Here is a 57,671-nt window from a genome sequence, read left to right as displayed (position 1 = left end):
GGTGCCGGTGGCCGGGCCTTCCAGTGTGGGCCGCCTCGCTCCTGCCATCGCGGCCCACTGAGAGGACCGGCAGCCGCACCCGGGAAATCCCGACCTGTCGCGCGAACCGCGCAGGGCCTCAGGCCGGAAATCCGAACCTGTCGCGCGTCCCGCGCCGCGCCGCAGGGCCGGAATCTGTACCTGACCCGGAATTCCCGGTATGGCGCGAGGTGGAGGATCCTGGACCATGGCCGACGAGACAGACAAGCCTTCGGGAATCAAGAGGCGCCAGTTCCTGATCGGCGCGACCTCGGGAGCGGTCGTTACCGCGCTCGGCGCGAGCGGTCTTTCGGCACTTCGCGAGAAGCAGCGCAAGCTGGTGACGCCGAAGGAAGTCGAGGGCGGCGCGCCGGCGCAGGTCTCCGAATCGTTCGCGGACTCGCGCCCTTCGTATACGGGCGAAGTCGCTGCTCCCGCCGGTGCACCGAACGTCCTCGTGATCGTGCTCGACGACGTCGGCTATTCCGATCTCGGTGTCTACGGGAGCGAGATCCGCACGCCGCGCCTCGATGCAATTGCCGCGGCCGGGTTGCAGTACACGAACTTCCGCACCTGCGCGATGTGCTCGCCGACCCGCGCGTCCCTGCAGACCGGCCTCAACCATCATTCGGCCGGCATGGGATGGCTCGCCGATCTCGATGCAGGATACCCCGGCTACCGCGGCGACATGACACTGGAAGCGGCGACTCTGGCCGAAGTGCTGCGCGACGCCGGATGGGCGACGATGCACGTCGGCAAGTGGCACGTGAATGCCGCGCACAGCAACGGCGCCAACGGCCCCTACCACAACTGGCCGACCAGCCGCGGTTTCGAGCGCGCGTACTGGTTCCAGGGACATTCGACCGACTACTTCCACCCGGCCGAGCTGATCGACGGGGTTACGCCCGTGGAAGCGCCGGTTCGCGACGACTACTACGCAACCGACGACCTGACCGACCGCGCGATCACGTACATTCGCACCGAGAAAGCTCTCGATCCCGGGAAGCCGTTCTATTTGCAGATCTGCTATCCGACCGCGCATTCGCCGCTGCAGGTGCGCGGCCGCGATCGCGATGCATACAAGGGACGCTACGATGCCGGCTGGGACGCCGTGCGCGCCGAGAGGCTCGAGCGCCAGCACAAGCTCGGCATCGTGCCGGAGACGACGCGCCTTCCTCCGCTGTCACCGGGCGCCGACCCGTGGAGCGGCCTGGACGCGACGAGCAGGCACATTTATGCGCGATACATGGAGTGCTACGCCGGCGCGATCTCGACCGTCGACGGCTGCATCGGGCGGCTGCTCGACTCCCTCGACGAGATCGGCGAGCGCGACAACACGATGGTGATCGTGCTGTCCGACAACGGAGGCTCGGCCGAAGGCACGCCGACCGGCACGCCCAACGTCTTCGCGCCCGCGCTCGGCAGCCCCGTGCCGGTGGAGCAGGCCGACAAGCTCTACGATCACATGGGCGAAGATCCGTCGTTCCCGCATTATCCGATCGGATGGACGTGCTGCTCGAACACGCCGTTCCGCATGTACAAGCAGTACGCGCACCTCGGGGGAATCGCCGACCCGCTGCTCGTCTCGTGGCCGAAGAAGCTCACGGCGCGCGGCGAGAAGCGCGACAACTTCGTGCACGTGATCGACCTCTATCCGACGATTCTCGAGGCTACCGGCGTCAAGCGGCCCGACTCGTATCGCGGCATCAAGCTGAAGGCCATCGAGGGCGCGAGCGTCCTTTCGACGTTCGCCAACCCCAAGGCTGCGACCCGGACGGAGCAGTACTACGAGCTGGGCGGCCAGCGATCCTACACCGACGGCAACTGGCGCCTGGCCACGCGTCACGAGCGCGGCAGCTCCTTCGACGACGACAACTGGGAGCTGTACGACACGTCGAAAGACCCGAACGAGCTCGACAACCTGGCCCAGTCCAACCCGGACAAGGTGAAAGAGCTGGTCGGCAAGTGGAACGCGGCCGCACAGAAGTACGGCGTCTTCCCGCTCGACGACCGGAACCTCATCATCAAGCTCAGCCAGGACCGGCTGCGCCACGGCACTCGCCGGAATTGGGTGCTCTACCCGCCGATCGAGAGGATTTCGGCGCACGTCGCACCGAACGTAGGCGGGCTGAACCACGAGATCATCGCGGAGATCGAGAGACCGCCCGGACATGGCGACGGCGTGATCCTCGCGTGCGGATCCCAGCCGGCCGGCTACGTGCTGCACATTACCGGCGGCAAGCTCGTCTACGAGCAGAGCCTGTATCCGTGGAACGAGAGGATCGTCGCGTCGGATCCGCTTCCCGACGGAAAGCTCACGGTGCGCTACGTGCAGACGATGACGGCGCGGCCTTTCGACGGCGGCGGCGCGCTCTACGTCAACGACCGCAAGGTCGCCGAGATGACGTACAGGCGAGTCGTGCTGGTCACGAGCTACGACGGTTTCTCGCTCGGCGCCGATCTCGGCAACCGCGTCTCGACGATGTACGAAGCACCCCACGCGTTCCAGGGGAAGATCGCCAAGGTCATGATCAACATCGATACGACGCCGTTTACGACGATCGAGCAGATGCGCTTCGTCAACTCGCTCGGAATCAAGGTTTGACCTCGGCGCCCGACGGCATGGTTGCGATTGCGGCCGGCCGCTACCGGGCCGGCTCCAACGCGCACTATCCGGAGGAGAGGCCGGAGCGGGACGTCGAGGTCGCGCGCTTCGCGATCGACCGCACGCCGGTCACCAATGCGCAGTTCGCCGAGTTCGTCGCGGCGACCGGCTACGTCACGGTCGCAGAACGCGCGAGCCCGGCGGGCTCGGCAGTGTTCCGCATGACCGAGGGCCCGGTCGACCTTCACGATCCTTCGTCGTGGTGGCGCTTCTGCGACCGCGCGTGCTGGAAGCATCCCGAGGGAGAGGGGTCGCGCATCGAAGGCCGCGAAGGCCATCCCGTCGTGCACGTCGCCTTTGCCGACGCGGCCGCGTACGCCGGGTGGAAAGGCCGCCGCCTGCCCGATGAGCACGAATGGGAGGCGGCTGCCCGCGCAGCCGCGACGACGACGTACGCGTGGGGAGAGGAATTCGCACCGGGCGGCGCGCTGATGGCGAACGTCTGGACCGGCGCGTTCCCGTGGTATTTCTCGCGCGGCGAAAAGCCCGGCACGAGCGCCGTCGCGTCGTATCCGCCGAATGCGTTCGGGCTACACGACATGATCGGGAACGTCTGGGAATGGACGCGCACGCCGATGCATGCGCCCAAGCCTTGCGGCTGCCTCCCGCCTGCCGTCGATGCGGCAGCGGCCTCTTCGGGCGCAGCGCTGGTACTCAAGGGCGGCTCCTGGCTTTGCGCCGGCGAGTACTGCGCGCGTTACCGGCCGGCGGCGCGCATCGCGTTGACGGCGGAGTCGACGACGGGGCACGTTGGTTTCCGCTGCGCCGCGGATCTTTGAAACGGCTGCTGCGTAAAGCGTGCTCGACAGGTCGGCGGCGTCGGCGCCCGGGCCGCCGCAGCTTTTAGCGCATTGCAAGTAACCCGATTCTCAAGTCTGCGAAGTGGCTTTCATCGTTGAGGTTTTGCGTGCTGCCGGGTCTTGCCGGCCCTTCACACGCCTGTCATGGTCGTTCGGGCACAATCGCGGCTCGCGCGGCGGCAGGCCTGCGCCACGAAAAGACAGAAGAGAAGAGCAAGAGGAGAAAGGTCATGGAAAGGAAGGAAGCGAAAGCAGGAGTTGCCAGTGTTCGTGCGCTCGGGTTCGCGTTCGCGATCATGCTCGCGTCGCTCTGCGCCCCTGCCATTGCCAGCGCCGATCACGGGAGCTGCGGTCAGCCGCAATCGTTCGGAAAGCATCCGTCGAGCAGCGATGCGCTCGTCGTCCTCAGGGATGCCGTCGGCAGTGGCACCTGCGGGGACGAACAGGGCGACTGTGAATGCGACGTCGACGATTCGGGCAAGGTCACGCCGTCCGACTCGCTGACCGTGCTGCGCACGGCGGTCGGGTTTCCGGCCACGCTCCACTGCGGAGACCAGTGCTCCGGCACGACGACGACAGGACCCGGCGAGACCACCACGACGCTGCAGGGCGGCGCGACCACGACAACCGAAGGCGACCAGGGCGACGACGGTCAAGGAGACGACAACGGCGGAGACCAGGGGGGCGACCAGCAGGGCAACGACTGAGCCCGAAACTCGAATGGATATCCCGTCGAAGGCCCGGGCCTCTCGCGCTGATGCGCCCGAGGCCGGGGCCTTCGCGCATTGGAGCCGGCGGGGCGCGGACAGACGGCCGTCTCCGCGCACGCCCGGCCTTTTGCAGGCCGCGACGAGCGTCGATAAACAGGTCCCTTGGCCCTTTGCCGGGCCGCCCTATGGCCATCGCATCGATCAAGGGCTTCCGCGACGTCCTGCCCGCGGAAGCGGAGCGGCGCCGTGCGACCGTGAGCGCTGCCGGTCGCGTGCTGAACTCCTATGGTTACGGGGAGGTAGAGCTTCCTCTTCTCGAGAAAGTTGAGCTTTTCAAACGGTCCGTCGGCGATACGACCGACATCGTCGAGAAGGAGATGTATGCCTTCGAGGACCGCGACGGGTCGGTGATCGCGCTCAGGCCGGAGGGCACCGCATCGCTGGTGCGCGCCTACCTCGAAGCCGGGCTGGCGCGGGCCCAGCCGGTGGCCCGGCTCTGGTACCAGGGCCCGATGTTCCGCCGCGAAAGGCCGCAGAAAGGCCGCTACCGGCAGTTCTCGCAGATCGGCGCCGAGTTTCTCGGCCGCGAAGATCCGTCCGCCGATGCCGAGACCCTCTGCCTCGTAGCCGACATCTGTGTGGCCGTCGGCGTGCGCGGCATGCGCATCCAGATCAACTCCCTCGGCGATGCGACGTGCCGGCCCGCGTACCGCGATAAGCTCACGGCCTACGGCCGCTCGGTGGTCTCCCGCCTGTGCGACGACTGCCGCGCAAGGCTGGAGCGCAATCCGCTTCGCCTTCTCGACTGCAAGAACGAAGGCTGCCGCGCAGCGATGGCGCAGGCGCCGCTGATGATCGAAAACCTCTGCGACGGTTGCCGCACCCACCATGACCAGGTGCTCGCTTTGCTGGACGCCGCCGGAGTTCGTGTCGAGGCGAATCCGAGGATGGTGCGCGGGCTCGACTACTATTGTCGCACTGCCTTCGAGATCAGCGCTGAGGGGCAGGGTGCCCAGGACGCGATCGGCGGCGGAGGCCGCTACGACGGGCTGGTGGCGGCTCTCGGAGGCCCCGACATGCCCGGCGTCGGGTTCGCGTTCGGCATCGAGCGCCTGCAGCTCGCCAGCGCCGACAGCGAGGTCGCCGAGGCGTCTGCGCTGGCCCTCATTGCACCCATTGGCGAAGCCTGCGCCGCGACGGCACTCGCTCTGGCGCGCCGGCTGAGGCAAACAGGCTGTCGCATCGAGCTGGAATCCCCGCTGCGGCGACTCAAGGCCCAGATCACGCAGGCCGACAAGGCAGGGGCCCGCTTCGTCATCATCATCGGCGACGCGGAGCTCGCTGCCGGGCGGGCGGCGGTGCGAGACCTGAAGGGGCGCCGCGACCTCCCGTCCCTGTTCGCGCTGGGCGACGACGCCTCGGCGATCATTGCGGCGCTGGAGCGTGCTGCGCAGACGGTCTGAAGCGACGAAGACGACGACCCGGGATCGGACTGGATCGGCCCGGATCGGAAGCGAAGAAAGGAAAAAGCCGGTGGAGCGGACCTGTTACTGCGGATTGCCCAGGAAGAACGATGCCGGGCGCGAGCTCGTGCTGACGGGCTGGGTGGATTCGCGCCGCGACCACGGCGGCATCATCTTCGTCGATCTGCGCGACCACACCGGGATCGTCCAGCTCGTGTTCGACCCGGAAACGAGCGCCGATGCGCATCGCAACGCAGGTGAGCTGCGCAGCGAGTTCGTCATCGGCGTGCGCGGCACCCTGCGCGCACGCAGCACGGAGACCGTCAACCCGAGGATGGCCACCGGCGAAGTCGAGCTCGTCGTCGAACAGCTCGAGATCCTCAACGTCTCCAAGCCGGTCCCGTTCGCGATCGACGATTCGTCGTCGCTCACCGAGAACGTGAGGCTGCGTTACCGCTACCTCGACCTGCGGCGCCCGATGATGCAGCGCAACCTGCGCGTTCGCCACGACGTCTGCCAGATCGCGCGCCAGCACCTGAACGACCTCGGCTTCCTCGAGGTCGAAACTCCGATGCTGACGCGCTCGACACCCGAAGGCGCGCGCGACTACCTCGTGCCGAGCCGCGTCAACCCCGGCTCGTTCTTCGCGCTGCCGCAGTCGCCGCAGCTCTTCAAGCAACTGCTGATGGTCGCCGGCTACGATCGCTACTACCAGATCGCGCGCTGCTTTCGCGACGAGGACCTGCGCGCCGATCGCCAGCCCGAGTTCACGCAGATCGACCTCGAGCTCGCCTTCCCGAGCGCCGAGACGATCATGGGCGTGGTCGAGGACCTGCTGAAGAAGGTGTTCTCGCACGTGCTCGGCCGCTCCTTCGATGAGCCTTTCCCGCGCATGAGCTGGGACGAGTCGATGGCGCGCTACGGCAGCGACAGGCCCGACACCCGCTTCGCGATGGAGCTGGTCGACCTCACGGGCGTGCTCGCCGGTTCCGAGTTCAAGGTGTTCCGCGCGGCCGTCGACGGCGGCGGCATCGTCGCGGCGATCAACGTCAAGGGCGGCGCCGCGATGTCGCGCAAGGACATCGACGACCTCGGCAGCTATGCGGCCGGGTTCGGTGCCAAGGGCCTGGCGTGGATCAAGGTTGCCGACGGCCAGTGGCAGTCGCCGATCGTCAAGTTCCTCTCCGACTCCGAGCGCGCCGAGATCGCCTCGCGCTGCGGTATCGAGGACGGAGACCTCGTTCTGTTCGCTGCGGACACGGTCAAGGTCGTGCGCGCGGTGCTCGGCAACCTGCGCGTCAAGATCGCCGACGACAAGGGCCTCCGTGACCCTTCGAAGTTCAACTTCCTGTGGGTCGTCGATTTCCCGCTGGTCGAATGGGATGCCGAGGAGAAGCGCTACTTCGCGCTGCACCATCCGTTCACGGCGCCGAAAGCCGCCGACCTGCCGCGCCTGGAAAGCGAAACGGAGGCGGTGCGCGCCGATGCGTACGACATCGTACTCAACGGCACCGAGCTCGGCGGCGGCTCGATCCGTATCCACCGCGGCGACGTGCAGAGCCGGGTGTTCTCACTGCTCGGCATCGGCCCCGACGAGGCTCGCGAAAAGTTCGGCTTCCTGCTCGAGGCGCTGAGCTTCGGTGCTCCGCCGCACGGAGGCCTTGCGCTCGGTCTGGACCGCATGATTGCGATGCTCGTCGGCAGCGAATCGATCCGCGACGTCATCGCGTTCCCGAAAACCCAGCGCGCGGCGTGCCTGCTGACCGAAGCACCGTCGCCCGTCGACAACGCGCAGCTTCGCGGCCTCGGCATCAAGCTGGCAGGCCAGGCGGCGGCAAAGGCATGAGCATGCGACACGCGATCGCAATCGCCGCAGCGGCTGCGCTGATGATCACCGGCTGCACTTTCGACTGGGGCTCGGGTGGAATCTCCGACGTCAAGGTCGCCGGTCGTACCGTCGGCACGCCGACAGCGACCAATGCGGACAACGGCGAGGATGCGGCCGCGGCCGCCGAGAAGGCCAAGGAGAAGGCCAAGCAGGAAGAGAAGGCCAAGGCGTCGCTGCGGCGCATCGCGATTCTTCCGGCTGCCTACAACGATGCTTCCGGCGGGCGGCCCTGCGACCTCTGTCCTCCCGATGTGAAGATGAAGCCGACGAGCCTGCATTCGGCTCGCCTGGCGACGGGCTTCGTCTACGAAGCGATCGCGCGCCACCCGCGGCTGCTGTTCCCCACTCCCGAGACGGTCGACAGGACGACGGCGCAGACGACGAGCCACGGCATGCGCGAGACGGGCGCCAAGCTGGCGGCTGCCGGCCAGGCCGACTACCTCGTGGTCTCGGCACTGATCGAGCTGCGCGAGCGGGTAGGGTCCGACGACGCGCCGACGTCGCCGGCCGGCGTCTCGCTGTACGTCGCGCTCGTCAACGCCCACACCGGCGAGACGATCTGGTCCGATACGTTCGATCGCAACGAATCGTACGACAACTTCGTGACCCGCAGCTACGACAAGATCGCCAACGACAAGCCGGTGCGCTACAGCACGGCCGACGGCTACACCGAGCACGCCGTCGACAAGATGATCGGCAAGCTGGTCAAGAAGATCGACTGACACGACGTGGCCTCTCTCATCGACGGCAAGGCGATCGCGCTCGCGGTGCGCAACGAGGTTGCGCAGCACATCGCCGCGCGCACCGCGCGCGGACTGAGGCCGCCGGGACTGGCCGTCGTGCTCGTCGGCGAAGATCCCGCCTCCAAGGTCTACGTCGGTCGCAAGAATCGCGAGTCGCGGGAGCTCGGGATGGTCTCGGTGTCCGTCGAGCTTCCGGCAAGCGCTGCGATGGCCGAGATCCTCGCCACCGTGCGGTCGCTCAACGCCCGCGACGACATCGACGGAATCCTCGTGCAGATGCCGCTGCCGAAAGGGCTCGACTCCGACGCGGTGATCGCGGCGATCGATCCGCACAAGGACGTCGACGGCCTTCACCCGGCCAGCCAGGGTGCGCTGTTCACCGGTCGCCCGGGGCTGAGGCCCTGCACGCCGTCGGGCTGCATGCAGCTCATCGACTCGACGGGAACGCGCCTGCAGGGAAAAACCGCCGTCGTCGTTGGCCGTTCGGTGCTCGTCGGCAAGCCGGTGGCGATGATGCTGCTCGAACGGAACGCGACAGTCGTCATGTGCCACTCGCGCACTGCGGATCTTCCCGGTGAAGTCTCCCGCGGCGACGTCGTCGTCGCTGCGGTCGGAGTGCCGGGACTCGTACGCGGCGACTGGATCAAGCCGGGAGCCGTCGTCGTCGACGTCGGTATCAGCCGCATCGACGGAAAGCTCGTCGGCGATGTCGAGTTCGAGCCGGCCGAGCGCCGCGCCGGCTGGATTACGCCGGTGCCGGGCGGCGTCGGTCCGATGACCGTGGCGATGCTGCTGTCGAATACGTACCGTGCGCGCCTTGCCCGCGATCGTTCCGGCACGGTGAACGACGACCTCCTCGCGTCCGATCGCGAGAGGGGGCGGGCGTGAGCGCCGCGACCGGAGCGCGCCGCACGCCGCTTTGCGACGAGCACGTGGCTGCCGGCGCGCGCATCGTCGAATTCGCCGGCTGGGCGATGCCGGTCCAGTACGGTTCGATCCTCGCCGAGCATCGGGCAGTGCGGGAGGCTGCCGGTCTCTTCGACGTCAGTCACATGGGCGAAGTCGAGATCGTCGGGCCCCGCGCCGAAGAGCTGTGCGCGAAGCTGTTCACGAACGACGCGCGCGTGCTCGCTCCCGGCCGCGCCCAGTACAGCATGATTCCGACCGAGGACGGCGGTGTCGTCGACGACATCATCGTCTACCGGCTCGAGCACGAGCGCTTTCTCGTCTGCGTCAATGCGTCCAACGCCGCGACCGACCTCGCATGGATCCGCGAGCGCGCGATCGATGGTGCCTCGATCGTCGATCGAAGCGACGAGACGGGATTGATCGCGATCCAGGGGCCGAAGGCGGCAGCGATCGTCGTGCGCCTCGCGCCTGCGCTGGCGTCGCTTCCTCGCATGGGATGCACGGAGGCCGAGGTGGGCGGCATCACGCTCGTCGCAGCGCGCACCGGCTACACGGGCGAGGACGGCTTCGAGCTGTTCTGTCCGGCCGAGCGTGCGGTGGCCTTGTGGCGCCTTCTCGTCGAGACTGGCCGTGACGACGGCCTTGCCCTTTGCGGTCTCGGTGCCCGCGATACCTTGCGCATCGAAGCGGCCCTTCCCCTGTACGGCCACGAGCTGGGCCTGGACATCAGTCCCTACGAAGTGCGCCTGGGCTGGGCCGTCAAGGCGAACCGCCCGGGGATGGTCGGCTACGAGGCCCTGGTGCGGGCTGCCGCGGGAGGCGCAACGCGTCGGCTGATCGGGCTATTTGTCGAAGGCGGCATCGCCCGCGAAGGTGCGGCCGTGTTTACGCCGGGGGCCCCGGAGGCAGCAGGCCGCGTTACGAGCGGAACCCATTCGCCGACCCTCGGCCGGCCGGTCGCGATGGCCCTGGTCGACGGGAAAGTCGCGGCGGCCACGACGGCAGCCTCGGCAAATGGGGCAGAAGCCGTGCTCGAAGTGGACGTGCGCGGGAAACGCAGAAGGGCAGTGGTGACGCGCCTTCCCTTCTGTGTTAAGCGCCCCGCAGCTTGAGCGCGACAGCCGAAAAGGGAGGAGGCTCTTCCATGGAGGTCCCTGACGATCTTCGTTACACGTCCGAGCACGAGTGGGTGAGGGTGGAGCCGGACGGCACCGTCACGGTCGGCATCACCGATTACGCCCAGTCCCAGCTCGGCGACATCGTATTCGTCGAGCTTCCGAAGGCCGCCGACGAGCCCGAAGTGACGCGCGATGAACCGTTCGCGGTCGTCGAGTCGGTAAAAGCCGCCTCCGACATCTACGCTCCGATCAGCGGCAAGGTGATCGAAGTCAACGAAGAGCTGCCCGACTCGCCGAACACCATCAACGAAGACCCTTACGGGGACGGCTGGCTGGTGCGACTGCAGCCGAAAAACGTTGCCGAGGTCGAGGAGCTGATGGATTCGGACGCCTACGAAGAGCTGATTTCGGAGCTCGGCGAGTAACGTGCGTTTTCTCCCGCACACGCCCTCCGACGTCGCCCGCATGCTCGCCGTCGTCGGCGAGGCGAGCGTCGATGATCTTTTTCCGACCGTCCCCGCATCGCTGAGAGCCAGCGCCGCGATCAACCTCGAGCCGGGCCTCGGCGAAAGGGAGGTATTCGACAAGCTGGGCGCGCTTGCGGATGCCAACCGCATCACCGCGAGTTTCCAGGGTGCGGGCTGCTACCGCCATTTCGTTCCTGCCGCGGTCTCGGCCGTCATGGGCCGCTCGGAATTCGCGACGTCGTACACGCCGTACCAGCCCGAAGTGAGCCAGGGCACTCTGCAGGCCTCGTTCGAGTTCCAGACGTACGTTGCACGCCTGGCCGGCCTCGATGTCGCCAACGCGAGCATGTACGACGGCGCCTCCGCGTTCGCCGAGGCACTGCTGATGGCGATGCGGGTGCACAAGGGCCGCTCGCGCCTGCTCGTCTCGGCCGGAATTCATCCCGAATACGTCGAAGTCGCCCGCACCTACCTTGCCGGCCACGGCCGCGGCGAGATCGTCGAGGTGCCGCTCGGCGGCGACGGTCGCAGCGACCTTGCGGCGCTCGAAGAGCTGCTCGGCGAAGACGTCGCGGCGGTCGCGACCGGCTATCCGAATTTCTTCGGCGTGATCGACGATCTCGGCGGAACATCGCGCCTTGCCCGCCGCGTCGGCGCGCTCTCGATCAGCGTGACCACCGAAGCGCTGTCGCTTGCGCTGCTGCGCTCGCCGGGAAGCTGCGGCGCCGACATCGCCGTAGCGGAAGGGCAGAGCTTCGGACTTCCGGTCTCGTACGGCGGCCCGGGCGTCGGCCTGTTCGCGACCCGCGCCCAGCACGTGCGACAGATGCCCGGACGACTGGTCGGCCAGACCGTCGACGAAGAGGGCAAGCGAGGCTACGTGCTGACGCTGTCGACGCGCGAGCAACACATCCGCCGCGAGAAGGCGACGTCGAACATCTGCACCAACCAGGGACTGGCTGCGCTTTGCGCCACCGTGTTCCTGAGCCTGGCCGGACGCAGCGGCCTGCGCGCGCTGGCGGCGGAGAATGCGCGCGCCGCGCATCGCGCCGCCGACCGCCTGGCGCGCGAGGCAGGAATCCGCGCGTCGTTTGCCGCGCCGTTCTTCAACGAGTTCAGCGTCGACGTTCCCGAACTCGACTCGGTGTTCGAGCGTTGCGTGGGCGCCGGCGTCGTGCCGGGCGTGCGCGTCGCCTCTCTCGTGCCCGGCCACCCCGAGCATGTGAACCGCCTTCTGGTCGCCGTCACCGAATGCACGCGCGACGAAGAGATCGACGTGCTCATCGACAGCCTGGCCGCACGCAAGGCCGCATAAGGGAGGCGGGAAGCGACATGAAACGATCGCTCGAGCTTCCGATCTTCGAAAAGGGCAGCCCCGGCAGGAGCGGCATCGACGTTACTGCTGCCGATGCGGCGGTCCCGCTGGATGCTTCGCTGCTTCGCGACACGCTCGAGGATTTCCCAGAGGTGAGCGAGCCGGAAGTGATCCGCCACTACGTTCGTCTTTCGCAGCTGAACTATTCGGCGGCTACCCACTTCTATCCGCTCGGCTCCTGTACGATGAAGTACAACCCGGTGGCCAACGAAAGAGCCGCCGCGCTGCCCGGGTTCGCGAACCTGCATCCGTACGCTCCTGACGGGAACGCCCAGGGCGCGCTGCGCCTTCTCGCCGATCTCGAAAGAATGCTCTGCGAGATCAGCGGACTCGATGCGGTTTCGCTGCAGCCCGCGGCCGGAGCCCAGGGGGAGCTGACCGGCATGAAGATGATCCGCGCGTGGCACCTGTCGCAGGGCCGCGCGCGCAGCAAGGTTCTGATTCCCGAGAGCGCCCACGGAACCAATCCCGCGAGCGCGACGCTTTGCGGTTACGACAGCGTGTCGGTGCCGTGCGACGGGCGCGGCCTGCTTTCGGCCGCTGCCGTGCGCGAGAGGATGGACGAAGAGGTGGCCGCATTGATGGTCACCAACCCGAACACGCTCGGGCTGTTCGAAGAAGACATCCTCGAGATCGCCGCCGTCGTGCACGAGCGCGGCGGCCTGGTCTACATGGACGGCGCGAACATGAACGCGCTGATGGGCGTCGCCAAGCCCGGGGCGATGGGCGCCGACGTACTGCAGTTCAACCTGCACAAGACGTTTTCGACTCCGCATGGCGGCGGCGGCCCGGGCGCGGGTCCAGTTGCGGTGCGCGGCTTCCTCGAGCGCTTCCTGCCGCGGCCCCGGATCGTCGAGAAGAACGGGCTGCTCGCGTGGGAACACGACAGGCCCGATTCGATCGGCAAGGTAAGATCGTTCTACGGCAACTTCGGAATCCTCGTGCGCGCGTGGTCGTACATGGCGGCTTGCGGCGGCGACGGCCTCACCGAGACGACGCGCATGGCCGTGCTTGCGGCAAACTATCTCAAGGCCCGGCTCAGGACTGGCTACAACCTGGCTTACGACCGCCCGTGCATGCACGAAGTGGTGCTGACCGACAAGATCCAGCAGAAGAGCGGCGTCAAGACCCTCGACATCGCCAAGCGTCTTCTCGATTACGGCTTCCACGCCCCGACGATCTACTTTCCGCTCGTCGTCGCCGGAGCGCTGATGATCGAGCCCACCGAAACCGAGAGCCTCGAGACCCTCGATGCCTTCGCCGACGCAATGCTCGCGGTGGCTGCGGAAGCCGAGACGGATCCCGAAAGGGTGCGCGAGGCTCCCCACGAGACCGTGCTCTCGCGCCTCGACGAGACGCGGGCGGCGCGCAGCCCGCTGCTCACCTGGAAGCCGGCCGCAGCGGCGCCCGGCACCTGATCCGCACCGGCGGGAGCGGCGCCCGGCAGCGCCGTCGCAGCGACTCCGGCAAGCGAGGTTGGCGCCGGCCGCCGATCGGCCTATAGTCTTTGGACCATGGGACTCGGGTTCAGCGAGCTGCTGGTCATCCTGCTCATCGTGCTGATCATTTTCGGCGCCGGGAAGCTTCCCGAGCTCGGAGAGGGAATCGGCAAGGGCATCAAGAACTTCCGCAAGGCCGTCAAGCCCGAGGAAATCGATGTCACTCCGCGGCGAGAGGACCGGGAACCGGATCCTGACTCGCGTGATCGGCGGTAGGCGCCGCCGACGCGATCCTGTAGCTCACTTCTTCCACTTCGGTCTTGAGCTGGGTCAGCGCGACCTGGCAACCCGTCTTCGCCCCTGACGCCAGCACCTGGTCGGGAGTGGCCAGCTCCATCAGTGCCACCACTTCGTCCCGCGCCAGCCGCTTGAGCAGGCGCACGCTGACGTTCTTGCCGCAGGTGCCGTGGCCGACGGCGATCTTCTCTCCGTCGCGGTAGCCGGTGACTTCGACGTCGATTCCCTGCACGGGAATCGCGGCATCGTTGGTGATGGTGGCCTCGAACAGCAGGGCTACCGAGCGGTCGGCGAGCGTCATGTGCTCGGTGTGCACGTCGGTGACGCGAATCTGCTCGGCCACGATGCCGTCGCTGGCCAGGCGCACCGCTCCGCCGGACCCGCCCGGAACGGGCAGGCGCGCGAGCAGGCTGTCGGTCCAGCGGTGGTTCGTCGCCAGGAACAGCGCGAACACGCCGAAGGCCGCCGCCGAGGAGGCCATCAGCACGACGGCGCTCCACCCCGACGTGTTCGTCGGCTGCTCGGGTACGATTGCTCTCGAAGTGCGCGCCATGCGGACTGGACCGATCGAACGATTGTACGGGGCAGGGGAGCGCTTTCCAAAACCTGGCGCTGCGAAACTGGGACAGCTTGCCGGGGGAGCGTGTTTCGCTATGATCCGGCGCTTCGCGAAAGTGGCGGAACTGGCAGACGCGCAGGATTCAGGTTCCTGTGGCCGCAAGGTCGTGGGGGTTCAAGTCCCCCCTTTCGCACCAACTCCAACCGTCGCGGCATCGGGGCCGCTGTCGGGCTGAAGGGGCGGGCCGTGTCGCTCGATGCAGCATCCTTCCGGCGCCTCATCGGCCACTTTGCAACCGGAGTGGCCGTCGTCACGACCTGCAACGACGGGTTCCTCCACGGCGTCACCGCCAACTCCGTCACCAGCGTCTCGCTCGATCCGCTGCTGCTGCTCGTCTGCGTGGACAAGACTGCCCACGGCCACGCCGAGATGCTGCGCTGCTCGAGCTTCGGCGTCAGCATCCTGGCGGCGGACCAAGCCCACGTGTCGAGCCTGTTCGCCAAGACCGGGGAGCCGGTCGAGGGCAAGCTGCGCGGTGACGTCGGCTTCCGCTACGGCCAGACCGGTTGCCCCCTGCTCGAAGGCGCAATCGCCCATGTCGAATGCCTGCCCCATGCCCAGGTCGACGCCGGAGACCATACGATCTTCATCGGCCGCGTCCTTCATGGGGAGATCGCGTGCGCCGATGCCGAGCCGCTGCTGTACTTCCGCGGAGGCTACCGGGAAATCCACCGCGGCTGACCGGGGCGCTCTGCATCGCGGCAGGGCTTCCCCCGATCCAGTGACGGTCGCGCCCGGTTGGGGCGAACACCGGGCCACGCGAGCCGCTGTCCACAAAGCGCAAATCTAGTAGCTACAAAGCGAATTTCGCGCCATTTCGAGGCTGCGTCGGGGGGCAAACCCCTGTACGATGCGCCCTTAGCTCGCTTGGGGACGAGATGAGGATTCCGACCGTTCAGGGGACGGCGATCGGATCGGCGCTTGGAGTGTGGGCGCTGGTTCTGACGCTTTCCGCCACCGCAGCCGCCCAGCCCGCGTTCGTCGCACCTCCGGAGCCGGGTGTGCGTCCGAGCCTGCCGTCGCGCGGGCAGATCGACATCGACAACAACAAGGTCGATGACCGCATCGATCACCGGCTTGGAGATCTCCGGCGCGCGCTGGCCCGCGAGAAGGTAGCCTCCAAACGCCAGCAGATCGCCGCGAAGCTGGCCGCGCCGGTTTCCCTCGAGCTCGTCTTCTCCGGGCAGGTCACGCAGAAGCAGATCGACGACTTCCTCGCGCTCGGCGGCACGATCAAGCACCTCTACAAGGCCGTCAGCTATGGATGGAGCGGGACGTTTCCCGGTGCGTCCATCGACGCGCTGGTGCAGGCGATGGGACCGTCGCTGCTCGTCATCGCCGACGACGTGCCGGCCAAGCTCCATCTCGACGAGGCGACCCGCACCGGGCGCGTCCGCCCGGTCTGGGCGAGCGGCTTTGCCGGCAGCGCGGGCGGCTTCTCGGGTACCAGCGACATCACGATCGGCATCCTCGATACCGGCGTCGACGACTCGCACACCGACCTCACCGGTCGCGCCGAGTACTGGAAGGACTACACGACCGATGCCGAGCCGACGCCGCGGGACATCGGACAGCACGGCTCTCACGTCACCGGCATCGCACTCGGCACCGGCAACGCGTTCGGCCTCGGACCCGGCACGCTCAAGTACACCGACAGCGGCAGCATGGCCGGGGTGGCAGCCAACAGTTTCTTCGTCTCCCAGATCCACCTTCCGGCCGGCTCGCTGACCTTCACCGAAGTATCGACGTGGACCGGCGGCGGATCGACGGTGCTGCGCCTCGGCGCCCGCAGCAACGGCCAGAACACGAGCTTCCTTTCGATCAACAACTCCGCGACCGCCGCCTCCCCGATCACGCTCGTCACCACCACCAACGGCAACACGACCCAGGGCTACACGACTGCGCTGGCGCAGAACTCGACCAAGAGCCTGGCGCTCTACGCGACCGCGAACACCGTGACGAACTACCCGGGCGTCGGCGACGGATTCAATGCGATGCGCGGTGTCGCGCCCGGTGCCCGCTGGGCCGGCGGGAAAGTGTTCACGAACGCCGGATCGGGAAACAGCACCGATATCAGCGCCGGCCTCGACGACTTCGTTGCCCAGCGCAGTGCGCACAACATCAAGGTCATCAACATGAGCCTCGGGCTCATCGGTTCGCCGGGGCTGGACACGACGCTGAGGGCCAAGGCCAACACCGCGGTGAACAACGGAATCGTCGTCTCCGTTTCCGCGGGCAACGACGGACCCGGTATCGCGAACGCGAACGTCGTCGACGATCCGGGGCGCGCTGCGCTCGTGATGACGATCGGTGCCACCAACGACGCCAACGCGCTGACCCAGTACACGAGCAGCGGCTTTACCAGCCCGGGCGCGGACGAGGACTTCAAGCCCGACTTCCTGGCCCCCGGCGGCTCCCAGTACTTCTCGGGCGTGCTTTCGGTCGACAGCAACGACTGCGACGCCGACAGCACGAGTTTCCCCGACAAACAGGCCAACGACTACGCGAACCTCATGGGCACGTCGATGGCGTCCCCGTTCGCGGCGGGGTCGGCGGCCCTCGTCATCGATTCGATGCAGAAGAGCGGAACGACGTGGTCGTTCTCGTCTGCGACGCAGCCCCTGTTCGTCAAGATGCTGCTCGGCGCGACCTCGACCGAGACCAACCAGAACCGCGAAGTCAGCACGGGGACCAATCCTACGCTCGGCCGCGCAGCTTCTCCGAAGGATCTCGAGGAAGGCTACGGCCTCATCAATCCCGATGCGGCGGTCGAAGCGATCCAGCTCACGTATTCGGGCGGCTCTCTCGGCGACACCACGGCCGGCGGCGTCAACGACCGCCGCGCGTGGGCCCGCAAGATCGGCATCACCAGCGGACCGGCCGTGACGCTGACGCTGACCGTACCCTCGACTGCCGACTACGATCTTTACCTCTACAGCGGAACTCCGGATGCGAAGGGCAACCCGGTGATCGTCGCATCCAGCACCAACGCCGGACTGGATGCCGACGAGCAGCTCACGTTCACGCCGTCTGCCACCGACGCGCGCTACCTCGTCGTCAAGCTGGTGTCGGGAAACGGCGCATGGTCGCTCGCGAGCGGCACGGCAACGGCAGTCTGTGGAAACGGCGTCAAGGAAGCAGGCGAGCAGTGCGACGACGGCAACCAGGTGAGCGGCGACTGCTGCGCCGCCGACTGTACGCTCGAAGCCAACGGCTCCTCGTGCAACGACGGCAAGTTCTGCACGCTGACCGACACCTGTTCGAACGGTGTCTGCAGCGGCACCGGCAATCCCTGCGCGACCGGCGGCGAGTGCAACAATTCCTGCAACGAGGCCAATGCGAGCTGCGCGGTGGCCCAGGGCACCGCGTGCTCGAGCGACGGCAATCCCTGCACCGTCGACCAGTGCGACGGCGCCGGAAGCTGCGGCCACGCGGCCGGCAACGCGGGTGCGGTGTGCCGCGCGTCCGCGGGCATCTGCGACACCCAGGAAACCTGCACGGGAACGAATACGGCGTGCCCGGCCGACTCGTTCGTGGCGTCGACGACCACCTGCCGCGGCTCGGCGGGAGTGTGCGACGGCGCAGAAAAATGCACCGGCAGCAGCGCGGCGTGCCCCGCCGATTCGTTCCAGTCGTCGACGACTGCGTGCCGGGTCTCGGCTGGAGTCTGCGACGTTGCGGAAAACTGCACCGGCAACAGCGCCGCGTGTCCGGTCGATTCGTTCTCGTCGAGCTTGACGCAATGTCGAGGCTCCGCCGGCGTCTGTGACGTTGCCGAGAACTGCACCGGCAATGCGGCTGCCTGTCCGGCCAATTCCTTCGCGTCGTCGTCGACGACCTGCCGCGCATCGGCGGGAATCTGCGACTCGCCGGAGACCTGCACGGGGACGGGCGCGTCGTGTCCGGCCGATACGCTGCTGACCACGACGACGGTATGCCGCGTGGCAGTCAGTCTCTGCGACGTTGCCGAAGTGTGTCCGGGCAACAGCACTTCGTGCCCGGCCAACGTCCTGGCGGCCACCAACATCGTCTGCCGTGCTTCGGCCGGGATCTGTGACCCGCAGGAGCTGTGTCTCGGCACCAGCTCGACGTGCCCGACCGACCAGTTCGCCAGCTCGTCGACGACGTGCAGGCCGTCGGCCGGCATCTGCGACAAGGCCGAGAGCTGCACCGGGTCGAGCGCCGCCTGCCCGGCCGATTCGTTCCAGGCTTCGACGACGCTGTGCCGCAGCTCCGCCGGCGTCTGCGACGTGTCCGAGAACTGCCCGGGCAACAACGCTGCGTGTCCGGCCGATTCGTTCCAGTCGTCGGCGACGACGTGCCGAAACCCGGCGGGCGTCTGCGACATTGCCGAAAAGTGCACGGGCAACGGCGCGGCCTGTCCGGCGGATTCGTTCCAGTCGTCTACGACCCTGTGCCGCGCCGTCGCCGGAAGCTGCGACGTTGCCGAGAACTGCACCGGCAACTCGGCGGCATGCCCGGCCGATTCCTTCCTGTCTTCAGCGAACCTTTGCCGCGCGGTGGCCGGTGTCTGCGACGTCGCCGAGAGTTGCACCGGAAACAGCGCGACTTGTCCGGCCGATTCTTTCGCCGCGACGACGACGCCGTGCCGTCCGTCTGCCGGCATCTGCGATGTCGCGGAGAACTGCGCGGGAAACAGCGCGGCGTGTCCCGCCGATTCTTTCGTGGCGTCGACGACGGTCTGCCGCAACTCGAGCGGCACCTGCGACGTGGCCGAGAAATGTACCGGTGCTGCCAAGGATTGTCCGGCCGATGGCTTCGCGCCCTCGACGACAGTCTGCCGCGCATCGGCCGGAGTCTGCGACGTTGCCGAAAACTGCACTGGCAACGGCGCGACCTGCCCGACCGACGGCTTCCAGTCGTCCGCGACCGTGTGTCGCAGCGTGGCCGGAGTCTGCGATGTAGCCGAGAGCTGCACCGGTGCGGGCGCCGCGTGTCCCGGCGATTCTTTCGCGGGCACGACGACGGTCTGTCGCGGGGCGGCCGGCGTCTGCGACGTCGCGGAGAGCTGTACGGGCGGCAGCGCGAGTTGTCCGGCCGATTCCTTCGCCGCGACGACGACGCTGTGCCGTCCGTCGGCCGGCGTCTGCGATGTCGCGGAGAACTGCGCCGGCAACAACGCTGCGTGTCCGGCCGACTCGTTCGCAGCATCGACGGTGGTCTGTCGCACCGGCACATCGATCTGCGATGCGTCCGAGAAATGTACCGGCTCCGCTGCGGACTGTCCGGCCGACGCCTTTGCGCCGCCGACGACAGTTTGCCGGGCATCCGCCGGCGTCTGCGACGTGGCCGAAAACTGTACCGGCGGCAGCTCGGTGTGCCCCGGCGACTCCTTCGTTGCCTCGACGACGGTGTGCCGCAGCACGGTCGGCATCTGCGATGTCGCCGAAAGCTGCACGGGCAGCAGCGCTTCGTGCCCGGCAGATCAGTTCGCGTCGTCTTCGACGGTGTGCCGCGCCTCCGGCGGCGTTTGCGACGTTGCGGAGAACTGCACCGGCGCGAGCGGGGCCTGTCCGGCAGACTCCTTCGTCTCGTCATCGACGGTCTGCCGCAGCGCAGTCGGCATCTGCGACGTCGCCGAACACTGCACGGGAGCCGCAGCCGCGTGCCCGGGTGATTCTTTCGCGTCGTCGTCGACGCTGTGTCGTGCGTCGGCGGGAGCCTGCGATACGGCGGAAAGCTGCACGGGTGCGAGCAACGCGTGTCCCGGGGATTCGTTCGCGGCATCGACGACCGTGTGCCGGTCGTCGGCGGGCGTCTGCGACGTCGCCGAAAAATGCACCGGCAATTCCGCGTCGTGTCCGGCCGACGGGTTTGCCGACAGCACGACGGAGTGCCGCGCGTCCGCCGGCGTTTGCGACGTTGCCGAGAGCTGCAGCGGAGCCGGCGCCGCATGCCCTGCCGACTCTTTCGTCGCCAGCAGCACGGTCTGCCGCTCGAGCGCCGCAATCTGCGATGTCCAGGAGAGCTGCACCGGAAACTCCGCCGCGTGTCCGGCCGACCAGTTCGCGGCGACGACCATCACGTGCCGCCCGTCGGCGAGCGTCTGCGACGCCGCCGAGAGGTGCACCGGTACCGGCGCCGCGTGTCCGGGCGATTCGTTCGCCGGCACGAGCATCGTCTGCCGCCCGGCCAGCGGAGTCTGCGACGTGGCCGAAAACTGCACGGGCGCGAGCAATACGTGTCCGGGCGATTCGCTGGCAGGAACGACCACCGTCTGCCGTCCGTCCGCCGGCGTCTGCGACGTCGCAGAGAATTGCACCGGCGCAAGCAGCGCGTGTCCTGCCAACTCCTTTGCCGATAACACGCTGGTCTGCCGCGCCGCGGTCTCGGTCTGCGACCAGGAAGAGAGCTGCCCGGGCAACGGCGCGGCGTGCCCCGCGGATTCGTTCGCCGCCTCTACCACCATCTGTCGCGATTCGGGCGGCGTCTGCGATCCGGCGGAAAGCTGCACAGGTACGAGCGCCGCGTGCCCGGCCAACGGCTTCTCGCCGTCCACGTTGGTGTGCCGCGCTTCGGGCGGCATCTGCGATTCTGCCGAGACCTGCACCGGAGCCGGTGCCGCGTGCCCTGCCGACACGCTCGCAGCGACGACGTCGGTCTGCCGGCCGGCCACCGGTGTCTGCGACGTGGCCGAGACCTGCGACGGCAACAACGCCGTCTGTCCGGCGGACAGCGTTGCCGGAACGAGCAAACTCTGCCGCGCCAGCGCGGGCGAATGTGATGTCGCCGAGAATTGCAACGGCGCTGCCAAGAGCTGCCCGGCCGATGGGTTCATCGGTGCGGACAACCCTTGTACCAGCGACGGCCTGCCGTGCACGGTCGACGTCTGCAGCGGAAGCTCGGCCGCGTGCACGCACAACGCCGGCAACGTCGGCACCGTGTGCCGCGCTGCCGCCGGAATCTGCGACGTCGACGAGACCTGCACCGGCACCTCGACGCAATGCCCGGCAAACGCGTTCGCCTCGAGCAGCACGGTCTGCCGCGGCTCCGGCGGAGTCTGCGACCTCGTCGAGACTTGCACGGGCAACAACGCGAGCTGTCCCGGCGACGCGGTCGCTGCAACAGTAACGGTGTGTCGCGCCAGCGCGGGCGAGTGCGACGTCGCCGAGCGCTGCGACGGCGCCAGCAAGGCCTGTCCGGCCGATAGTTTCGCGAACCCCGACAGCCCGTGCACGCCTGACTCGCTCGCTTGCACCGCCGACGTCTGCGACGGCAGCTCGGCAGCCTGCACGCACCCGGCGGGTAACGCCGGCACGGCCTGTCGCAGTGCGAACGGAGTCTGCGATACGGCCGAAACCTGCAACGGCACTTCCACGTCGTGCCCCGCCGACTCGTTCGCATCGGCAGCCACCGTCTGCCGCGGCGCGAGCGGAGTCTGCGACGTCGCCGAGACCTGCACCGGCTCGGCCGCCGCGTGTCCTGCCGATGCGGTGGCCGGCAGCGCCGTCACCTGCCGCACGAGCACCGGCGAATGCGACCTGCCGGAGAGCTGCACGGGAAGCTCCAAGTCGTGTCCCGCCGACGTATTCGTCGCGGCGAGCACGGGCTGCACCAGCAGCGATGGCAACGTCTGCACCAACGACGTCTGCAGCGGCTCGTCGGGTGCATGCACGCATCCGTTCAATACCGCATCTTGCAACGACGGCCTGTTCTGCAACGGCGCCGACACCTGCAGCGGCGGCACCTGCACCGTGCACGCAGGCACTCCGTGCCCCGGCCCTGACGGCGACGGCAACTGCTCGGAATCCTGCGACGAGAACGCCAAAGCATGCACGGCCGCCGATCCCAACGGCAGTCCTTGCAACGATGGAGTGTTCTGCAACGGCGCCGACACCTGCAGCGGCGGTACCTGCAGCGTGCACGCCGGCAATCCGTGCCCCGGCCCCGACGGCGACAATAACTGCGCCGAGAGCTGCAACGAGCAGGGCGCTGCGTGCAACGCCGCCGACCCGAACGGCAGTCCCTGCAACGACGGGCTGTTCTGCACGGCCACCGACACCTGCCAGAGCGGCTCCTGCGTAGGCACCGGCAACCCGTGCCCCGGCCCCGACGGTGACAGCGACTGCAAGGAGTCCTGCGACGAGGCGAGCGACTCGTGCTCGGCCAACGATCCGAACGGCAGCGCCTGCGACGACGGCCTGTTCTGCAACGGCGCCGACACCTGCCAGAACGGCACCTGCAGCGGCCACGCGGACAATCCGTGTCCTGGCGCCGACGGCGACGCCAATTGCTCGGAATCCTGCGACGAGAACGCCAAATCGTGCACGGCCGCCGATCCCAACGGCAGCGCGTGCAACGATGGCGTGTTCTGCAACGGCGCCGACACCTGCAGCGGCGGCACCTGCAGCGTGCATGCCGGCAACCCGTGCCCGGGTCCCGACGGCGACGGCGACTGCAAGGAATCGTGCAACGAAGCGTTGGCCAACTGCACGGCGAACGATCCCAACGGCAGCGCGTGCAACGACGGGCTTTCGTGTACGGCCGGCGACAACTGCCAGGCCGGCCTCTGCGTCGCCGCCCAGAACAACTGCGGAGTCTGCGGCGACGGCCATCTCGATCCGGGTGAGCTCTGCGACGACGGCAACAAGATCGACAACGACTGCTGCTCCAACCTGTGCATCCCCGCTGCGAACAGCACGCCGTGCAACGACGGCCTGTTCTGCAACGGCGCCGACTCGTGCCAGGCCGGCGCGTGCGCCCAGCATGCCGGCAACCCGTGCCCGGGCCCCGACGGCGACGGCAACTGCGCGGAGTCGTGCGACGAGACGAGCGATGCGTGCACTGCCGCCGATCCGAACGGCTCGGCGTGCGACGACGGCCTGTTCTGCGACGGCACCGATACCTGCAAGGACGGCCAGTGCAGCCAGCACGCCGGCAACCCGTGTACGGGGCCCGACGGCGACGCCAACTGCTCGGAGTCGTGCAACGAGACTGCCGACAACTGCACCGGCGCCGATCCCGACGGCTCGGCGTGCGATGACGGGCTGTTCTGCGACGGCACCGACACTTGCAAGAACGGCCAGTGCAGCCAGCACAGCGGCAGCCCGTGTGCCGGCCCAGACGGCGACGCCGACTGCGCCGAGTCGTGCAACGAGCTCGCGCACAACTGCAGCGCCAGCGACCCGAACGGTTCGGCGTGCGACGACGGCGTGTTCTGCAACGGCGCCGACACCTGCAAGGACGGCCAGTGCAGCCAGCACGCGGGCAACCCGTGCCCCGGCCCGGACGGAGACGCCAACTGCTCCGAGTCCTGCAACGAGGCCGGCGACAACTGCAACGGCCCCGATCCCGACGGCTCCAACTGCAACGACGGCCTGTTCTGCAACGGCGCCGACACCTGCAGCGGCGGCACTTGCAGCCAGCACGCCGGCAATCCCTGCCCCGGCCCCGACGGCGATGCCGACTGCAAGGAGTCCTGCAACGAGAACGCCGCTAACTGCAGCGCGAACGACCCGAACGGGAGCACCTGCAATGACGGCGTCGAGTGCACTACCGACGACAAGTGCAGCAACGGAATCTGCAGCGGGGACGCGTCCGGGTGCGCGACGACGACGACGACGCTGCCCCAGTCGCTCTGCGGCGACGCCAACGCCGACGGCAAGATCACCGCGAGCGACGCGCTGGCCGCACTGAAGACCGCCGTCGGCTCGACGACGTGCCCGCTCTTCCGCTGCGACTACAACGGCGACACGAAGATCACGGCGTCGGACGCACTGGCGATCCTGCGCAAGGCCGTCGGCCAGGACGTGCCTCCGAAGTGTCCTCCCGCTCTGCAGGCCGAGGTCACGACCACGCTTGCCGCGACGACGACGACCCAGCCGCCGACGTCGACGACACTGGCGGGGCAGACGACGACCACCAAAACCTCGACGACGCTCGCCGCGCACCCCTGAGGCGCGGCCTCGACCGCGAACTTGCAAGCGCTACAAAAATCGTAGCGCTACACTTTTTGTAGCGGGCCGGTCTTTTTCAGGCCGTTTCTTCGGGTGGGCGCACGCTGCGAAACGCTCGCCACAGCAGGACGTCGTACGCGATTTTCATTGCTGCGCCGACGACGAGCGGAGTCATCAGCGACGTGGTCTGCATGAACATGCCGGCCGCCGTCGGCCCGACTGCCCAGGAGGCCAGACGGACCAGGCTGGTGATCCCCGAGGCGACGGTGGCTTCCTCGGGCCGGACCACCGCCATCACGTAGGATTGCCTCGTCGGGACGTCCATCTCGACCAGTCCCTCGCGCAGGAGGAACAGCACGGCCGCGACCGGAAACGACGGTGCGAACGCGACGGTGACGAGCAGCAGGCTCGACGGAACGTGCGTGAACACCATCGTGTTGACCAGCCCGATCCTGCGCGCGAGCCACGCCGCGCCGAGGTGCGAGACGGCATTGAGAAGGCGTGCCGCAAAGAACAGTGCACCGATGGTCGCCGGGCTTGCGTGGAAGCGCTCGAAGAAGAAGTACGACAGCAACGAGGTCAGCAGCAGGCCGCCGGCAAGCCCGTCGACGGCAAAAAGGGCGGAAATCCGCATGAGGATGCGGCGGCTTTCGGCGCTGAGCGGTGCGCGGGGGACCGGGGCGCTGCCCGAGAAAGTCTCGACACGGGCTCCGAGGCGCAGGTACAGCGGCAGCGGCGCGAGCATCAGCAGCGCCGCCGTGAGCATCGTCGCACGGTGCGCTCCGATGCCGGCATCCCAGCCCGCCGCAGCGATCCACGTCGACATTCCTGCGAGCAGCGAGCCGAGCGCGTGGCCGATGTCCTGGCAGACGTTGTACCACGCGAACGCGCGCGTGCGCGTTGCGTGCGTCGTCGTCGCGGGCAGCATCGCCTGCTCGAGCACCAGTGCGGCGCCGCGATCGCGGCCCATGCCGTTCAGCATTCCGACGAAGCTCGCGGCGGTGACGACGGCGACGCTCGAAGCAAGGGCCGCGACCGTGCAGCCGGCGCCGGCCAGAAGCGTCAGTGCGACGAGCATGCGGCGGCGGCCGATGCGGTCGGCCGCCAACGTCGAAGCGAGCGCAGCCATTGCCGCGCCGACGAGGCCCGCGCCGAGAACGAATCCGACCGTGGCCGGCTGGAAGGAAAGGCTGGTCAGGTAGAGGCCGAGCTCGACGCCGACGAGCCCGGTGGCGACGGCGCGCAGGAATGCCGTCGCGAGCAGCACGTGGCGATCGCGCGCAAGGGCATCGGCGCCGCGCGCGGGCTCGCCGTCGCGGCTCAGAGAGAGGCGACCTTCGCGAACGCCGAGACCACTTCGGCCGGGGCTTGAACCAGCTCGATCAGCACGCCTTCGCCGCTGATCGGGAACTGCTCGTTCTCTTTCGGATGGATGAACGTGACGTCGAAACCGGCTGCGCCCTTGCGAATGCCGCCGGGCGTGAAGCGTACGCCCTGCTGCTCGAGCCAGGCGACGGCGGCCTCGAGGTCGTCGATCCACAGGCCGATGTGGTTGAGCGGAGGATTGTGCACCGCGGGCTTCTTCCCGGCATCGATCGGCTGCATCAGGTCGACTTCGACCTTGAGCGGACCGGTGCCGGCCACCGCGATGTCCTCGTCGACGTTCTCGCGTTCGCTCTGGAAGGTTCCCGTCACCGTGAGGCCGAGGGTATCGATCCAAAGGCGGCGCAGCCGGGCCTTGTCGAGGCCGCCGACGGCGATCTGCTGGATGCCGAGTACGCGAAAGGGACGGTTGCTCACGACGGGTTCCTCCGCGCTGCTCCATAACAGAGCACTTCGCTTTTCCCAATCCCGGGAGAGTTGGTCGCAACGTCCCGCAGAACGCGTCCGGCCGGCCGCGCGGCCGGTGCGACGTGCGTTTTGAATGCCGGGCGTGGACGAGGTACACGCGGCGTCCGTGTCGGGCTACGAACCAAAGACTTTCGAACAAAAATGGTACCGGCGCTGGACCGAGTCGGGAGCGTTCGCGCCGCCGCCGCGCCGCGACGGCGAGAAAACGTTCTCGATCGTGATCCCGCCGCCGAACGTCACCGGCTCCCTGCACATGGGCCATGCGCTCAACAACACGCTGCAGGACGTGCTGGTGCGCTACCACCGCATGCTCGGCGAAGCGACGCTGTGGGTGCCCGGCACCGACCACGCCGGCATCGCCACGCAGAACGTCGTCGAGCGCCAGCTCCAGGCCGAGGGCACCGACCGTCACGCGCTCGGCCGCGAGAAATTCGTCGAGAGGACCTGGAAATGGAAGGCCCAGTCCGGCGGCCTGATCACCGAGCAGCTTCGCCGCCTCGGTGTCTCCTGCGACTGGTCGCGCGAGCGCTTCACGATGGACGAAGGGCTGTCGCGCGCGGTTCGCGAAGTGTTCGTCACGCTGTACGAGCAGGGGCTCATCCGGCGCGACCGATACCTCATCAACTGGTGCCCGCGCTGCCGCACGGCACTGTCGGACATCGAAGTCGAGCACGAAGACAGGGCAGGGCACCTCTGGCACCTGCGCTATCCTCTCGAGGACGGAAGCGGCCACGTGTCGGTGGCGACGACGCGGCCGGAAACGATGCTCGGCGATACGGCGGTGGCCGTGCATCCCGACGACGAGCGCTACCGCGCCATCGTCGGGAAGAATGTCGTGCTGCCGGTGCTCGGTCGCGTGATCCCGGTGATCGCCGACAGCTACGTCGAGAGCGCGTTCGGCTCGGGCGCCGTCAAGATCACGCCGGCCCACGATCCGAACGACTTCGAGATCGGGCTGCGCCACAAGCTGCCGATGGTCTCGGTGATGAACGAGGACGGCACGATGTCGGCCGACGCGGGCCCTTACGCCGCAATGACGACGGCCGACTGTCGCGCCGCGCTGGTCGAGCGTTTCGGCAGCGACGGCGTGCTCGAGCGCGTCGAAGACCACCGCCACGCCGTCGGCACCTGCTACCGCTGCAAGAACGTCGTTGAGCCGCTGCTTTCGGACCAATGGTTCCTGCAGGTGCGCGATCTCGCCGATGCAACGCTGGCGGCGCTCGATGACGGGCGCTCGCGCTTCGTGCCGGCGCACTGGGAAAAGACCTACCGCGCGTGGATGGAGAACATCCGCCCCTGGTGCATCTCGCGCCAGCTCTGGTGGGGACACCGCATTCCGGCGTGGTATTGCGAGCGCTGCGACCACGTCGCCGTCTCGCGCACGGACATCAGCGAGTGCCCGAAGTGCGGAGGCCCGGTGCGCCAGGACGAGGACGTGCTCGACACGTGGTTTTCGTCGGGCCTGTGGCCGTTCTCGACGATGGGCTGGCCCGGGAAAACCGACGACCTGGCGCGCTTTTACCCGACCTCCGCCCTGGTGACGGGCTTCGACATCATCTTCTTCTGGGTGGCCAGGATGATGATGCTCGGCCTGCGCTTCATGGGCGAGGTGCCGTTCCGGGACGTCTACATCCATGCGCTCGTGCGCGACGAGCACGGGCAGAAGATGTCCAAGTCCAAGGGCAACGTCATCGATCCTCTCGTGATCGTCGACGAGTTCGGCGCCGACGCGTTCCGTTTCACGCTGGTCGCGTTCGCGGCCATGGGCCGCGACGTGCGCCTCTCCGAGGAGCGAATCGCCGGCTACCGCAATTTCGTCAACAAGCTGTGGAACGCGGCGCGATTTGCGGCGCTGAAACGTGAAGGTGCAGCCACTTCGTGCGCGATGCCTGCCGAGCCGCGACTGCTGCCGAACCGCTGGATCCGCTCGCGCCTGGCGGCGACGATCGCCGATACGCGCGAGGCTCTCGACAACTACCGGTTCAACGAGGCCGCCCAGGCGCTGTACAGCTTTACGTGGAACGAGTTCTGCGACTGGTCGATCGAGACGTCCAAGGTGCTTCTCGACGGTGAGGACAGCGCACGCGAAGAGACGCTGGCGACGCTGACCGCGACCCTCGAAAGCCTGTTGCGCCTGCTGCATCCGCTGATCCCGTTCGTGACGGAGGAGCTGTGGCAGGAGCTGCCGCGAGACGGCCGCGACGGCGAAATGCTGATCACGGCGGCGTACCCGCAGGCCCACGCAGCGTGGCGCGACGCCGCAGCGGACGAGGAGATGGGGGCACTGATCGACGTCGTGCGCAGCGTGCGCAACATCCGCGCCGAGATGCGCATCGCACCGAAGGTCGGTCTCGACTTGTGGATCGACGACGGGCGGGTGGCCGAGATCGTTCGCGCCAACGAGGCGATGGTTCGCCGGCTCGCGCGCATCGCCGGGATCCGCAGCGGCGGCGCGGTGCCGTCGGGCTCGGCCATGGCCGTGGTCTCGGGATCGCAGATCGCGGTGCCGATCGCTGCGCACGTGGATCTCGTCGCGGAAGCCGAGCGGCTCAGGCGCGAGATCGAGCGGGCCGGCCAGGACGTGCAGCGCGCCGCCGGCAAGCTCGCCAACGAGTCGTTCGTCGCCCGCGCCCGCGAGGAAGTCGTCGAGGCCGAGCGCGCCAAGCTAGCGGCGGCCGAGCAGGAACGGGCCGCCCTCCAGGCGGCCATCGCCCGCATCGAAGCGATCGGAGCTGCGGGATGACAGGGGCCCGCGCCGTGCGAGTCCATCCCGGCGGCGCAGCCGGCGGAGAAGTGCGAGCGTGATGCCCCGGTCGCCCGCCGACGATGCCGGAGTGCGGGCGCTGATGCGCCTGGCTCTCGTCGAAGACATCGGAAGCGGAGACCTGACCACGCGCGCAACGGTGGCGCGCAGCACCCAGGCACGCGGACGCATCGTTGCGCGCGAGACCCTGGTTGCCTGCGGCCTCGCGCTCGGCGAAGCGCTCGCCGACGAACTCGGTCGCCTCGGAGAACCCGGTGCCGGTGCGGCATCGCTTCGTTTCCACGACAGTGTCGGTGACGGTGCGCGAGCGTCCGAAGGCGCCATTCTCTGTGTCGTCGACGGCGACGCGTGGGCGGTGCTGACGCTCGAGCGGACTCTTCTCAACTTCATCGGGCGGCTGAGCGGAATCGCGACGGAAACGGCACGCATCGTCGGCGCGGTGCGCGAGGCCGGTTGCTCCACGCGCATCCTTGATACGCGAAAGACGACGCCTGGATGGCGAAAGCTCGAAAAATACGCCGTCGCGTGCGGCGGCGGCAGCAACCACCGCATGGGCCTCCACGACGCCGTGCTGATCAAGGACAATCACGTCGTCGCCGCCGGCGGCATCGCCGCGGCGGTGCGTGCGGCTCTCGCCGGCAGTCCGGACGGCGTGGACGTCGAAGTCGAGTGCGACACTCTCGAGCAGGTGGCGACGGCGCTGGAGGCTGGAGCGACGTCGGTTCTCCTCGACAATTTCACGCCGGGAGCGGTCGCCGAGGCCGTGCGGCTGATCGATGGGCGCGCGCGAATCGAAGTCTCGGGCGGGGTGCGTCCCGACAACGTCGTCGAATACGCGAAGGCCGGCCCGGATTCGATTTCGCTCGGCCGCCTGACGCATTCGGCGCGTTCGGTGGACGTCAGCATGGAGGTCACGCTGCTGGCATGACGAGCCGCCGCGGCATCCTGGCCGCTCTCGAGCAGGCCGAAGGCTTCGTCTCCGGCGAAGAGCTGGCCTTGCGACTGGGCATCTCGCGCGCGGCGGTGTGGAAGCACGTCGGCGCGCTCAAGCACGCCGGCTACCAGATCGAAGGCGCGCGCGCGAAGGGCTACAGGCTCGCGGCATTGCCGCCGTCGCTGACGGCAGGCGCGATCCGTTCGCGGCTCGGACCGGCTCGCATCGGGCGCCGCATCGTCATTTTCGACGTCACGCGGTCGACGAACAGCGATGCCATGACACTCGGGCGCGAAGGCGCCGCCGAAGGCACCGTCGTGCTCGCCGAAGAGCAGACGGCCGGCCGCGGGCGCCTCGGCCGCACCTGGGAGTCCAGCCGCGGCGTCAACCTCTATATGTCGCTGCTGCTGCGGCCCCCGGTCGCGCCGCATCTGGCGCCCCAGCTTTCGCTCGTCGCCGGAGTCGCGGTGGCCGAGACGGTGCGCGAGGAAGGAATCGATGCGCGCATCAAGTGGCCGAACGACGTCGTCACGCTCGCGGCGGCCGCCGGCCGCAACGGGGCGTCGCTGCGCAAGCTGGCCGGCATTCTCACCGAGATCGAGGCCGAGGCCGACCGCGCAGCGTTTGTGGTCATAGGCATCGGCGTCAATCTGAACTCGCAAGCGGAGCATTTCTCGAAGCAGCTCGCCGGCAAGGCCACTTCCGTGCTGATCGAGCGCGGCTCGCCGGCCGATCGCACTGCGTTTGCCGCCAGGTTGCTGCTGCGCTTCGAGCAGCTGTACGACGAATGGCTCGCACGCGGGTTTTCTGCCGCCGCGCCGCGCTGGCGTGAGTTGTCGGTGCTCGACGGCCGGCGCGTCAGCGTCGTTTCGCCGGGCGAGTCGTTCGAAGGACATTGCGCCGGCATCGACGACGACGGCGCGCTGCGCATCGACGACGGCAGCGGTGGGCAGCGACGCGTCGTCGCCGGCGACGTGACCATTTCTGGAGGCTATGACCGATGCCAGCCGTAAACGGACTGCTGCTCGCCTTCGATGTCGGCAACACCAACACCGTCATCGGGCTTTTCGACGGCAAGCGCCTGACGCGCCATTGGCGGCTCACCACTGCGGCCGAGCGGACATCGGACGAGTACGGCATCCTCATGTGGAGCCTGTTCCAGGCCGAAGGCCACACGATTCCGAAAGTCGACGGCGTGATCGTGGCGAGCGTCGTGCCGCCCCTGACGAGCACCGTCGAGGCGCTCAGCAGCGACTACTTCGGCGCGCGCGCGCTGGTCGTCGGGCCCGGGATCAAGACCGGAATGCCGATCCTCTACGAGAACCCGCGCGAGGTCGGTGCCGACCGCATCGTCAACGCCGTTGCCGCCTACGAGCGCACGCGCTCGGCGACCATCGTCGTCGATTTCGGCACGGCGACGACCTTCGATTACATCACCGCCAAGGGGGAGTATGTCGGCGGCGTGATCTGCCCGGGCATCGGCATTTCGCTCGATGCGCTGTATTCGCGCACGGCCAAGCTTCCCCGTGTCGAAATCGCCCGGCCCCCTCGCGTGGTTGGCCGCAACACCGTCCACGCGATCCAGGCCGGCGTTTCGTACGGTTACGTCGAGCTCGTTGACGGAGTCGTGCGCCGGATCGAGAAGGAGGAGGGCATCAAGTGCCGCGTCCTTGCAACAGGTGGCCTCGCGCCGTTAATTGCCCAGCATTCGGCCACGATCGAGGATGTCGATGAGTTCCTGACTCTGGAAGGGCTCAGGCTGGTATATGAAAGGAACTGAACCCGGGTTTGGCCCGGCACGCAGCGCAAGACAGGAGTGATGCCATGGCTCTGGAACCCTCGCGCATCCGAACCGTAGCCCTGGCCGGCCAGGGCGGAGCCGGCAAGACGACGATCGCCGACGCAATTGTCTTCGCCGGGGGAGGGCAGACCCGCCTCGGCCGGGTCGACGAGGAGACGTCTCTGTTCGACACCGAGCCGGAGGAGGTGCGGCGGCGCTGCACGATCACGACGGCGCTTCATCACGTCGCGTGGGACAAGCACGAGATCACGATCCTTGATACGCCGGGCCAGGGAAACTTCGTCGCCGACGCCCACTACGCGCTGCGCGGCGCCGCAGGAGTGCTGCAGGTGGTCGATGCGAGCACGTCCGTGCGCGCCGAAGCATCGAAAGTATGGAAGTGGGCCGCCGATCTGGCCGAGCCTGTCATTTTCGTCGTCACCAAGTGCGACCGCTCGGAAGCCGACGTCGACGCGCGCCTCGTCGAGCTTCGCGAGGAGCTCGGGGCCAAACCGGTGCTGCTCACGATCGCGATCGTCGAAGGCGGCACGATGACCGGCGTCGTGGACGTCCTCGACCAGAAGGCGTTCGTCTACGAAGGCGCGAGCGGCAAATTCAAGTCGGTCGCGATTCCGGAGTCCCTGGCCGCGCGTGCCTCCGAGCTTCGCAGCCAGCTTGCCGAAGCGGCAGCCGAAGGCGACGACGAGCTTCTCGAGAAGTACCTCGATGCCGGCGACCTCGACCACGACGACATGGTCAAGGGCCTGGCCAAGTCCATCATGGCGCGCAGCTGCCAGCCCGTGATGTCGGTATCGGGGCTGGCCAACGTCGGCATCGCGCAGCTTCTCGACGCCATCGAGTGGCTGATGCCGGCGCCGGCCTCCCTGCCGGCGGCCAGCGGCACGGACGAGCACGGCAAGGACGTCGAGGTCCCCCCGTCACCGACAGATCCGTTCGCAGGCTTCGTGTTCAAGACCATCAGCGATCCCCACGTCGGACAGCTTTCGGTGTTTCGCGTGATGTCGGGCACCGTCACCGGCGAGACGCCGATCGTCAACACGGCTACGCGCAACAAGGAGCGCCTCGGGCACCTGCTGAAACTCGAAGGCCGCAAGACGCACGCAGTGGACTCGGCCACCGTCGGCGAGGTGATCGCGGTGGCCAAGCTGCGCGACACGCATGCCGGCCAGACCCTGTGCGACGTCGCGCGACCGGTGGCGATCGAAAGCTTCGAGCCGGTAACTCCGGCGATCTCGTTCGCAGTCGAGGCGCGCAAGCGCGGCGAGGAAGACAAGGCGATGCAGGGCCTGCTGCGCCTTTGCGAAGAAGACCTCGCCTTTCGCGTAGACCGCAACGAGGAGACCCACCAGATCCTCGTCTCCGGCTGTGGCCAGCTTCACGTCGAAGTGGCCTGCGAGAGGCTCGAGCGAAAATACGGCGTGGGTGTGGTGCTCAAGGCTCCGCAGGTGGCGTACCGCGAAACGATCCGCACCAAAGTGCCTGCGCACGGGCGCCTGAAGAAGCAGACCGGCGGCCACGGGCAGTTCGCCGACTGCAAGATCGAGATCGAGCCGCTCCCGCGCGGCGGCGGCTTCGAGTTCGTCGACCACATCGTCGGCGGCGCGGTGCCGAGGAACTACATTCCCGCCATCGAAAAGGGAGTCGTCGACGGGTTGAGGAGCGGGACCCTCGGCGGCTACCCCGTCGTCGACGTTCGCGTGACGCTCGTGGATGGGCAATACCACGACGTCGATTCGTCGGAGATGGCATTCAAGGTCGCCGGCTCGATGGCCGTCAAGGAAGGGCTCGTCCAGGCCAAGCCTGTGCTGCTCGAGCCGTTCGGCTCGCTGGTCGTCACGGCTCCCGATGCGTGCATGGGCGACGTGCTCGGCGACCTCAATTCGCGCCGCGCGAAGGTCGAAGGTATGGAGCAGCGCGGCCATTCCGAGGTGATCCGCGCGAAAGTGCCGATGGCCGAAGTGCTGCGCTACGCATCCGACCTGACGGCGATGACGAGCGGCCGGGGGAGCTTCGACATCTCGTTCTCGCACTACGAGGCGGTGCCCGAGCAACTGACGGCGCGGATCGTCGCCGAGGCGGCCAAGAGAAAAGGACCTGACGCCTGAGCCGGTTGCCGGGGGAGGCGGGGAGGACAGGGTAGTTGAGCGAGTCCGGCGCGTCCGACGCGCAGCACAGTGGCCGTCTGGCGACGCTCGTGGTCGGTGCCATCGGTGTCGTCTTCGGCGACATCGGCACGAGCCCACTGTATGCATTCCGCGAGTGCTTCGAGCATCACGGCCTGGCCGTGACGCCGCCGAACGTGCTCGGCCTGCTGTCGGTGATCGTCTGGTCACTGATCATCGTCGTCACCTTCAAGTACCTGTTCTTCGTGATGAACGCCGACAACGGTGGCGAAGGCGGCATCCTGGCGTTGATGACGCTGGACGTGCCGCCCGACCGGCGCCGAGACCGGCGCAACGTCTGGCTGGTGGCCTGCGGCCTGTTCGGAGCGACGCTGCTCTACGGCGACGGAATGATCACGCCGGCGATCTCGGTGCTGAGCGCCGTCGAAGGGCTGGAGCTGGCGACGCCGCTATTCACTCCGTTCATCGTGCCGATCTCGATCGCGGTGCTGACGGGGCTGTTCTGGGTGCAGCGCCACGGCACCGGCAAGGTCGGTGCGGTATTCGGCCCGATCATGCTCGTCTGGTTTCTCGTTCTCGGACTGCTCGGGATCGAGTGGATCGCGCAGGCGCCGATGGTGCTGGCGGCGCTCAACCCGTGGGACGGCGCCGTGTTTTTCATGAAAAACGGCCTCGAAGGCTTCCTCGTGCTCGGCTCCGTGCTGCTCGTCGTCACCGGTGCCGAGGCGCTCTACGCCGACATGGGGCACTTCGGGCGCCGCCCGATCCGCATCGCGTGGCTGGTCCTGGCGGGGCCGTCGCTGGTGCTGTGCTACTTCGGCCAGGGCGCGCTGCTGCTGACCCATCCCGAAGCGATCAACAATCCGTTCTTCAACATGGCGCCGTCGTGGATGCTCTACCCGCTGGTGATGCTGGCGACGGCAGCCACCGTCATCGCTTCGCAGGCAATCATCTCGGGGGTGTTCTCGCTGTCGCGCCAGGCGCTGCAGCTCGGGTACCAGCCGCGCGTCGAGATCCTGCATTCGTCTGCGCACCAGATCGGCCAGGTCTACGTACCGGTGGTCAACTGGATCCTGTTCGTCGCGACCATAGCGCTGGTCATCGCATTCGGATCGTCGGGTGCGCTGGCCGGCGCGTACGGCATCGCGGTGGCGCTCACGATGGTCGTCACGACGATGCTGGCCGGTGTATGCGCGCGCCGGCGCTGGGGATTCTCGAAGGCCGGCGCCATCGCGCTGGCCGGACCGTTCTTCGTCGTCGACGTCGCGTTCTTCGTGGCCGCTTCGACCAAGATTGCCGATGGCGGCTGGGTCCCGCTGGCCGTCGCCGTCGGCACCTACCTCGTGATGACGACGTGGCGCCGCGGCGCCGACCTGCTCGACGAGTACGCGACGGCCGCGCGCCTTCCGGTGGAATACTTCCTGGCAGACCTCGATGCGCATCCTCTGACGCGGGTGCCGGGCACCGCGGTGGTGATGGACGCGCGCGGGGCCGGCGTGCCTCGCACCCTGCTGCACAACATCAAGCACAACAAGGTGCTGCACGAGCGCGTCCTGCTGGTCACGCTGCGCACCGCAGACGTCCCTCACGTCGAGGACGAACATCGCCTGCGCATCCACCGCTACCGCGACAATTTCATCCGGATCGTCGCGCAATACGGCTTCATGGAGACGCCGAGCGTCGCGCACGTGCTGGAGCTCGCGGTGAAGCAGGGGGTGGAGTTCGACGAGCACCAGGCCACGTACTTCTTCGGCCGCGAGACGCTGATCATCGGCGAGAAGAAGGACCTGGCCACCTGGCGCAAGTACGTCTACGATTTCCTGTTCCGCAATGCGTACGGCGCCTATCTCCACCTCGGCGTTCCGCCGAACCGGGTCATCGAGATCGGCCAGCAAGTAGAAATCTGATCGGAGGAACACGCGATGGCACGAAGCAACGAACAGATCGTCCGCGACTTCTGCTCTGCCTGGGCACGCCGCGATGCCGACGAGCTTCTCGGCTTCTTCACCGACGACGCCGTCTATCACAACATCCCGATGCCGCCGGTGGCCGGTAAGGCGGCGATCCGCGAAGTCTTCAACCTGTTCCTGCCGCCGGCACAGAAGATCGAATTCGAGATGCTGCACCTGGCGGTCGCGGGAAACGTCGTGTTCACGGAGAGGGTCGACCGATTCGTGCTCGGAGCCGCCGACGTCGAGCTGCCGGTGGCGGGTGTCTTCGAGATCGAGGACGGCCGCATCAAGGCCTGGCGGGACTACTTCGACATGGCGACGTGGCAGCGCCAGACCGCGGTGGGCTGACGGCAAAAGCCCGAGCGAACGCCGCGTTTTTGACTCCCCGACAGGGCCCCGCTAGCGTCCGCCGACGCGACGCGCCAAAGCGCCGGACGGCGGGATTTCCGCAGGTCGCGGCCGTGTCGCTTCTCAAAAGAGAGCAATGCCGAGCTATAAGCACGTCACCGTCCCGGCAGACGGCAAGCCGATCTCCATTGGAGTAGGCGGCCGCCTGGAAGTTCCCGACAACCCGATCATCCCGTTCATCGAAGGCGACGGCACCGGCCCCGACATCTGGAAGGCCTCGGTGCGCGTCTTCGACGCCGCGGTCGCCAAGGCGTACGGCGGCAAGCGCCGCGTCGCGTGGATGGAAGTCTACGCCGGCGAAAAGGCCAACGACGTTTACGGCCCGGCCACCTGGCTGCCCGAGGAGACCAACGAGGTTCTTCGCCAGTTCCGCGTCGCGATCAAGGGACCGCTGACCACACCCGTCGGCGGCGGGATCCGCTCGATCAACGTCGCGCTTCGCCAGATCCACGATCTTTACGCCTGCGTGAGGCCGGTACGCTACTTCACCGGCGTGCCGTCGCCGGTCAAGCACCCGGAGAGGCTCAATATCGTGCTGTTCCGGGAGAACACCGAGGACGTCTACTCGGGGATCGAGTTCCAGGCCGGAACCGCCGAGGCCGACGAAGTCGCGCGTTTCGTCTCTGCCAGGGCGAACAAGCCGATCCGCCCCGGATCGGCCATCGGCATCAAGCCGACGTCGAAGGAAGGCAGCCAGCGCCTGGTGCGCCGTGCGATCCAGTACGCGATCGCGAACAAGCGCCCGACCGTCACGATCGTGCACAAGGGCAACATCATGAAGTTCACCGAGGGCGCCTTCCGCGACTGGGGCTACGAGCTCGCAGCGAAGGAGTTCGCGGCGGAGACGATCACCGAGGCCGACGTCTACGACAAGCACGGCGGCAAGACGCCGGCCGGCAAGATCCTCGTCAAGGACAGGATCGCCGACGCGATGTTCCAGCAGATCCTGCTGCGCCCGGACGAATACGACGTCGTCGCGACGATGAACCTGAACGGCGACTACCTGTCGGACGCGGCGGCAGCGCAGGTCGGCGGCCTCGGGCTGGCTCCGGGTGCGAACATCGGGGACGAGACTGCAGTTTTCGAGGCGACGCACGGCACGGCTCCGAAGTACGCCGGTCTCGACAAGATCAATCCCGGCTCGGTCATCCTGTCGGGAGTGCTGATGTTCGAACATCTCGGCTGGAGCGAGGTCGCACGCAGCATCGAGGAGTCCGTCGAAAAGACGATCTCCGCGAAGATCGTCACCTACGACCTGGCCCGGCAGATGGAAGGCGCCCGCGAAGTCTCGTGCTCCGGCTTCGCCAGCGCGATGATCGAGAATTTATAAGACGCCGCGAATTTACGCGCTCTATCGCGGCGGCCGATCAGAAGGGTCCAGATGCAAGGCGGCGGCGCGTGAGTGAGCGGAGACGTACTTCCCGTACGTCGGAGCGAACGAAGCGTCGCCAACGCAGCAGATGGGCCCTTATGATCGGACGCCCCCACGACCAGGAGAGGACATGAGAAGGAAGATTGCACTGATCGGAGCGGGCAACATCGGCGGAACGCTGGCGCACCTGGCATTGCTGCGCGGGCTCGGTGACGTCGTCCTGTTCGACGTCGTCGACGGGCTGCCCCAGGGCAAGGCGCTCGACCTGTTCGAGGCCGGTCCGATCGAAGGCTTCGATGCCTCGGTCAAGGGCACCAACAGCTACGCCGACATCGCCGGCGCCGACGTCTGCATCATCACGGCCGGCCTGGCGCGCAAGCCCGGCATGAGCCGCGACGACCTCCTCGCGACCAATTCGAAGATCATGAAGTCGGTTGCCGAGGGCATCCGCACCCACGCGCCGAAGTCCTTCGTGATCGTCATCAGCAATCCGCTGGACGCGATGGTCACGCTCTGCAAGCGCGAGACCGGCTTCCCGAAAAACCGAGTCGTCGGCATGGCCGGTGTGCTCGACTCCGCGCGCTACCGGTCGTTCATCGCGGCCGAGATCGGCGTGTCGGTGACGAGCGTCGAAGCCGTCGTCTTCGGCGGTCACGGCGACGACATGGTGCCGGTGCGCTCGGCGTGCACCGTCGGCGGCGCCCCGGTGACGAACTTCATCGGGGAGGCGCGCCTTGCCGAGATCGAGGAGCGCACGCGCAAGGCCGGGGGCGAAATCGTCGCGCTGCTGAAGACCGGCTCGGCGTTCTACTCACCGGCCACTGCCGCGATCCAGATGGCGGAAGCCTACCTCTTCGATCGCAAGCAGGTGCTGCCGTGTGCGGCCTTCCTCGAAGGCGAGTACGGCCTGCGCAACCTGTACCTCGGAGTGCCGGTGATCATCGGCGCGGGCGGCGTCGAGAAGGTGATCGAGATTCCGCTGACGGCCGACGAGAAGAAAGCCATTGGAGTGTCGGCCGAGCACGTTGCCGAGCTGGTTGGCGCCCTGGACAAGGTGCTCGCGGCCTGAACGCCGGCGCCGTTTGAAGCAAGCGAAGAGCAGGAGAGCAGGCCGCCGATGAATCTTCACGAGTTCCAGGCAAAAGCGCTGATCGCGCGTTACGGCGTGCGCGTCCCTCGCGGCGAAGTCGCCGAGACTCCCGAGAAGGCCGGCGAGATCGCCGCAAAGCTCGGCAGCGCCGTCGTCGTCGTCAAGGCGCAGATCCACGCCGGCGGCCGCGGTGCCGGCGCCGTCGTCGACAGCGAAGCGGATGCGGCTGCGATCTTCGCGAAGAACCTCGCCAAGGAAGGACTTCCGAAGCACGACCGCAAGGGCGGGGTGCGCGTCGTCAAGTCGGCCGCCGATGCGACCGCCGCCGCGCGCGCGATTCTCGGCAAGATCCTCGTCACGCGCCAGACCGGCGCTTCCGGGCGCCAGGTGCGCCGCGTGCTCGTCGAGGAAGGCTGCGATATCGGCCGCGAGCTGTACCTGTCGGTGCTTCTGGACCGCGCCGTCGGGCGCGTGATCCTGATGGCCAGCCAGGCCGGCGGCATGGACATCGAGCACGTCGCCGCGACGACTCCGGAGAAGATCTTTCGCGTCACCGTCGATCCGGCTCTCGGGCTGCAGGACCACCAGGCGCGTCGCCTCGCGTTCCAGCTCGCCGTGCCGGCCGCGAAGCTCGACGAGTGGGTCGCGTTCTTCCACGCCATCTACAACGCGTACGTCGGAGTCGATGCGTCTCTGGTCGAGATCAATCCCCTGGTGCAGACCGGCGACGGAAGTCCGCTCGCGCTGGACGCGAAAGTCTCGATCGACGACAACGCGCTGTACCGCCACGACGACGTCCGCGAGCTGCGCGACGAAAACGAAGAAGACCCGAAGGAGAGGGCGGCCGCGAAGTTCGACCTTTCGTACATCGCGCTCAGCGGCAACATCGGTTGCATGGTCAATGGCGCGGGTCTTGCGATGGCGACGATGGACATCATCCATCACCACGGCGGCGAGCCGGCCAATTTCTGCGACGTCGGCGGCGGCGCCACCACGCAGAAGGTCGCCGAGGCATTCAAGATCATCCTGTCGGACGCCAACGTGAAGGCCGTTTTCATCAACATTTTCGGCGGCATCATGAAGTGCGACGTGCTGGCGCAGGGAGTGGTGGAGGCGTCCAGGCAGGTCGGCGTCAAGGTTCCGCTCGTCGTGCGCATGGAAGGAACCAACGTCGACGAAGGCAAGCGCATCATCGGTGCCTCCGGGCTCGGCATCATCACGGCCGCCGACATGGCCGACGGCGCGAAGAAGGCCGTCGAAGCCGCCGGCAAAGCTCACTGAGGCGGCGGGAGCACGCGAAGTGTCGATTCTACTGTCTTCGAAAAGCCGCGTCGTCACCCAGGGCCTGGGCAAGACCGGCCAGTTCCACCTGCTCGGCTGCCGCGACTACGGCACCAAGATGGTCGCAGCCGTCAAGCCCGGAAAGTCGGGCACCTCGTGGGAAGGCGTCCCGATCTACGACACGGTGGCCGACGCGGTTGCACAGCAGGGCTGCGACGTGTCCGTCATCTACGTGCCGCCGGCCGGAGCTGCCGACGCGATCCTCGAGGCCGCCGATTCGGGCATCGCGCTGATCGTCTGCATTACCGAGGGAATTCCGGTCGCCGACATGGTCCGCGTCAAGCGTGGCCTCGAAGGCGGCAAGGCGCGCCTGATCGGTCCGAACTGCCCGGGCATCATCACGCCGGGTGAAGCCAAGGTCGGCATCATGCCGGGCTACATCCACAAGCCGGGTCGCGTGGGCGTCATCAGCAAGAGCGGCACTCTCACCTACGAGTGCGTGCACCAGCTCACGCTGCGCGGCATCGGGCAGTCGACCTGCATCGGCATCGGCGGCGATCCCATCATCGGCACCGGGTTCATCGACGCGCTGGGGCTCTTCAACAACGACCCGGACACCGACGCGGTGTTCATGCTCGGCGAGATCGGCGGCGCGGCGGAGATCGATGCCGCCGCCTGGATCAAGGAGAACATGAAGAAGCCGGTCGCCGGATTCATCGCCGGGCAGACTGCGCCTCCCGGCAAGCGGATGGGGCATGCCGGTGCGATCGTATCGGGCGGCAAGGGAACGGCCGCCGAGAAGATCGAAGCGCTGCAGGCAGCCGGCATTCGAGTGGCTCCCAGTCCCGCCGAGCTCGGCGAAACCCTCGTCGCGGTCATGCGCGGCTGAATGCGAACAGCGAAAAGGATACAGAGAAGAACATGGCCGAACGGACCCTTTCCATCGTCAAGCCCGATGCGGTCGCGAAGAACGCGATCGGGGGCATCTTTTCCATCTTCGAAAAAGGCGGTCTCCACCTCGTCGCGACGAGGATGATCCAGCTGTCGCGCAGCCAGGCAGAAGGCTTCTACGCCGTGCACAAGGCGAGGCCGTTCTTCAACGACCTCTGTACGTTCATGACCGAAGGCCCCGTCGTCGTCTCGGTGCTCGAGGGCCCGAATGCGATCCTGCGCCACCGCGAGCTGCTCGGTGCGACCGATCCGGCCAAGGCCGACGCCGGCACCGTGCGCAAGCTCTACGGCACCAACATCGAGCGCAACGCTGCGCACGGCTCGGACGCACCGGAAACGGCCGCGTTCGAGATCGGCTATTTCTTCAACGCCCTCCAGATCCAGAGCCGCTGAGGCGGCTTTCCGGAAGGAGAACGACGTGACGGCTGCGGCGACGGACGCTCCCGGGGGCGCGCCGTCGCCGGCGCGGCCCCGCGCTGGCGCGCGCCGCCAGAACGTCCGCTCGCTGACTCTCGACGAGATCTCGCTGTGGTGCGCCGGGCGCGGCTTCCCCGCGTATCGCGCGGGACAGGTCGCCGGATGGCTCTACAACCGGCCGCCCTGCGACGTCGCGGAGATGCACAATCTTCCCGCGGTCGTGCGCTCGGCGCTCGAAGAAGATTTCGACACCACCCGGCCCGATCGCTCGCTGCTCGATGAGTCGAGCGACGGCACGCGCAAGCTGCTGGTCGGCCTGGCCGACGGCCGCGTCGTCGAAAGCGTGCTGATCCCGCGAGACGAGCGCACGACGCTGTGCATTTCGAGCCAGGTCGGCTGCGCACTCGACTGCGCGTACTGCGCGACCGCGCGCCTCGGCCTGCTGCGCAACCTCGAGCCCTTCGAGATCGTCGGCCAGGTGATGATGGCGCGCGAGGTGGCCAGGCCCGAGCCGCTGACCAACTACGTATTCATGGGAATGGGCGAGCCGCTCGCGAACTATGACCGGCTGGTGCGCTCGATCGAAATCCTGACGGCGCCGTGGGGACTGGCGATCTCGCCGCGCCGGATCACCGTCTCGACCGCCGGGCTCGTCCCTCAACTCGAACGGCTGGTGCGCGAGACCGACGTGCACATCGCGATTTCGCTGGGCTCGGCGATCGACGACGTGCGCGACACGCTGATGCCGGTCAACCGGCGCTATCCGCTGGCCGAGCTCATCGGCGCCTGCCGGCGGCTCGAGCTGCCGCGTCGCAAGCGCATCACGTTCGAGTACACGCTGCTCGCCGGCATCAACGACAGCATCGATGCGGCCGAAGCCGTGGCAAGCCTGCTCGCGGGTCTTCCGGTCAAGCTCAACCTGATCCCGTTCAACGAATGGGAGGGCTCCGGCTTTCGGCGGCCGGATGACCGGACGGTGCTCGCGTTCCAGGAAACGGTGCTCGCGCACGGCATTCACACCACGGTGCGGGCCAGCCGCGGCCGTGACATCCAGGCTGCGTGCGGCCAGCTCGCCGCGAGCGCGGGCTCGCGCGAGAAGCGGGGAGGCTGAGACGCAGTTGGCCGGCATTGGCGTGATCGTCAATCCGCGGGCCTCGGGAAACCGCGAACGGCCGGGCACTGCCGCGCACCTGACGGCCGTCGTCGGCGGCGACGGCGAGGTCGTCGAAACGGCCAATCTCGACGCCCTCGATGCGACGCTGCAGGGCTTTCGCGCGCGGGGGTTCGACATTGTCGCGATCAGCGGCGGAGACGGGTCGCTGTGCCACGCCATCTCGCACGCCGTCGGCGTCTGGGGCGAGCAGAACCTGCCGCGCTTTGTCGCGCTGCGCGGCGGCACCATCAACAACGTGTCGCGTACGATCGGGGGGCCGGTGTTGCCCGAGGCTTTCCTCGGCAAGGTGATGTCGGCGTATCGCTCGCGGCGCGACCTGCGCTGCGTCGAGAGGCCGCTGCTGAGGGTCAACGATTCGATTTACGGCAGCATCGTCGGCGCCGGGCTGATCACGCATTTCCTCGAGGAATACTACGAGGGAGCAAACCCGGGGCCCCTGTCGGCCGCCGGCATCCTGCTTCGCTGCGGCCTGTCGTGGCTCGGCAAAGGGTCGTTCATCGAAAGGATCGTGCCGGTGCTCGGCGGCGAGGCCGAATGCGACGGCGAGCCGCTGCCGTTTCACGACTACACGCTGGTGCTGGCCAGCTCGGTGCGCCACATCGGCCTCGGCGTGCAGCCTTTCTATCTCAGCGGTCGCAAGCAGGGATGTTTCCACGTACTGGCGGGGCCGGCGACGCCCGGCCAGCTCCTGTGGCGGCTTCCGCGCTTCCGGCGGGGATTTCCCGCAGGGCTCGATACCTTGTATGACAACATGGCCCGGCGTTTCCGTATCGAATTCGCCGAGCCGCAATCGTTCACCGTCGATGGAGAGCTTTTTCCTTCCGTCCGCGTGCTGACGATCGAGGCGGGGCCTACGGTGCGCTTCGTTCGCGGCTGAGCACGGCGGAGCGCTGCGTCCGCGCGCGAGGCTGCGGCGCTCGTGCGCGACGGCGAACAGGAATGCGGGAGGGGCTCGCAGCCCAGGCAGACGATGAGGGAATCGGCAGCAGTTCTCGGCGTGATCGGCGGCAGCGGCCTGTACAGGATCGACGGCCTGGCTGACGTTCGCGAAGTCGAGCTCGATACTCCGTTCGGGAGGCCGTCGGATCCCTACGTGACGGGCCGGATCGGCGACCAGGCGGTTGCCTTCCTGCCTCGCCACGGCATCGGACACCGCATCGCTCCGGGCGAGCTCAACTACCGGGCGAACATCCACGGCTTCAAGCAGCTCGGGGCCTCGGCCATCGTATCGATTTCCGCCGTCGGCAGCCTGCGGGAAGATGTCGCGCCGGGGCACGTCGTCATCCCCGATCAGTTCATCGATCGCACGCGCGGCCGCATCTCGACGTTCTTCGGCAACGGCTGCGTCGCGCACGTCGGCTTCGCCGACCCGTTCTGCGCGCCGCTGTCCGCGGTGGTTGCCGAGTGCGTACGCGGCGCGGGCGCCGTCGTGCACGAAGGCGGCACGTACGTGTGCATGGAAGGGCCGATGTTCTCGACGCGGGCCGAATCCAGGCTCTACCGTTCCTGGGGAGCCAGCGTGATCGGCATGACCAACCTGCAGGAGGCCAAGCTCGCGCGCGAGGCCGAGATCTGCTTCGCGACGATCGCGCTGGCCACCGACTACGACTGCTGGCGCAGCGAGAGCGAGACGGTAGACGTCACCGACATCCTGGCGGTCCTGGAGGCCAACGCCGGGCTGGCAAGGCGGGCGGTGGTGCAGATCGCATCGCAAGTGGCATCGGTGGCGAGGACCTGCGCGTGCACGCGCGCCCTCGACCACGCAGTGATCACGTCGCCGTCGGCGATTGCACCGGAGGCGCGCAAGCGGCTGCAGCTTCTGATCGGCAGGCTTTTCGAGTGAGCAAAGGGGGACCAGTTCAGATGGCGAAGACGGCAAAAAAGGCTTCATCGGCAAAATCGGTATGCGTGGTCGGATCGGTGGCGATCGACCACGTCGAGACTCCCGGAGGCAGTGCGGCAGGGGTGCTCGGCGGCGCCTGCAGCTACTTCTCGGTGGCGGCGAGCTTCTTTGCGCCGGTCAACCTCGTCGGCGTCGTCGGCGGGGACTTTCCGGAAGCCGAGCGCCGCTTTCTCGTCGAGTGCGGGATCAACCTCGACGGGCTCGAGATGACCGCCGGCGAGACGTTCCGCTGGCACGGCCGCTACCACGAGAACATGAACGTGCGCGACACGCTGGACCTGAAGCTCAACGTCTTCGAGAGCTTCCAGCCCAAGCTGCCCGAGTCGTACCGCGGCAGCGAGTTCGTGTTCCTGGCCAACATCCAGCCTTCGTTGCAGTCGGACGTACTCGGCCAGCTCGAGGCTCCCGAGTACGTCGGCGCCGATACGATGGACCACTGGATCCACGCCGCGCCGGCCGAGCTTCGCGAGCTGCTCGCGCGGGTGGACCTGCTGAGCATCAACGATTCGGAAGCGATGCTGCTGGCGGGCGAAAACAACGTGGTGCGCGCCGCGCGCAAGATCCTCGCGATGGGGCCGCGTCACCTGATCGTCAAGCGCGGTGAGTACGGCGCCCTGCAGTTCTCGGACAAGGAGATCTTCGCGGTGCCGGCCTTTCCGCTCGAAAACGTCGTCGATCCCACAGGCGCCGGCGACACGTTCGCCGGCGGCCTGTTCGGCAGCCTCGCGGCCGACGGAGAAGTCACCAGCCGCACGCTCCGGCGCGCGATCGTCTACGGAACCGTCGTCGCGTCGTTTACCGTCGAGGATTTCGGCCTCGGACGCCTGAAAGGCCTCGCGCGCGAAGACATCGACAAGCGTTTCCGCCAGTTCATGGCGATCACCGACTTCCAGAGCTGAGCGGAGTTTTTCGGTGGACGTCTCGGTCGTGCTGCCGGTCTTCAACGAGGAGGAAAACCTCCGGCCGCTGCACGACGAGCTGACGCAGGCGCTGGCGGCGCTCGGCCGCAGCTACGAGATCGTCTATGTCGACGACGGCTCCTCCGACCGCTCCTTCGACGTGCTGCGCGAGATCCACGAGCGCGATGCGCACGTGCGCGTGGTGCGCTTCCGCCGCAATTTCGGCCAGACGGCCGCCGTCGCGGCAGGGCTCGAGCGCACGACAGGAGACATCGTCGTCACGCTCGACTCCGATCGCCAGAACGATCCGCGCGACATCGCCAGGCTGATCGCGAGGCTCGAGGAAGGCTGGGACCTGGTATCGGGCTGGCGCCTGGATCGCCAGGACGACTGGATGACCAGGCTGCTGCCGTCGATGGCTGCCAACTGGATGATCCGTGCGATCACCGGCGTCCACGTGCACGACTACGGTTGCATGCTGAAGGCGTACCGCGGACCGCTCGCGCGGGAGCTGCGCCTGTACGGAGAGATGCACCGTTTCATCCCGGCCATTGCGGCCGATCTCGGTGCCCGCGTCGACGAGGTGGTGGTCAATCACCGCCCGCGCGTGGCAGGCACCTCCAAGTACGGCATCTCGCGCGTGGTGCGCGTCGTGCTGGACCTGCTGACGGTGCGTTTCCTTTCGGTGTACGCGACGCGACCGATCCACGTCTTCGGCGTCTGGGGCGTCGTGCTCGGCGGCGCCGGCGCGCTGATCCTGGCGATGCTCGGTTTCGAGAAGCTCGTGCTCGGCTACCCGCTTGCGAACCGGCCGATCCTGATGCTCGCCGTGCTGCTCGTCGTGACCGGCGTCCAGCTCGTGATGATGGGGCTGATCGGCGAAATGCTCGCGCGCACCTACCACGAGAGCCAAGGCAAGCCGATTTACACCGTGGCCGAGGACCTGGCGCCTCGCGACGGCCGATCCTCCGCCTGACGCACCGCGTACGCTGGCCGAACAGCCGTTTGCCGTCGCGCAGCCGCCCCGGGGATGCGCAGAAGGCTGTCCGCAGGGCAAAAGCGCGCAAATTTCTGCCAAGGAGCGCTGCGGCGACTTGCCGGGGCAGGGGGATGCGGATACTTTCTCGCATTCACAACTAGGCGGGTAAGGCCTTGCGGGAACAGGCTTTTTACCGCCCGTTGGCACGCGAGAGTTGGCGCGCGCCGCAGATTTGAGGAGACGACTGAGTGAAGATCTGTGTCATCGGCACCGGCTACGTCGGGCTGGTCGCCGGTACTTGCTTCGCCGAGAGCGGCAACGACGTCGCATGCGTCGACATCGACGAGAAGAAGATCGCCAGGCTCAAGGCCGGCGAAGTTCCGATTTACGAGCCTGGGCTCGAGGAGCTGATCCAGCGTAACGTCGAGGAGGGACGCCTCGCGTTCACGACCGACGTCCGCAAAGCGGTGGCCGAGTCGCTGGTCTGCTTCATCGCAGTCGGAACTCCGCAAGGTGAGCATGACGGCGCGCCCGACATGCGCTACGTGCACCAGGCGGCGCGCGACATCGCCAACGCGATGGACGGCTACCGCGTCGTCGTGACCAAGAGCACGGTGCCCGTCGGCACGGCGGCTGCGCTGCGCAGCATTCTGGCCGAATGCACGGCCCATCCCTTCGACGTCGTCTCCAACCCGGAGTTCATGAAGGAAGGCGCGGCCATCGAGGACTTCCTCAAGCCGGACCGCGTCGTCATCGGCGCTGCCAGCCAGAAGGCCGCCGACATCATGAAGGACCTGTACGCGCCGTTCGTGCGCGGCGGCGCTCCGATCCTCGTGATGGACAATGCCAGCGCCGAAATGACCAAGTACGCGGCCAACTCGCTGCTCGCGGTCAAGATCTCCTTCATCAACGAGATCGCCAACCTGTGCGAAAGGGTAGGCGCCGACGTTGCATCGGTGCGCCAGGGCATCGGCACGGACCGCCGCCTCGGCATGCATTTCCTCTATCCGGGCCTCGGCTACGGCGGCTCCTGCTTCCCGAAGGACGTACGCGCGATCATCCACACCGCCACCGAGGCGGGGATGGACTTCTCGCTGCTGCGCACCGTCGACGACGTCAACAACCGCCAGAAACGCCGCCTGTTCGAGAAGGTCGCCGCGCACTACGACGGCAACCTGGCCGGGCGCACGTTCGCGGTCTGGGGACTGGCGTTCAAGCCGCGCACCGACGACATGCGCGAGGCGCCGTCGATCGGCCTGGTGCGCGAGCTGTTGGCCGCCGGCTGCAACGTCAACGTGCACGATCCGGAGGCGATGGAAGTCGCGCGCGGCTTCTTCGGCAAGTCGGTCAATTACTGCACGAAGAACTACGACGCGCTGCCGGGCGCCGACGCGCTGTGCATCGTCACCGAGTGGAACGAGTTCCGTCATCCCGACTTCGACCGCATCCGCGGCATGCTCAAGGCTCCGGTGATCTTCGACGGTCGCAACCTGTGGGAGCCCCGGGACATGCACGGGCGCGGGTTCACGTATTACCCGATCGGCCGTGGAGCGGCGGCCTAGGCAGGAAGCGCAGCGATGGGTCGCGTACTGATCACCGGTGGAGCCGGTTTCATCGGCTCCCACCTTTGCGAGCGTCACCTGGCCGACGGTCACGACGTGATCGCCGTCGACAACCTGCTCACCGGCGACCGCGACAACATCGCGCATCTTTTCGCGAATCCGAAGTTCACGTTCCTGCAGCAGGACATCACCAACTACGTCTACGTAAAGGGGCCGCTGGATGCCGTGCTGCACTTCGCGTCGCCGGCAAGCCCCGTCGATTACCTCGAGCTTCCGATCCAGACGCTGAAAGTCGGCTCGCTCGGCACCCACAAGGCGCTCGGGCTGGCTCGCGAGAAGAACGCACGCATCCTGGTCGCGTCCACTTCTGAAGTGTACGGCGACCCGCTGGTGCACCCCCAGCGGGAAGACTACTGGGGCAACGTCAACCCGATCGGGCCGCGCGGCGTCTACGACGAGGCCAAGCGGTTTCTCGAGGCGATGACGATGGCCTACCATCGCACCCACGGCGTGCAGACGCGCATCGCGAGGATCTTCAACACCTACGGTCCGCGCATGCGCATGCGCGACGGCCGCGTCGTGCCGAATTTCATGTGCCAGGCCTTGAAGGGCGAGGAAATCACCGTCTACGGCGACGGCTCGCAGACGCGCAGCTTCTGTTTCGTCGACGATCTCGTCGAAGGCCTGACGCGGCTGCTGTGGTCGGACGAGACGATGCCGGTCAACCTCGGCAATCCGGCGGAAATGACCATCCAGGACTTCGCGGAAAAGATCCGCGACCTGGCCGGCACCGGCTCGAGGATCGTCTACCGCGAGTTGCCCGAGGACGACCCGAAGGTGCGCCAGCCCGACATCGGCCGCGCCCGGCGCCTGCTCGGCTGGGAGCCGAAAGTGGTACTGGACGACGGCCTGGCGCGCACCATCGAGTTCTTCCGGAACAAGCTGACCTCGGCGGCATGAAGATCCTCGTCACGGGCGGCGCCGGGTTCATCGGCTCCCACCTCGCCGATGCGTTCGTCGCGGCGGGGCACGACGTCCTCGTCCTCGATAATCTCTCGAGCGGGCACCGCGCCCAGGTGCCGGCGGCTGCGCGCTTCCACCAGCTCGACATCCGCAGCGGCGAGGCTTCCGCCGTCGTCGCGAGCGAGAAACCCGACGTGCTCTGCCACCACGCCGCGCAGATGAACGTGCGTTTTTCGGTCGAGGACCCGGCGTTCGATGCCGACGTCAACGTCGTGGGGTTCGTGCGGCTTCTCGAAGCCTGCCGCCGCGCCGGCACCGGCGCGGTGCTGTTCGCCTCGTCGGGCGGCACTGTCTACGGCGAAGTCGACCAGTTCCCGACGACCGAGGAGCATTCGACGATCCCCGTCTGCCCGTACGGCGTCAGCAAGCTCACCGGCGAGCACTACCTCGAATATTACCGGCGTTTCTGCGGAATGCGCTACGTGGCTCTGCGCTATGCGAACGTCTACGGGCCGCGCCAGGATCCTCACGGTGAGGCCGGTGTCGTCTCGATCTTCTCCAGGGCGCTGCTGGCGGGCACAAGCTGCCAGATTTACGGCGACGGCCAGCAGACGCGCGACTACGTGTTCGTCGGTGACGTCGTGCGTGCGAACCTTGCGGCTCTCACGTCTGCCTGCTGCGGAGCAGTGAACATCGGCACGAGCCAGGAGACGAGCGTCGTCGAGCTGCACGCCAAGCTGCGGCGCCTGACGGGCCACGACGTCGCGCCCGAGCACGCGCCGGCCAAGGAAGGCGAGGTGCGGCGCAGCGTGCTCAGCTTCGACAAAGCCCGGCGCGAGATCGGCTGGAGTCCGCAAGTCCGTCTCGACGACGGGCTTGCCGCGACGGTTGACTTCTTTCGCTCGCGGTCGTAGCGGTCGCGATTCTCGAGCGGCCGCTCCGGGACGCTTCCGCGCATGTCCGTTTCCCGCATTCGCAACTTTTCGATCATCGCGCACATCGACCACGGCAAGTCGACGCTGGCCGACCGCCTGCTCGAGAAGACCGGCACGGTCAGCGCGCGCGAAAGCTCCAACCAGATGCTCGACGACATGGACCTGGAGCGGGAGCGGGGCATCACGATCAAGGCTCGCGCCGTGCGCCTGGAATATCGCGCCGCCGACGGCCTTCTCTACATTCTCAACCTCATCGATACGCCGGGCCACGTCGATTTCGGCTACGAAGTCTCCCGGTCGCTCTCCGCGTGCGAAGGCGCGCTGCTGATCGTCGATGCCAGCCAGGGCGTCGAGGCTCAGACGCTGGCCAACGTCTACCTTGCGCTCGACCACGACCTCGAGATCGTGCCGGTGCTGAACAAGATCGACCTGCCGGCGGCCGACGCGGCGCGCACCAGGCGCCAGATCGAGGACCTGATCGGCATCGACGCCTCCGAAGCGATCGAGGTCAGCGCCAAGACCGGTTTCGGGGTCGACAAGGTGCTCGAGGCCATCGTCGCGAAAGTCCCGCCGCCGCGGACGACGCCGGGTGCGCCGCTGAAGGCGCTGATCTTCGATTCGTGGTTCGATCCGTACCTCGGCGTCGTCGTGCAGATCCGCGTGATCGACGGAACCGTTCGCAAGGGTGACCGCGTCCGCCTGCTGCAGGCCACGCGAGACTACGACGTCACTCGCGTCGGTGTCTTCCGGCCGGGCCCGGTCGAGGTGGAGTCGCTCGGGCCGGGCGAAGTGGGCGTGCTCGCGGCGGCCATCAAGGACATCGCCGAGGCGAAGGTGGGCGATACGGTGACGCTGGCGGCCGAGCCGTGCAGCGAGGCGCTGCCGGGCTTCAAGGTCGTCAAGCCGATGGTGTTCGCCGGCATCTATCCGGTCGACAGCTCGGATTACGAGGCGCTGCGCGACGCGATCGAGAAGCTCAAGCTCAACGACTCGTCGTTCTCGTACGAGCCCGAGACTTCGACGGCGCTCGGCTTCGGATTCCGCTGCGGGTTCCTCGGGCTCCTGCACATCGAGATCACGCAGGAGCGGCTCGAGCGCGAGTTCGGCCTGAGCCTGATCACGACGGCGCCGACGGTGGTCTACCAGGTGCACCTGAGCGACGGCACCTCGATCGAGATCGACAGCCCCGCCAAGCTGCCGGACCTGGCGCGGGTCGATTCGATCGCCGAGCCCTACGTCAAAGCCACCGTCCACGTGCCGTCCGAGTACGTCGGCGGCGTGCTGGCCCTGTGCGAGGACAAGCGCGGCACCCAGACCGACCTGCGCTTTCCCACCGCCGGCAGGGCGGTGATCGAGTACGACATCCCCCTGTCGGAGATCGTCTACGACTTCTACGACCGCCTGAAATCCACGTCCCGCGGCTACGCCTCCCTCGACTACGAGCCGGTGGGCTTTCGCGTCTCGCCCCTGGTCAAGCTCGACCTGCTGATCAACGGGGAGAAAGTGGACGCGCTCTCGATGATCTGTCACCGTGAGCGCGCGTTCCTGCGCGGCCGCGACCTGACCAGCCGAATGCGGGAGTTGATTCCTCGTCAGATGTTCGAGATCGTGATCCAGGCCGCCATCGGCAGCAAGATCGTCGCGCGCGAGACGGTCAAGGCCATGCGCAAGAACGTCACGGCCAAGTGCTACGGCGGTGACATCACGCGCAAGCGCAAGCTCCTCGAGAAGCAGAAGGAAGGCAAGAAGCGCATGAAGCAGGTCGGCAGCGTCGAGATTCCCCAGGAGGCGTTCCTCGCCATCCTGAAGGTCGGGGAGTAAAGCCCGCGATGGCGAAGAAACCCGGCTCCGACGCCGCGAAGGTCCCCGAAAAGCAGGCTGCGGCAACGCAGGCCAAAGGCGACGTTCGCTCGACGCTTCGCGAGTACCTCGAAGCGTTCGGCATGGCGATCCTGCTGGCGCTGTTCATCCGCACGTTCCTCATCCAGGCCTTCAAGATCCCGAGCGAGTCGATGAAGCCGACGCTGCTGGTCGGCGACCACCTGCTCGTCAACAAGTTCCTCTACGGCATCCGCATTCCCTTCATCGAAAAGCGCGTGTTCGAGGTGTTCAAGCCGCAGAAGGACGACGTCATCGTGTTCGTCTATCCCGAGGACCGCACCAAGGATTTCATCAAGCGCGTCAAGGCGATTGCCGGCGACACCATCGAGGTCAAGGACAAGGTCGTCTACATCAACGGCCAGAAGGTCGACGACCCGCACGCCTGGTACGAGCCCGGGGCACGCCTGGTGCCTGCTCGCGACAATTTCGGTCCGTTCACGGTTCCGGACGGACAGGTGTTCGTGATGGGCGACAACCGGGACCACAGCCACGACAGCCGGTTCTGGGGAACCGTTCCGATCGACGACATCCTCGGCAAGGCGTTCATCCTGTACTGGTCGTGGGACTCGGACACGTTCCGCCCGCGGCTCTCGCGGATGGGCTCGCTGATCCAGTGACCGGGCCGCCGTGCGGCTCGCGGACGGACGTGGCGGCGGTCACGGTCCCGGCTCGCGACAAACTTGCGACGACGGCCGGCCGAGAGTAGGAACCGCGCCTCGATCCAGGTGGGTTTTGTTTCGTCTCGGGGACCCGGTCCCGAGGCTGTGCCTTGCCGAACCCGGAGTTCGGGCTGTCCAGGGTGCTCCTCAGCATGGTTCCACATCGACGTACGTATCGCGGCGGATTTGCCGCTGCCCTGCTGTGCCTGGCGCTCGCCGCGGCCCCAGCCGCCGCGGCCGCGACCGCGCAGGCATCCGAAGGCGCTCCCGTCGCCGGCGATGCCGTGTCGGCCCTCGGCCGCATCGAGCCCGAGCACGGCATCATCCGCGTGTCGGCGCCGTCGATGGTCAACGCCGTCAACGGCGCCGTGGTGCGCCAGCTGCTGGTCGAAGCCGGCGACGACGTGACCGAAGGCCAGCTGCTCGCCGTCACCGACACCGCGACGAGCGAGCAGGCCCAGGTGGGCCTGCGCAAGGCCGAGCTCGCTCTTGCCGAGAAGGAGTCGGCGATGGCGCTGGGGCAGGAGCAGGACATCTGTTCGCGCTCCGACGTTGCGCAGAGGACCTCGACGCGACGCTCGAATCTTCTCAAGACCGGAGTGGCATCCACCGAAGAGGCCGACATCGCGGCGGGCGACGCGAAAGCGCTGTCCGGCTCCTGCACGTCGGCGAAGATCGCGACCCAGGCGGCGGACCTCAAGGTCGCGGTGGCCCGGGCGGAGGTCGATCGCGCGCAGGCCGAGCTCGACCGCTGCTACGTGAAAGCGCCGATGGGCGGACGCGTGCTGAGGATCCTCAAGCGCCCGGGAGAACTGATGGGCGCGGACGGAGTCCTCGAAATGGGGCACGTCGACCGCATGTACGCGATCGCCGAGATCTACGAGACCGACATCGGCCGCGTCAAGGTCGGGCAGAAGGCGACCGTGACGAGCAGCGCGCTGGCTGCGCCTCTTTCGGGAAAGGTCGAACGCGTCAGGCTCCAGGTGCGCAAGCAGGATGCGACGGGCACCGACCCCGCCGCGCGCAAGGACGCCCGCATCGTCGAAGTCGAAGTGCTGCTGGACGACCCGAAGCCTGTGGCCAGCCTCAGCAACCTCCAGGTCGATGTCCTGATCCACCCCTGAGAAACGACCGTGCGGCGCGGAGGTGTGAAGGATGCGGCTGGCAGCGAGAGTGACCGGATGAAGCGACCGTGAGGCTTCCGCTCGGCTGGCTCCAGCTTCGTCACAGCCCGATGCGACTGCTGGTGGCCGTCTCCGGCATCGGCTTCGCCGTGCTGCTGATCATGATGCAGCTCGGCTTCCGTTCGGCCCTGTTCGAGAGCGCCGTGCGCTACCACGAGCGACTCGACTACGACATCGCGCTATTCAGCCACAACAGCATCTTCATCGTCCGGCCCGAGCCGTTCTCGATCCGGCGTCTCTACGAAGCGCTTGGCGTGAGCGAAGTCGAGCGGGTCAGCCCCGTGTGGATCGCGCCCGGAATCTGGAAGAACCCGTGGAACAACGAGCATCGTGCGATCACGATCTTCGGCATCCACCCGGAGGACGACCTCCTCGACACGAAAGGGTTTCGCGAGGGGCGCAAGCTGCTCGACAAGGAGGACGTGCTGCTGTTCGACGACCACTCCCGGCCGGAATTCGGCCCGGTAGCGGCCACCTTCGACCCGGCCCATCCCCTGCAGGCCGAGCTCAACGACCGGCAGATCAAGGTGGTCGGCCTCTTCGAGATGGGACCGTCGTTCGGAATCGACGGCAACATCATCACGAGCGAGGACAACTGGCTTCGGCTGTTTCCCACGCGCTCGCGCAACGACATCGAGCTCGGGCTGATCAAGCTGAAGCCGGGGTCCGACCCGGTCGCCGTGAGGGAGAAGATCGAGAAGCTGCTGCCGAAGGACATCTTCGTCCTGACCAAGGCCGAGTTCGTCCAGCACGAGATCGACTACTGGAACTCGGCGACCCCCGTCGGCTACATCTTCGCGTTCGGCGCGGTGATGGGTTTCGTCGTCGGGGCCATCATCGTCTACCAGATCCTGTTCGCCGACGTCTCCGAGCACCTGCGGGAGTACGGCACGCTGCGCGCGATGGGCTACCCGAATCGCTTCGTCTCGGGCATCGTGATCCAGCAGGCGGCGATCCTCGGCGTGCTCGGCTACATCCCCGGACAGGTCGCTGTCTATTTCCTCTACGGCGCGGCGGCGTCCGCGACGATGATGCCGCTGCACATCACGGCCGGGCGGGCCGCGGCGGTCCTCGTCCTGACGCTCGCGATGTGCGCGATCTCCGGGCTTCTGGCGGTGCGAAAGGTGCGGCGCCTCGACCCCGCGGACGTGTTCTGATGAGCGCCGAAGCGCCCATCGTCGTACGCAACCTCAACCACGCCTTCGGCAAGGGCGTCCTGCGCAAGCAGATCCTGTTCGACATCTCGACGGAGATCCCGCGCGGCGAGATCGTGATCGTCACCGGTCCGTCCGGCTCCGGCAAGACGACGATGCTCACGCTGGTCGGTGCGCTGCGGTCGGCCCGGGAAGGAAGCGTGCGCATCCTCGGCGAAGAGTTGTGCGGGGCAGGCGCTGCCGCGCTGGAGAGGGCGCGCCGGCGCATCGGATTCATTTTCCAGCAGCACAACCTGCTGCAGGCCCTGACCGCGGTGCAGAACGTCGAGCTCGGCCTGCGCGTGACACAGCGCTACTCCCCGGCCGAAGAGAACAGGATCGCGGTCGACATGCTGCACGCGGTCGGCCTGGGCGAGCGCCTGCACTACAAGGGCGAGCAGCTCTCGGGCGGCCAGCGCCAGAGAGTCGCCATCGCCAGGGCCCTGGCGTCCCAGCCCGACATCCTGCTCGCCGACGAGCCCACCGCGTCTCTGGACAAGGAGTCCGGGCGCGAGGTCGTCGACCGGATCAAGACGCTGGCCAAGGAGAAAGGCACGACGATCCTGCTGGTGACCCACGACAACCGCATCCTCGACGTCGCCGACCGCATCGTCCACCTCGAGGACGGCCGGCTGTCGACGTTCACCGATGCGGTCATCGCGAACAACCAGCTGATGATGAAGACGCTGGCCGAAAACCGGCAGCGCCAGTCCCTCGACAGCGTCGTCGACCGGCTCGACGAGAAAGGGTTCCGCGAGCTCCTGCAGCAGCTCACCGACGAATCGCAGCGCTTCATGGAAGCGACGGCGCTGGCCAGCGACGCCGCGTTCCAGAGCATGCTCGAGCAGGGCCTGTTCGCGTTCACGCGCAAGTTCGGCCAGCTGCTCGACGCCGAGCGCGCGTCGCTCTTCGTGGTGGAGGCCGGGCGCAAGACGCTCCGGCTGCGCGTAGCCCAGGACTTGCCCGAGGACATCGTCGTGCGAATTCCGATCGGGAGCGGGATTGCGGGGTCATCGGCCGAGAGCGGAAAGTCGATCCGCGTCGACGATGCGTACGCGGATCCCCGCTTCAACCGCGACGTCGACCTGAGATCGGGCTTTCGCACCCGCACCATCCTTTGCATCCCGCTGAAGAACCGCCGCGGCGAAGTGTTCGGCGTCGCGCAGCTCCTCAATCGCAAGGACGGCCGGCCGTTCGACGCCGAGGACGAAAAGCGCTTCGAACACTTCATCGAGTCGATCGGCGTCATCCTGGAAACGCTGGAGTCCCTGGCAACCGGAACGACTCCGGCGCAGCAGGCGGCCACATGAGCGAGCCCGACGGCAAGGTACGCCAGCTCTTCGAGATGTACTTCGGCGAGGGCAGCGACGAGCTCGACGAAGTGCTATCCAGGCTGCGCGTGATCGAGCTCGACGGCGGCCAATGGCTGTGCCGCCAGGGAGATCCCGGCGGCTCGCTGTTCTTCCTGACTCGAGGCCGCCTCGAAGTCTGGATGACGCCGGAGGGCGCGCCCGAAGGAAGCCCGGCCACCCGGCTCGGCGAGATCGAACCCGGCCGCAGCGTCGGCGAGATCAGCCTGCTGACCGGGGCACCGCGAAGCGCTGACGTGCGCGCGATCCGCACCAGCCAGCTCTTCGAAGTCGGCCCGGCGGAGCTCGAGGCTCTCGCGCGCATCCATCCGGCGGTGGTGATGACGCTGGCGCGCCGCATGGCGCGGGTGCTCAGGGACCGCACGGCCAGGGTGGCGCCGGCATCGAGGCGCTTCCGCACGATCTCGGTGATCCCGATCGGTGCCTCCGAGCACCTTCGTCGCTTCGTGCACCAGCTGCGCGACGGGCTCTCGCGTTTCGGCGCTACGCTGGCGGTGTCGCCGGGCGAGCTCGGATCCCTCGGCGCACCGGTGGACAGGCTCGAAGCGGCCGGGCAGCTGTCGCCGGGTCTTCGCCAGTGGCTTTACGACCAGGAGAGCGCCAACCGGTTCCTGCTTTACGACTGCGAGATGGTGTCGACGCCGTGGACGGTCTACGCGATCCAGCAGTCGGACATCGTGGTCTACGTCGCCGAGGCTTCGAGCGACCCGACGATCCGCAGCGACGAGTCCGACCTGGACGAAGCCACCGCATCCTCCAACGCGCGCCGCATGCTGGTGCTGCTGCAGGGCGACAAGTCCAGGCCGATCGTCGGCACCGGCGCGTGGCTCGCCCGCCGCCGCATCGACGTTCATCTCCACGTGCGGTCCGATTGCGACGACGAGCTCGACCGCATCGCGAGGATCCTGTCGGGCAACGCCGTCGGCCTCGTGCTGGCTGCCGGTGCCGCGCGCGGCTTTGCGCACCTCGGCGTCTACAAAGCGCTGTGCGAGGCGGGGATCCGCACCGACTGGATCGGCGGCACCAGCATGGGTGCGGTCATGGGAGCGTGCCTGGCCAAGGGATGGACGCCCGACGAGGCGATTGCGACCGTGCGCGAAGCATTCGCGCGGACCAATCCCTTCGGCGACTTCACGTTCCCGCTGATCGCGCTGCTTCGCGGCCGCAGGCTCGAGCGCATGCTCGAGACGTACCTGCCCGGCCGCGTCGAAGACCTGCCGATCCCGATGTTCGCGGTCTCCTGCAACCTCGACGACGGCTCGGTCAACGTGCACGAGTCGGGCTCGCTGCCCGACGCGCTGCGCGCGAGCACGTCGATGCCGGGGGTGATGCCGCCGGCTGTCGTCGACGGACAGCTCGCCGTGGACGGAGCGGTCATCAACAACATGCCGGTGGACATCATGCAGACCAAGCCGGTCGGCCGCATCGTGGCCGTCGACCTGTCGTCGCAGAGGAAATACACGGTGCCGTACAGCCGGATGCCGTCGCCGTGGGCAGTGATCCGCGGGCGCCTGCTGCCGTTCGCGCGCAAGTACCGCGTGCCGACGCTGATGACGCTGACGCTGAAAGCGACCGAGATCGGAACGATGTCGCGCGT

Annotated in this window: 44 protein-coding genes and 1 tRNA gene (2 of these 45 cut by a window edge); 42 read left to right on the top strand and 3 right to left on the bottom strand. The window is 67.5% G+C overall.

Annotation, left to right across the window (positions count from 1 at the left end; all coding sequences use genetic code 11):
* From VGK20_10465 to tatA, 13 genes are all read left to right on the top strand, one after another.
* Positions 1 to 61: the end of a DNA internalization-related competence protein ComEC/Rec2 gene (locus VGK20_10465; GenBank protein ID HEY2774456.1), read on the top strand. Its footprint begins 2,201 nt before the window's first position; 61 of the gene's 2,262 nt are visible here — the last part of the coding sequence; its start codon lies off the left edge, out of view; its stop codon occupies positions 59 to 61.
* Between the two features lie 165 nt (positions 62 to 226).
* Positions 227 to 2,623 (top strand): arylsulfatase, encoded by a 2,397-nt coding sequence (locus VGK20_10460; protein ID HEY2774455.1) that lies wholly within the window; start codon positions 227 to 229, stop codon positions 2,621 to 2,623.
* 17 nt (positions 2,624 to 2,640) lie between these two features.
* On the top strand, positions 2,641 to 3,462 hold the full coding sequence (locus VGK20_10455) for an SUMF1/EgtB/PvdO family nonheme iron enzyme (GenBank protein HEY2774454.1): 822 nt from the start codon (positions 2,641 to 2,643) through the stop codon (positions 3,460 to 3,462).
* 251 nt (positions 3,463 to 3,713) lie between these two features.
* Positions 3,714 to 4,190, top strand: a complete 477-nt coding sequence (locus VGK20_10450; GenBank protein HEY2774453.1) for a hypothetical protein — start codon at positions 3,714 to 3,716, stop codon at positions 4,188 to 4,190.
* A 188-nt stretch (positions 4,191 to 4,378) separates the two neighbouring features.
* Positions 4,379 to 5,656: a histidine--tRNA ligase gene (gene hisS / locus VGK20_10445; GenBank protein ID HEY2774452.1), complete on the top strand. Its 1,278-nt coding sequence runs from the start codon at positions 4,379 to 4,381 to the stop codon at positions 5,654 to 5,656.
* A gap of 70 nt (positions 5,657 to 5,726) precedes the next feature.
* Entirely contained in the window at positions 5,727 to 7,502 is a 1,776-nt protein-coding gene (aspS, locus tag VGK20_10440; GenBank protein HEY2774451.1) for an aspartate--tRNA ligase, read from the top strand.
* Positions 7,499 to 8,266 carry a hypothetical protein gene (locus VGK20_10435; protein ID HEY2774450.1) on the top strand — a complete coding sequence of 256 codons (768 nt, stop codon included), beginning with the start codon at positions 7,499 to 7,501 and terminating at the stop codon, positions 8,264 to 8,266. The genes aspS and VGK20_10435 overlap by 4 nt, the downstream gene beginning before the upstream one ends.
* A 6-nt stretch (positions 8,267 to 8,272) precedes the next feature.
* The gene (gene folD, locus VGK20_10430) at positions 8,273 to 9,175 is read left to right on the top strand and encodes a bifunctional methylenetetrahydrofolate dehydrogenase/methenyltetrahydrofolate cyclohydrolase FolD (GenBank protein HEY2774449.1); all 903 of its coding nucleotides are present in this window, start codon (positions 8,273 to 8,275) and stop codon (positions 9,173 to 9,175) included.
* Positions 9,172 to 10,308: a glycine cleavage system aminomethyltransferase GcvT gene (gene gcvT, locus VGK20_10425; protein HEY2774448.1), complete on the top strand. Its 1,137-nt coding sequence runs from the start codon at positions 9,172 to 9,174 to the stop codon at positions 10,306 to 10,308. The genes folD and gcvT overlap by 4 nt, the downstream gene beginning before the upstream one ends.
* Positions 10,309 to 10,340: 32 nt before the next feature.
* A complete protein-coding gene (gene gcvH / locus VGK20_10420; GenBank protein HEY2774447.1) occupies positions 10,341 to 10,739 on the top strand; it encodes a glycine cleavage system protein GcvH in 399 nt (132 codons plus the stop codon).
* Between the two features lies 1 nt (position 10,740).
* Positions 10,741 to 12,096 carry an aminomethyl-transferring glycine dehydrogenase subunit GcvPA gene (gcvPA, locus tag VGK20_10415; GenBank protein ID HEY2774446.1) on the top strand — a complete coding sequence of 452 codons (1,356 nt, stop codon included), beginning with the start codon at positions 10,741 to 10,743 and terminating at the stop codon, positions 12,094 to 12,096.
* A gap of 17 nt (positions 12,097 to 12,113) precedes the next feature.
* A complete protein-coding gene (gene gcvPB / locus VGK20_10410) occupies positions 12,114 to 13,574 on the top strand; it encodes an aminomethyl-transferring glycine dehydrogenase subunit GcvPB (protein HEY2774445.1) in 1,461 nt (486 codons plus the stop codon).
* 96 nt (positions 13,575 to 13,670) lie between these two features.
* The gene (tatA, locus tag VGK20_10405) at positions 13,671 to 13,871 is read left to right on the top strand and encodes a twin-arginine translocase TatA/TatE family subunit (protein ID HEY2774444.1); all 201 of its coding nucleotides are present in this window, start codon (positions 13,671 to 13,673) and stop codon (positions 13,869 to 13,871) included.
* On the opposite strand, the gene VGK20_10400 is transcribed toward tatA, so the two are convergent.
* Complete coding sequence (locus VGK20_10400; GenBank protein HEY2774443.1) at positions 13,816 to 14,445, bottom strand: hypothetical protein; 630 nt, start codon at positions 14,443 to 14,445, stop codon at positions 13,816 to 13,818. The genes tatA and VGK20_10400 overlap by 56 nt on opposite strands.
* 115 nt (positions 14,446 to 14,560) lie before the next feature.
* On the opposite strand from VGK20_10400, the gene VGK20_10395 reads away from it, so the two are divergent.
* The 3 genes from VGK20_10395 (at position 14,561) to VGK20_10385 (ending at position 24,428) form a co-directional block, all read left to right on the top strand.
* Positions 14,561 to 14,647 (top strand) — tRNA-Leu (locus tag VGK20_10395).
* A 50-nt stretch (positions 14,648 to 14,697) separates the two neighbouring features.
* The gene (locus VGK20_10390) at positions 14,698 to 15,192 is read left to right on the top strand and encodes a flavin reductase family protein (GenBank protein ID HEY2774442.1); all 495 of its coding nucleotides are present in this window, start codon (positions 14,698 to 14,700) and stop codon (positions 15,190 to 15,192) included.
* Positions 15,193 to 15,389: 197 nt separating this feature from the next.
* Positions 15,390 to 24,428 (top strand): S8 family serine peptidase, encoded by a 9,039-nt coding sequence (locus VGK20_10385; GenBank protein ID HEY2774441.1) that lies wholly within the window; start codon positions 15,390 to 15,392, stop codon positions 24,426 to 24,428.
* A gap of 76 nt (positions 24,429 to 24,504) precedes the next feature.
* On the opposite strand, the gene VGK20_10380 is transcribed toward VGK20_10385, so the two are convergent.
* A complete protein-coding gene (locus tag VGK20_10380) occupies positions 24,505 to 25,695 on the bottom strand; it encodes an MFS transporter (protein HEY2774440.1) in 1,191 nt (396 codons plus the stop codon).
* A 53-nt stretch (positions 25,696 to 25,748) separates the two neighbouring features.
* Positions 25,749 to 26,228 (bottom strand): VOC family protein, encoded by a 480-nt coding sequence (locus VGK20_10375; GenBank protein ID HEY2774439.1) that lies wholly within the window; start codon positions 26,226 to 26,228, stop codon positions 25,749 to 25,751.
* 133 nt (positions 26,229 to 26,361) lie between these two features.
* On the opposite strand from VGK20_10375, the gene VGK20_10370 reads away from it, so the two are divergent.
* From VGK20_10370 to VGK20_10245, 26 genes are all read left to right on the top strand, one after another.
* Positions 26,362 to 29,022, top strand: a complete 2,661-nt coding sequence (locus VGK20_10370; protein ID HEY2774438.1) for a valine--tRNA ligase — start codon at positions 26,362 to 26,364, stop codon at positions 29,020 to 29,022.
* A gap of 61 nt (positions 29,023 to 29,083) precedes the next feature.
* Positions 29,084 to 29,971, top strand: coding sequence for a carboxylating nicotinate-nucleotide diphosphorylase (gene nadC / locus VGK20_10365; GenBank protein HEY2774437.1), 888 nt, complete (start codon positions 29,084 to 29,086; stop codon positions 29,969 to 29,971).
* Positions 29,968 to 30,990, top strand: a complete 1,023-nt coding sequence (locus VGK20_10360) for a biotin--[acetyl-CoA-carboxylase] ligase (protein HEY2774436.1) — start codon at positions 29,968 to 29,970, stop codon at positions 30,988 to 30,990. Before nadC ends, VGK20_10360 begins: the two co-directional genes overlap by 4 nt.
* Before the next feature lie 5 nt (positions 30,991 to 30,995).
* On the top strand, positions 30,996 to 31,757 hold the full coding sequence (locus VGK20_10355) for a type III pantothenate kinase (GenBank protein HEY2774435.1): 762 nt from the start codon (positions 30,996 to 30,998) through the stop codon (positions 31,755 to 31,757).
* A 44-nt stretch (positions 31,758 to 31,801) separates the two neighbouring features.
* A complete protein-coding gene (locus VGK20_10350; protein HEY2774434.1) occupies positions 31,802 to 33,883 on the top strand; it encodes an elongation factor G in 2,082 nt (693 codons plus the stop codon).
* A 35-nt stretch (positions 33,884 to 33,918) separates the two neighbouring features.
* Positions 33,919 to 35,808, top strand: coding sequence for a potassium transporter Kup (locus tag VGK20_10345; protein ID HEY2774433.1), 1,890 nt, complete (start codon positions 33,919 to 33,921; stop codon positions 35,806 to 35,808).
* 15 nt (positions 35,809 to 35,823) lie between these two features.
* The gene (locus VGK20_10340) at positions 35,824 to 36,201 is read left to right on the top strand and encodes a limonene-1,2-epoxide hydrolase family protein (protein HEY2774432.1); all 378 of its coding nucleotides are present in this window, start codon (positions 35,824 to 35,826) and stop codon (positions 36,199 to 36,201) included.
* 136 nt (positions 36,202 to 36,337) lie between these two features.
* A complete protein-coding gene (icd, locus tag VGK20_10335; GenBank protein HEY2774431.1) occupies positions 36,338 to 37,591 on the top strand; it encodes an isocitrate dehydrogenase (NADP(+)) in 1,254 nt (417 codons plus the stop codon).
* Positions 37,592 to 37,763: 172 nt separating this feature from the next.
* The gene (gene mdh / locus VGK20_10330; protein HEY2774430.1) at positions 37,764 to 38,702 is read left to right on the top strand and encodes a malate dehydrogenase; all 939 of its coding nucleotides are present in this window, start codon (positions 37,764 to 37,766) and stop codon (positions 38,700 to 38,702) included.
* Between the two features lie 48 nt (positions 38,703 to 38,750).
* Complete coding sequence (gene sucC / locus VGK20_10325) at positions 38,751 to 40,004, top strand: ADP-forming succinate--CoA ligase subunit beta (GenBank protein ID HEY2774429.1); 1,254 nt, start codon at positions 38,751 to 38,753, stop codon at positions 40,002 to 40,004.
* Between the two features lie 19 nt (positions 40,005 to 40,023).
* Positions 40,024 to 40,893 (top strand): succinate--CoA ligase subunit alpha, encoded by an 870-nt coding sequence (gene sucD / locus VGK20_10320; GenBank protein HEY2774428.1) that lies wholly within the window; start codon positions 40,024 to 40,026, stop codon positions 40,891 to 40,893.
* A gap of 32 nt (positions 40,894 to 40,925) precedes the next feature.
* Positions 40,926 to 41,348: a nucleoside-diphosphate kinase gene (gene ndk, locus VGK20_10315; protein ID HEY2774427.1), complete on the top strand. Its 423-nt coding sequence runs from the start codon at positions 40,926 to 40,928 to the stop codon at positions 41,346 to 41,348.
* Between the two features lie 25 nt (positions 41,349 to 41,373).
* Positions 41,374 to 42,483, top strand: a complete 1,110-nt coding sequence (gene rlmN, locus VGK20_10310; GenBank protein ID HEY2774426.1) for a 23S rRNA (adenine(2503)-C(2))-methyltransferase RlmN — start codon at positions 41,374 to 41,376, stop codon at positions 42,481 to 42,483.
* 7 nt (positions 42,484 to 42,490) lie between these two features.
* The gene (locus VGK20_10305) at positions 42,491 to 43,423 is read left to right on the top strand and encodes a diacylglycerol kinase family protein (protein ID HEY2774425.1); all 933 of its coding nucleotides are present in this window, start codon (positions 42,491 to 42,493) and stop codon (positions 43,421 to 43,423) included.
* A gap of 93 nt (positions 43,424 to 43,516) precedes the next feature.
* Positions 43,517 to 44,389: an S-methyl-5'-thioadenosine phosphorylase gene (gene mtnP / locus VGK20_10300; GenBank protein HEY2774424.1), complete on the top strand. Its 873-nt coding sequence runs from the start codon at positions 43,517 to 43,519 to the stop codon at positions 44,387 to 44,389.
* 20 nt (positions 44,390 to 44,409) lie between these two features.
* Complete coding sequence (locus VGK20_10295) at positions 44,410 to 45,348, top strand: PfkB family carbohydrate kinase (GenBank protein ID HEY2774423.1); 939 nt, start codon at positions 44,410 to 44,412, stop codon at positions 45,346 to 45,348.
* 13 nt (positions 45,349 to 45,361) lie between these two features.
* Positions 45,362 to 46,324, top strand: coding sequence for a glycosyltransferase family 2 protein (locus VGK20_10290; protein ID HEY2774422.1), 963 nt, complete (start codon positions 45,362 to 45,364; stop codon positions 46,322 to 46,324).
* A 251-nt stretch (positions 46,325 to 46,575) separates the two neighbouring features.
* Positions 46,576 to 47,889, top strand: coding sequence for a UDP-glucose/GDP-mannose dehydrogenase family protein (locus VGK20_10285; GenBank protein HEY2774421.1), 1,314 nt, complete (start codon positions 46,576 to 46,578; stop codon positions 47,887 to 47,889).
* A 15-nt stretch (positions 47,890 to 47,904) separates the two neighbouring features.
* On the top strand, positions 47,905 to 48,849 hold the full coding sequence (locus VGK20_10280) for a UDP-glucuronic acid decarboxylase family protein (protein HEY2774420.1): 945 nt from the start codon (positions 47,905 to 47,907) through the stop codon (positions 48,847 to 48,849).
* Positions 48,846 to 49,766, top strand: a complete 921-nt coding sequence (locus VGK20_10275) for an NAD-dependent epimerase/dehydratase family protein (GenBank protein ID HEY2774419.1) — start codon at positions 48,846 to 48,848, stop codon at positions 49,764 to 49,766. The genes VGK20_10280 and VGK20_10275 overlap by 4 nt, the downstream gene beginning before the upstream one ends.
* 42 nt (positions 49,767 to 49,808) lie before the next feature.
* A complete protein-coding gene (gene lepA / locus VGK20_10270) occupies positions 49,809 to 51,608 on the top strand; it encodes a translation elongation factor 4 (protein ID HEY2774418.1) in 1,800 nt (599 codons plus the stop codon).
* An 8-nt stretch (positions 51,609 to 51,616) separates the two neighbouring features.
* Entirely contained in the window at positions 51,617 to 52,285 is a 669-nt protein-coding gene (gene lepB / locus VGK20_10265; GenBank protein HEY2774417.1) for a signal peptidase I, read from the top strand.
* Positions 52,286 to 52,479: 194 nt separating this feature from the next.
* The gene (locus VGK20_10260; GenBank protein ID HEY2774416.1) at positions 52,480 to 53,451 is read left to right on the top strand and encodes an HlyD family efflux transporter periplasmic adaptor subunit; all 972 of its coding nucleotides are present in this window, start codon (positions 52,480 to 52,482) and stop codon (positions 53,449 to 53,451) included.
* Between the two features lie 68 nt (positions 53,452 to 53,519).
* Positions 53,520 to 54,668 (top strand): ABC transporter permease DevC, encoded by a 1,149-nt coding sequence (devC, locus tag VGK20_10255; GenBank protein HEY2774415.1) that lies wholly within the window; start codon positions 53,520 to 53,522, stop codon positions 54,666 to 54,668.
* Positions 54,668 to 56,014 carry an ATP-binding cassette domain-containing protein gene (locus tag VGK20_10250; GenBank protein ID HEY2774414.1) on the top strand — a complete coding sequence of 449 codons (1,347 nt, stop codon included), beginning with the start codon at positions 54,668 to 54,670 and terminating at the stop codon, positions 56,012 to 56,014. Before devC ends, VGK20_10250 begins: the two co-directional genes overlap by 1 nt.
* Positions 56,011 to 57,671, top strand: partial view of a patatin-like phospholipase family protein gene (locus VGK20_10245; GenBank protein ID HEY2774413.1) — the 5' portion only. The gene runs 163 nt beyond the window's last position; the window shows 1,661 of its 1,824 coding nt (coding positions 1–1,661); the start codon lies at positions 56,011 to 56,013; its stop codon lies beyond the right edge, outside the window. Before VGK20_10250 ends, VGK20_10245 begins: the two co-directional genes overlap by 4 nt.

This window comes from Candidatus Binatia bacterium (assembly GCA_036493895.1).
In the GTDB taxonomy this organism is placed as follows: domain Bacteria; phylum Desulfobacterota; class Binatia; order UBA1149; family CAITLU01; genus DATNBU01.
Note: the sequence above shows the minus strand (reverse complement) of the source record. Positions and strands in the feature narration are given on the sequence as shown.

What these genes read in the sequence shown, in the direction of transcription:
- VGK20_10460 (HEY2774455.1), top strand. Translation starts at nt 227, where the DNA reads ATGGCCGACGAGACAGACAAGCCTTCGGGAATCAAGAGGCGCCAGTTC.
- VGK20_10455 (HEY2774454.1), top strand. Translation starts at nt 2,641, where the DNA reads ATGGTTGCGATTGCGGCCGGCCGCTACCGGGCCGGCTCCAACGCGCAC.
- VGK20_10450 (HEY2774453.1), top strand. Translation starts at nt 3,714, where the DNA reads ATGGAAAGGAAGGAAGCGAAAGCAGGAGTTGCCAGTGTTCGTGCGCTC.
- hisS (HEY2774452.1), top strand. Translation starts at nt 4,379, where the DNA reads ATGGCCATCGCATCGATCAAGGGCTTCCGCGACGTCCTGCCCGCGGAA.
- VGK20_10435 (HEY2774450.1), top strand. Translation starts at nt 7,499, where the DNA reads ATGAGCATGCGACACGCGATCGCAATCGCCGCAGCGGCTGCGCTGATG.
- gcvH (HEY2774447.1), top strand. Translation starts at nt 10,341, where the DNA reads ATGGAGGTCCCTGACGATCTTCGTTACACGTCCGAGCACGAGTGGGTG.
- gcvPB (HEY2774445.1), top strand. Translation starts at nt 12,114, where the DNA reads ATGAAACGATCGCTCGAGCTTCCGATCTTCGAAAAGGGCAGCCCCGGC.
- tatA (HEY2774444.1), top strand. Translation starts at nt 13,671, where the DNA reads ATGGGACTCGGGTTCAGCGAGCTGCTGGTCATCCTGCTCATCGTGCTG.
- VGK20_10400 (HEY2774443.1), bottom strand. Translation starts at nt 14,445, where the DNA reads ATGGCGCGCACTTCGAGAGCAATCGTACCCGAGCAGCCGACGAACACG.
- VGK20_10385 (HEY2774441.1), top strand. Translation starts at nt 15,390, where the DNA reads ATGAGGATTCCGACCGTTCAGGGGACGGCGATCGGATCGGCGCTTGGA.
- nadC (HEY2774437.1), top strand. Translation starts at nt 29,084, where the DNA reads ATGCCCCGGTCGCCCGCCGACGATGCCGGAGTGCGGGCGCTGATGCGC.
- VGK20_10360 (HEY2774436.1), top strand. Translation starts at nt 29,968, where the DNA reads ATGACGAGCCGCCGCGGCATCCTGGCCGCTCTCGAGCAGGCCGAAGGC.
- VGK20_10350 (HEY2774434.1), top strand. Translation starts at nt 31,802, where the DNA reads ATGGCTCTGGAACCCTCGCGCATCCGAACCGTAGCCCTGGCCGGCCAG.
- VGK20_10340 (HEY2774432.1), top strand. Translation starts at nt 35,824, where the DNA reads ATGGCACGAAGCAACGAACAGATCGTCCGCGACTTCTGCTCTGCCTGG.
- icd (HEY2774431.1), top strand. Translation starts at nt 36,338, where the DNA reads ATGCCGAGCTATAAGCACGTCACCGTCCCGGCAGACGGCAAGCCGATC.
- mdh (HEY2774430.1), top strand. Translation starts at nt 37,764, where the DNA reads ATGAGAAGGAAGATTGCACTGATCGGAGCGGGCAACATCGGCGGAACG.
- sucC (HEY2774429.1), top strand. Translation starts at nt 38,751, where the DNA reads ATGAATCTTCACGAGTTCCAGGCAAAAGCGCTGATCGCGCGTTACGGC.
- ndk (HEY2774427.1), top strand. Translation starts at nt 40,926, where the DNA reads ATGGCCGAACGGACCCTTTCCATCGTCAAGCCCGATGCGGTCGCGAAG.
- mtnP (HEY2774424.1), top strand. Translation starts at nt 43,517, where the DNA reads ATGAGGGAATCGGCAGCAGTTCTCGGCGTGATCGGCGGCAGCGGCCTG.
- VGK20_10295 (HEY2774423.1), top strand. Translation starts at nt 44,410, where the DNA reads ATGGCGAAGACGGCAAAAAAGGCTTCATCGGCAAAATCGGTATGCGTG.
- VGK20_10280 (HEY2774420.1), top strand. Translation starts at nt 47,905, where the DNA reads ATGGGTCGCGTACTGATCACCGGTGGAGCCGGTTTCATCGGCTCCCAC.
- VGK20_10275 (HEY2774419.1), top strand. Translation starts at nt 48,846, where the DNA reads ATGAAGATCCTCGTCACGGGCGGCGCCGGGTTCATCGGCTCCCACCTC.
- lepA (HEY2774418.1), top strand. Translation starts at nt 49,809, where the DNA reads ATGTCCGTTTCCCGCATTCGCAACTTTTCGATCATCGCGCACATCGAC.
- lepB (HEY2774417.1), top strand. Translation starts at nt 51,617, where the DNA reads ATGGCGAAGAAACCCGGCTCCGACGCCGCGAAGGTCCCCGAAAAGCAG.
- VGK20_10260 (HEY2774416.1), top strand. Translation starts at nt 52,480, where the DNA reads ATGGTTCCACATCGACGTACGTATCGCGGCGGATTTGCCGCTGCCCTG.
- VGK20_10250 (HEY2774414.1), top strand. Translation starts at nt 54,668, where the DNA reads ATGAGCGCCGAAGCGCCCATCGTCGTACGCAACCTCAACCACGCCTTC.